Below are 57,352 nucleotides of genomic sequence, written 5' to 3' on the forward strand. Positions count from 1 at the left end.
GGCCCGACTCGGCGCCATGCTGGCGGTGTTCGGCCAGGCCGCGATCAAAGCCGCCGCGCCCGCGACGGGCGAGCGCGTGCTGGACGTCGGCTGCGGCGCAGGCGAGTCGAGTCTGGCACTGGCCACCCTCGTCGGCAGGCAGGGCCAAGTGGTAGGCGTGGACATATCCGAGCCGATGATTGGCAGAGCGCGCGCCCTTGCGCCACAGGATATGTCGGTCGTGTTCCGAGTAGCCGACGCCAGCAGGGCCGAACTGCCCGAGGGCGCGTTCGACATCCTGTTCTCGCGTTTCGGGGTGATGTTCTTCGATGATCCGACAGGAGCGTTCGCGCACATGCGCCGCGCGCTCCGGCCGGGCGGACGAGTCGCTTTCGTCTGCTGGCGCGGCGTGGCCGAGAACGATTGGATGCGCCTGCCGATGAGCGCAATCAAGGGCATCGTCCCACAGGCCGCGCCGCCCGGTCCCGAAGCGCCCGGCCCGTTCTCCTTCGGCGACCCGGAACGGGTGGCGCGCATCCTGACGGCGGCCGGCTTCACCGATACCGCTATCGCGCCCTTCGATGCGTCCGTTGTGTTTGGCAAGGGTCCGACGCGGGACGCGGCGATCGACGACGCGGTGGAGATGACGCTCGAGGTCGGCCCGCTGTCGCGCGTGCTCGCTGATCAGCCCGACGACATACGCGACCGCGCCTCGGTCGCGGTTCGTGCCGCCTTCGCGGGCTGCCCCGGTGAGCGGTCGGTGATGATCAACGGCGCGACATGGATCGTCACGGCGCGCAATCCGGCAAGCTGACAGGGATTGACCGGCGTTATGGCCCTCAACATGGCGCGGCGGGCAGAGCCTTGTTTGCGATCTCGCGACTGGGGAAAAAGAGCAGCAACGACGCCGATCGCCTGAGTAAATATCTCGCGCGCTTCGGCCTCAGATTCGAGGATATCAGGAAAGCCGGACAGGGACTTTTTCTACTCTAGTCTTCTCGCCCCTCGATATATCCCAATATTCAACCTGCCCGCGAACACCGAACGCCACTGAGAGAGCAATGGGTTCTGCCGAAAGCGGTTTCTTTATCTCGCACCCAATAAAGAAGCTCACGTTTGAATTTGGATCGATTTCTGACTCTTCGATTCTGAAGCAAGTTGCAAAACGCAATCGATCGATTTCTCCGGATTCTGTAAGATATTTCCTTAATATATCCATCGCTTGCTCTTCCGGGCTCTTATGTGACTGGAGAGTTTCCCCATATATATAAATGACCGACATGAAAAATACGAAGAATAATACTATCCATCGATATAGAGCCTTACCAGACGGAAACTTCATTCTGTACCTGTAGATGAGACTGATTTACGAGCGCACCGCAACAAGCGAAACTTGCAGAGTTCAGCCTTTAGTTTCAAAATGCTTTGGTTACTCGCCCATGTCAATGCCAGCATAACATGTATTTAGAATAATTTTGGCGGATTACTCATAGGCCACGAGGATACGTGTCTTGCTAAAATGCAAGAATTAGCAATATTGAATATAAAAACTCTATCGAACACACCTGTCAAAGACGCTGCTGCCACTCTCTCCGAAATACAGAGCCTGTCCCGTTAGGACGAAAAACAGCCAGCCGCGGTTGTCAGGCCGATACGGCTACGGCAGCGACCCGCGCAAGCGGACGCCCCTGAACAACTCCTCGCGTGCCAAGAAGTATCCAATCGACAAGGTACTCTGTCCTTAGTGCTATCTCGTCGGATGCTGCTAAATGCGGTCAATCGCCGATCTTTGTGCCGACACGGCTGCCCTCATGCACCATCCTTTTGAGCGCTCGCCGCCATATGTCTGAGTTCGTCCCAGAGGCTTTCCGCAAAACTGCGCAGAACGGTGAGCTCGAAGCTGTTCTCGCCGGTGCGGACGATCTGCACGGAGATATGGCCGACCATCGTCATCGCCGAACTGCCTTCCGCAAAGACGGCGGGATCGAGATCGACGGCGGTGCCCTTTGAAAGAAGCAGCCGCGAGGAGCGGCCTGATATGCCGATGCGCACGCGTCCGTGGCTCTGGTCCATGACGAAGGCTTTTCCCGCGAGTGCTGCCGCAAGGGCGGCAAGGCTGGCAGGCGAGAGCGGCTCATCGCCGGCGACGAACCATTGGCGGAAGCCGGCCTTGCGGATCGAACTGTTGGTAAAGCCGGCTTTGGCCAATTCCGCGGCGAGTGCCGCCGGCTCAATCGCGCCGATCACGTGCAGGAGATGGCCTTCCGGCAGGGCCTCCAGCCGGATGCTTGCTCCGGAAGTGCCACTATATGCCGTCCCGGCAAGAACCGGTTTGTGCTGGGGAAGATCAGGCATGGAGCTTCTCGTTTTCACGATCGATGAAGACGGGATGGCAGAGCACCGCATCGGTGAATTCATTGCGCAGGCCGTTCCAGACCGTCACCTTTTCGCCGATGCGCTCGGGTCCGCGCCGGACGAGGGCCAGGCCGATCGTATGGCCGAGGCTCGGCGAGAAGGCACTCGAGGTAACGTAACCCTGGTCGTTTTCGAGCGTCGCCGCGGCGCCCTCAGCAAGGATATGCGAGCCGGTGCGGAAGCCGCTTGCCGGATTGAGCGGCTTGACACCGACGAGACGCGGGCGCTCGGGATCCTGCAGGCCTTCGCGGGCGAGCATCGCCTTGCCGATGAAATCCGGCTTGGTTGATGACACCATGCGGCCGAAGCCGAGATCGCCGGGTGTTACCGTGCCGTTGATCTCGGCATGGGTGACGTGGCCCTTTTCGATGCGCATGACGCCGAGCGCTTCGACCCCATAGGCAGAGATGCCGTGCTTCTCGCCTGCCGTCATGATGGCGTCGGCAACGCTTTCGCCGTAGCCGGCCGGGACGGCGAGTTCGTAGGCAAGTTCACCGGAGAAGGAAATCCGGAAGAGCCGGCCTTCAAGGCGGCCTGCGAATAGCGACACATTGCGGGCACTCATGAAGGGGAAGGCCGCATCGGAAAGATCCTCGTCGACGATTTCCGAGAGGATCGCGCGCGACTTCGGCCCGGCAACCGCCATCTGCGCCCATTGATCGGTCGAGGAGGCGAAGCAGACGTCGAGTTCCGGCCAGAGCGTCTGCGCGCAGAATTCGAGATGGGTGAGCACGCCGGCGGCAAGCGCCGTCGTCGTCGTCATGAAGAAATGATCGTCGCTGAAACGGCTGGTGGTGCCGTCGTCATAGATGAAACCGTCCTCGCGCAGCATGATGCCGTAACGCGCCTTGCCGACGGCAAGCTTGGCAAAACCGTTGCAATAGACGCGATCGAGGAAGGTCGCGGCATCGCGGCCGAAGATTTCGATCTTGCCGAGCGTCGAGACGTCGCAGAGCCCGGCATTTTTGCGGATGTTCAGCACCTCGCGGTCGACGCTTTCGCGCCATGTCGTCTCGCCGGCGCGCGGGAACCAGGAGGAGCGATACCAGAGGCCGGTTTCGACGAAGACCGCGCCATTCTTTTTCGCCCAGCCATGCAGCGGCGATTTGCGCGCCGGCTGAAAGTCCTTGCCCCGCGATGCCCCGGTCAAAGCGCCGAAGGAGACAGGCGTATAGAAGGGCCGGAAGGTCGTCGTTCCCACTTCAGCGGGCGACACGCCGCGCGCCTTGGCAAGGATGCCGATGGCGTTGATGTTGGAAAGTTTGCCCTGATCGGTCGCCATGCCGCTTGTGGTGTAACGCTTGGCAAGCTCGACATGGCCGTAACCTTCGCGAACGGCGAGGCCAAGGTCTTTGAGATGCACGTCGTTCTGGTAATCGACGAAAGCCTTGCCCTTCGACCCCTTGACCGACCAGAGCGGCTTCGTGCGTTGAGCCGTCTCGGTGGCGGAGGCAAAGGCCGGTTCCGCGGCGAGGCCGATTGCCTTCAATGCGGCGGCAGCCTTTGCCGCGCCATCGCCGAGGCAGGCTGCAGTCTGCGCAAGGCCGGCAGCCGAGCCGGCAACGGCAAGACCATCCTGCGCAGCCGGCGCCAGAAACGCCGCAGCCTCGTTCGACCATTGCGGTTTGCCGCCGCGATGGCAGGCAAGATGGATGATTGGGCTCCAGCCCCCCGACATGGCAAGCGCATCCGCCTCGATCCGGCGAAAACCGTCTTCGGTCTCGACCTTGACGCCGCGCAGGCGCTTGCCGCCGAACGCGTCGATCACCCGGGCGCCCTTCAGCACCTCGGCGCCGCCCCGCCAGCTCTTGTCGCCATCGGCGCGGCTGTCGACGATCGCCGCAACTCGAAGGCCGGCGGCTTCGAGGTCGGCGGCGGTGTCATATCCGGTATCATTGGTGGTGAAGATCACCGTGCTTTGGCCTGGCGCGACCGCCTGCCGATTGAGATAGCTGCGCATAGCGCCTGCCATCATCACGCCGGGAATATCGTTGCCGCCGAAAACGAGCGGCCGCTCCTCGGCCCCTGTCGCCAGGATCGCCTGGCGGGCGACGATACGCCACAATCGTTCGATCGGACGCTCGGGATCGGGCAGCGCCACATGCTTCTGCACGCGTTCAACGGCGCCGAAAACATTGTCGTCGTACCAGCCGAACACGGTCATGCGCGGCAGGCGGCGCACATTCGCCAGCCCTTCGAGTTCGGCCAGCAGCTCGCCGAGAACAGCGTCCGCCGACTTGCCGTCGACAGCGCCGCGGGAAAGCAGGCTGCCGCCGAATTCCGGGCCTTCGTCGGTGAGGATGACGCGCGCGCCGGCGCGCCCCGCCGTCAGCGCTGCGGCAAGGCCGGCAGGGCCGGCGCCGATCACCAGCAGGTCGCAATGCGCCCAGCATTTCTCATAGGCATCGGGATCGGCTTCGTAGGAGGCCCGGCCGAGGCCCGCCGCCTTGCGGATCACCGGCTCGTAGAGCTTTTCCCAGAGGGCCGCCGGCCACATGAAGGTCTTGTAGTAAAAGCCGGCGCTGAGGAAAGGCGAGAGCAGGCCGTTGACCGCACCGACATCGAAGCCGAGCGAAGGCCAGCGGTTCTGGCTTTTGGCCGTCAGCCCCTGGTAAAGCTCGATCATCGTCGCGCGCGTGTTCGGCTCGGTGCGCCCGCCGCTGCCTGTCGTTACCAGCGCGTTCGGTTCGGCGGCCCCTGCCGTCAGGATGCCGCGCGGGCGGTGATATTTGAAGCTGCGGCCGACAAGCTGGATACCGTTGGCCAGCAGCGCCGAGGCGAGCGTGTCGCCCGGATGGCCTTCCAGCGCCTTGCCGTCGAAGGTAAAGCCGAGTGTCGCGGCCCGGTCGATGCGGCCGCCGGAGGAAAGACGGAAGCTCGTCATGCCGGTTCTCCGCCGAGCTTGGCAAGGGCGGCATCCCTGACCCCATGCACCTTATGGGTGACGGTATCGCGCTCGACGATCAGCCAGCGGCGGCAGCCGGAGGAATGGTGCCAATATTCGCTGTGGCGGCCCTTCGGATTGTCGCGCAGATAGACATAGTCGTACCAGGCATCCGCGCCGGCATCCGGCGCCGGCCGGACAAGCTTCGCATCGCCGCGGATCGAGAATTCCTCTTTGGGCCGGGCGCCGCAATGGGGACATGAAATCAGGCTCGCCATCGTCTAAATGTCCTCAGTGCAGATTGGGCTGGGCGCCGACGCCCTTTTCGTCGATCTGATAGCCGCGCGCGAAACGGTCGAGCCGGAAGGCGCGCGCCGTCTGATGCGGCGTGTTGCGGGCGATCAGATGGGCGTAACAGAAGCCGGAGGCGGGTGTGGCCTTGAAGCCGCCGTAACACCAGCCGGCGTTGAGATAGAGATTATCGATATGGGTGCGGTCGATGATCGGCGAGCCGTCCATGCTCATGTCCATCACCCCGCCCCAGGAGCGCAGATAACGCACGCGCGACAAGGAAGGGATCATCGCCACCCCCGCCTCGGCAACATGTTCGACCGAAGCCAGATTGCCGCGCTGCGCATAGGAATTATAGCCGTCGATATCGCCGCCGAAGACGAGGCCGCCCTTGTCGGATTGGGAGACGTAAAAATGCCCGGCGCCGAAGGTGACGACGTTGTCGATGAAAGGCTTCAGCCCTTCGGAAACGAAGGCCTGCAGCACATGGCTTTCGATCGGCAGGCGAAGGCCGGCCATATCGGCGACGACGGTGGAATTGCCGGCCGCCGCCAGCGCCAGCTTGCCGCAGCCGATGAAGCCCCTGCTGGTCTCGACGCCGGTCACCTTCCCGTTTTCGGTGCGGATACCGATGACTTCGCACTGGGTGATGATGTCGATGCCGCGGCCGTCTGCGCCGCGGGCATAGCCCCAGGCGACCGCGTCGTGGCGCACCGTGCCGCCGCGCGGCTGGTACAAACCACCCATGACCGGGAAACGGGCATTGTCGAAATCGAGGAAGGGAAGCTTCCTGCGCACCGCCTGCCTGTCGAGCAGCTCGGCATCGACGCCGTGCAGCCGCATGGCGTTGCCGCGGCGCGTATAGGCGTCACGCTGCGCGTCGGAATGAAAAAGGTTGAGCACGCCGCGCTGCGAAACCATGGCGTTGAAGTTGAAGTCCTGCTCCAAGCCTTCCCAGAGTTTCATCGACAGTTCGTAGAAGGGATTGTTGCCCGGCAGCAGGTAGTTGGACCTTATGATCGTCGTGTTCCTGCCGATATTGCCGGAGCCGAGATAGCCCTTTTCGAGCACGGCGACATTGGTGACGCCGAATTCCTTGGCAAGATAATAGGCGGTGGCAAGACCGTGACCGCCGCCGCCGACGATGACGACGTCGTAATGCGGCTTCGGCGCGGGGTCGCGCCAAGCGGGCGCCCAGCCCTTGTTGCCGCGAAGGCCGTTGAGGAAAATCGAAAGAGCGGAATAGCGCATGGGTCAACCCGAAAAGAACGACTGCATGATGACAGAAGGGATGTGATTGACTTGCGCAATTGGGACTTCAATGATTAGAAAAGAGACATGCCCTCAGCGGAAACTAGGCCCGATAGCAGAAGTGTCCAGGAGATCGGCTTCATCCTGATTCCGGGATTCGCGCTGATGTCTTACGCTTCGGCGACCGAGCCGCTCAGGGCGGCAAACCTTCTGGCGGGGCGCGAGATCTATCGGCTACGGATATTCTCGCCGGATGGCGCATCGGCGCTCTCCTCCTCCGGCGTAAGCGTACCCGCCGAACCTCTGCCCGTCAGAGGCTCGGGGCTCGGAACGGCCTTCGTCTGCGCCGGCGGTTCGCCGCGCGACTGGCGGTATCCGGGCGTGTTTGCCTGTTTGCGGCAGCTGTCGCGCGAAGGTGTGAGGATCGGCGGAATCTCGGGCGGTCCCTATCTGATGGCCGCCGCCGGTCTGCTTGCCGGCCGCGACTTCACCGTCCATTGGGAGCATGCGGCAGCCCTTCTCGAAGCCTTTCCGGATCTCACGCCGCGCCAGGCGCGCTTCGTGATCGACGGCAACCGCATCACCTGCGGCGGCGGCATTGCGCCGCTCGATATGATGCATGTGCTGATCGCCGAGCGGATGGGGCCGGATTTCGCCCGCCGGGTCAGCGACTGGTATCTTCACACGGAGGTCAACGAACCCGCCGCTCCCCAGCGCGCCTCACTCGCCGAGCGCTACGGCGTCCACCACCCCGGCCTGCTCAATGTTCTCGAGCGGATGGAAGAGACGATCGAGATGCCGCTCGACCGCGCAGCCATGGCGCTCATCGCCGGTGTCACTCCCCGTCACCTCGACCGGCTCTTTTCAACCCATCTCGGCACGACCTTTCTCGATCAGTATCACAGGATTAGGCTTCAGCATGCCCAACGCCTGCTGAAGCAGAGCCCGCTTTCCATCTCTGAAATCGCGGTCGCCACCGGTTTTTCCAGTTCGAGCCATTTTTCCCGCATGTTTCGATCCGTCTACGGTACGGCTCCGAGTGAGGCGCGGCGCGATTGAGTTTTCTTCAAGGTTGAGGAAATTTCACTACCACGATAGGGTTGCCTTCAGACAAAAGAAGGCGGCAGCGGAAAAATCCATGAAATCCAAACATGAAGCGGAAAAGCAACCGGAACCGGCGCATGGCGGACGCGCTGCTTTTTCTCAGGACCCGCACGCTGTCCGGGAGCCGAAGGAAAACAACCTCGAAATGGCGATCGGCCATGAGGTGCGCGCCTACCGCAAGAAGCTCGGCATCACCGTCACCGATCTCGCGGCCGCAACCGGCATTTCGCTCGGCATGCTATCGAAGATCGAGAACGGCAATATCTCGCCGTCGCTGACGACGCTGCAATCGCTGTCGCGGGCGCTCGGCGTGCCGCTGACCGCGTTTTTCCGTCGCTTCGAGGAGCCGCGCAATGCCGTCTTCGTCAAGGCGGGGCAGGGCGTCGAACTCGAGCGGCGCGGCACCCGCGCCGGCCACCAATATAATCTGCTCGGCCATATCGACAACAATACCAGCGGGGTCATCGTCGAGCCCTATCTGATCACGCTGACGGCCGATTCCGACATCTTCCCGACCTTCCAGCACGAGGGGATGGAGTTTCTCTACATGCTCGAAGGCGAGGTCATCTACCGCCACGGCGACCAGCTTTTCCAGATGCAGCCGGGCGACAGCCTGTTCTTCGACGCCGATGCGCCGCATGGGCCGGAACAGCTGGTGAAACTGCCGAGCAGGTACCTCTCCATTATCAGCTATCCCCAGCAGAATTCGCGAAGCTGACTTGCCTTAGAAGAAAAGTTTATTCCTGCCAGTTGATGTCCTTTCATAGACCTGCTAGTCCTTTCTCAACATGAAAGGAGGCACAGCCTATGTGCGGCATTGTTGGATTGTTCCTCAAGGACAAGAGCCTTGAGCCTCAGCTGGGAAACCTGCTCTCGGATATGCTGATCACCATGACGGATCGCGGGCCGGACTCGGCCGGTATAGCGATCTATGGCGGCTCCGCAGAGGGCAAGGCGAAAATTACTATCCAGTCCAGCAATCCAGGCGCGGACTTCGACGGCCTCGCCGCTGACCTCGAGGAAGCCGGCATCAAAGCCCATGTGTGGATCAAGAGCACGCACGCGGTCATTGAGCTTGATGCCTCCAAGCTTGGAGCAGTGCGCGAGGCGCTCGAACGGATTCGCCCGGCAGTCCGTCTTATGGGCTCGGGTGAGAGCGTCGAAATCTACAAGGAAATCGGTCTCCCAAAAGATGTCGTGGCGCGGTTCGGTGTCCGCGCGATGAGCGGAACCCACGGCATCGGCCATACCCGCATGGCGACTGAATCCGCCGTCACCACGCTCGGCGCCCATCCGTTCTCGACCGGCGCCGACCAGTGCCTCGTGCACAATGGCTCGCTGTCCAACCACAACAATCTGCGCCGTGAACTGGTGCGCGAAGGCATGATCTTCGAGACCCAGAACGATTCCGAAGTCGCCGCCGCCTATCTGACGGCCGAAATGGCCAAGGGCAAGGATCTCGGCCAGGCACTGACCGGCGCGCTCGACGATCTCGACGGCTTCTTCACCTTCGTCGTCGGCACCAAGTCCGGCTTTGGCGTGGTGCGCGACCCGATCGCCTGTAAGCCCGCCGTCATGGCCGAGACCGACCAGTATGTCGCCTTCGGTTCGGAATACCGCGCGCTGGTCAACCTTCCCGGCATCGAGAATGCCCGTGTCTGGGAGCCGGAGCCGGCAACCGTTTACTTCTGGGATCACGACAAGGCCGCCTGAGGGGCGCCCGAAAGCCAAGAGCCGTCGCAGACCGTCTTCCCGGCCCAACGAGGAATCAATGCCCATATTCGATCTTTCCAACACCCCTCTTCGCGAACTGAACAGCGCGCTGCACGCCCTTGCCGAAGGTGCCAACGACACGGAATTCGAAGTCATCAACCCGCGCGGCAGCCATGCCGTCGCCGTTGGCATCGACAGCCCGGTCACGGTCGCCGTCAAAGGCTCGGTCGGCTACTACTGCGCCGGCATGAATGACGGCGGCAGGGTGACGGTTCATGGTTCGGCCGGCCCGGGCGTTGCCGAAAACATGATGTCCGGCACCGTCGTCATCGAGGGCGACGCCAGCCAATATGCCGGCGCAACCGGCCGCGGCGGGTTGCTCGTCATCAAGGGCAATGCGGCATCGCGCTGCGGCATTTCGATGAAGGGCATCGACATCGTCGTTCACGGCAGCATCGGCCACATGTCGGCTTTCATGGGACAGTCCGGCCATCTCGTCGTGCTCGGCGACGCCGGCGATGCGCTGGGGGATTCGCTCTACGAAGCCAAGCTGTTCGTCCGCGGTGAGGTCAAGAGCCTTGGCTCCGACTGCATTGAGAAAGAGATGCGGCCGGAGCATCTGGAAAAGCTTGCCGAACTGCTCGAAAGGGCGGGGGTCACCGGCGTCAGGCCCGAAGAGTTCAAGCGCTACGGCTCGGCTCGCAAGCTCTACAATTTCAACATCGACAACGCCGACGCGTATTGAGGCGAGGGACATCCATGAGCTATCACAACCCCTATACCCCGCCCCGCAAGTCCGCGACGTTCGACGATTATACGCTGGCCGAAATCCGCCGTGCGGCGGCCACCGGCATCTATGACATCCGTGGCGCCGGCACCAAGCGCAAGGTTCCGCATTTCGACGATCTCTTATTTCTCGGCGCCTCCATCTCGCGTTATCCGCTCGAAGGCTACCGCGAGAAGTGCGACACGACAGTGGTGCTCGGCTCACGTTTCGCCAAGAAGCCGATCACGCTCAAGACACCGATCACCATTGCCGGCATGAGCTTCGGCGCGCTTTCCGGCAATGCGAAGGAAGCGCTCGGCCGCGGTGCGACGATCGCGGGCACCTCGACCACCACAGGCGACGGCGGCATGACGGATGAAGAACGCGGCCATTCGCAAACACTGGTCTACCAGTATCTGCCCTCCCGCTACGGCATGAACCCGAAGGATTTGCGCCGCGCCGATGCAATCGAAGTCGTGGTCGGCCAGGGCGCCAAGCCCGGTGGCGGCGGCATGCTGCTCGGCCAGAAGATCTCTGACCGCGTCGCCAATATGCGCAATCTGCCGAAGGGCATCGACCAGCGCTCGGCCTGCCGCCATCCGGATTGGACCGGCCCCGACGATCTGGAAATCAAGATCATGGAACTGCGCGAAATCACCGATTGGGAAAAGCCGATCTACGTCAAGGTCGGCGGCGCGCGCCCGTATTACGATACCGCTCTTGCCGTGAAGGCGGGTGCCGACGTCGTCGTGCTCGACGGCATGCAGGGCGGGACCGCGGCGACGCAGGACGTCTTCATCGAGAATGTCGGCATGCCGACGCTTGCCTGCATTCGTCCGGCTGTTCAGGCGCTGCAGGATCTCGGTATGCACCGGAAGGTGCAGCTCATCGTTTCCGGCGGCATCCGCTCCGGCGCCGACGTTGCCAAGGCGCTGGCGCTCGGCGCCGACGCCGTGGCGATCGGCACGGCAGCGCTTGTGGCGATCGGCGACAACGATCCGCGCTGGGAAGAGGAATATCAGAAGCTCGGCACCACGGCCGGCGCTTATGACGACTGGCACGAAGGCAAGGATCCGGCCGGCATCACCACCCAGGATCCGGAGCTCGCAAAACGCCTCGACCCGGTCGCGGCCGGCCGCCGCCTCGCCAACTACCTGAAGGTGATGACGCTGGAGGCCCAGACGATCGCGCGTGCCTGTGGCAAGAACCACCTGCACAATCTCGAGCCGGAAGATCTCGTCGCACTGACGATCGAGGCATCGGCCATGGCGCAGGTGCCGCTCGCCGGCACCAACTGGATTCCCGGCAAGGGAGGCTTCTGATTTCTACCGGCCGGGCAAACGTCCCGGCCGTGTCATATCCATAACCAAAGTGTCTCCAAGAAATCCAAAGGGGAACGAGAATGACACTGGACCTTGCTGCTTTTGCCAGAGACAAAGGCATCAAATATTTCATGATCAGCTACACCGACCTGTTCGGCGGCCAACGCGCCAAGCTGGTTCCGGCGGAAGCGATCGCCGATATGCAGAGAGATGGCGCCGGTTTCGCGGGCTTCGCCACCTGGCTCGATCTGACGCCTGCCCATCCCGACCTGTTTGCGGTTCCCGATGCTTCCTCCGTCATCCAGCTCCCATGGAAGAAGGACGTCGCATGGGTTGCAGCCGACTGCGTCATGGACGATCGGCCTGTCGAACAGGCGCCGCGCGTGCTGCTGAAAAGACTGGTCGCCGAGGCTGCGAAAGAAGGGCTCAGGGTGAAAACCGGCGTGGAGCCGGAGTTCTTCCTGATCTCCGCCGACGGCTCGGTGATTTCAGATCAATTCGATACCGCCGAAAAGCCTTGCTACGATCAGCAGGCGGTGATGCGCCGCTACGACGTCATCGCCGAGATTTGCGATTACATGCTCGAACTCGGCTGGAAGCCCTATCAGAACGACCACGAGGATGCGAACGGCCAGTTCGAGATGAACTGGGAATATGACGATGTTCTGAAGACGGCGGACAAGCACTCCTTCTTCAAGTTCATGGTCAAGTCGATCGCCGAAAAGCACGGCCTTCGCGCCACCTTCATGCCGAAGCCATTCAAGGGCCTGACCGGAAACGGCTGCCACGCCCACATCTCGGTTTGGGATATCGATGGCAGGGTCAACGCCTTCGCCGACAAGGAAATGCCCTTCGGGCTCTCCGCCCAGGGTAAAACCTTCCTCGGCGGCATCATGAAACATGCCTCGGCGCTGGCCGCGATCACCAACCCGACGGTCAATTCCTACAAGCGCATCAACGCGCCAAGGACGATCTCGGGCGCAACATGGGCGCCGAATACCGTCACCTGGACCGGCAACAACCGGACGCACATGGTGCGTGTGCCAGGCCCCGGCCGCTTCGAACTGCGGCTGCCCGACGGCGCTGTTAACCCCTATCTCCTGCAGGCGATTATCATCGCCGCCGGCCTTTCGGGAATTCGATCGCAAGCCGATCCTGGTCGCCACTACGATATTGATATGTATCGTGACGGGCATACTGTGACCGACGCTCCCAAGCTGCCTCTCAATCTTCTCGATGCGCTGCGCGAATACGAAAAGGATGAAGAATTGCGAGCGTCGCTGGGGGCGGAGTTCTCCTCCGCCTACCTCAAACTGAAGCATAGCGAGTGGAACACCTATTGCTCGCACTTCACCGAGTGGGAGCGGAGCACCACTCTGGATATTTGAGTTCCCAGCCGCATCCGCGGCCATCTCCCCGTGCCACGGGCACGGGGTCTTTCTCCTTCGTTCGGATCGTCCCATGACCCAGTACATTCTTACGGTATCCTGCAAGTCGACGCGCGGCATCGTGGCGGCGATTTCGAGCTATCTGGCCGACAGGGGCTGCAACATCATCGATAGCTCGCAGTTCGACGATCTCGATACCGGCAGGTTCTTCATGCGCGTCAGCTTCATTTCCGAGGAGGGTCTCTCCGGCTCGGCGATCAGCGCTGATTTTTCTGCCGTCGCCGCGCCCTTCGCAATGGAGTACGACTTCCACGACAGCGAGAGCCGCATGAAGGTGCTCTTGATGGTGTCGCGCTTCGGCCATTGTCTCAACGACCTGCTCTACCGCTGGAAGATCGGCGCCCTGCCGATCGACATCGTCGGCGTCGTCTCCAACCATTTCGACTACCAGAAGGTGGTCGTCAACCACGACATCCCCTTCCACCACATCAAGGTGACGAAGGAGAACAAGCCGCAGGCCGAAGCCCAGCTCGTCGATCTCGTCGATCAGACCGGCACCGAGCTGATCGTGCTCGCCCGCTACATGCAGGTCCTCTCCGACCAGCTCTGCAAGCAGATGTCGGGCAAGATCATCAACATCCACCACTCCTTCCTGCCGAGCTTCAAGGGCGCCAACCCTTACAAGCAGGCCTATCAGCGCGGCGTCAAGCTGATCGGCGCAACCGCCCACTACGTCACCGCCGACCTCGACGAAGGCCCGATCATCGAGCAGGACACCGCCCGCATCACCCATGCGCAGTCGCCCGACGACTATGTCTCGATCGGCCGCGACGTCGAAAGCCAGGTGCTGGCGCGGGCCATCCACGCCCATATCCATCACCGCACCTTCATCAACGGCAACCGCACCGTCGTCTTCCCGGCCAGCCCCGGAAGCTACGCATCCGAGCGCATGGGGTGAGGGGGTCATCGGTGTCGGACAGATGCTATCGAAGTTTTGGAAATGCACGTCGGATGGGCTTGCCACGACGCGAAAGGCTTATATAGTCAAGAAATAAATATTCCATAGAGGAAAATAAGAGGGAACGGAAATGGCTTTATCATGGCGTTTCTCCGTGTTGGCGGATCGGCATCGCGCTCTGGGATCGAAGCTTGAGGACTGGAGCGGCATGGGAACCGCCTGGACCTACGAGAAGGACATGTCGGAAGAACATGTCGCCGTTCGCACCAAGGCCGGCATCATGGATGTCTCGGGGCTGAAGAAGGTGCACCTGGTCGGCCCGCACGCCATCGCCGTCCTCGACTACATCACCACCCGCGACCTGACGAAGATCTATCCCGGCCGCTCGGTCTACGCGACCATGCTGAACGACCGCGGCCACTTCACCGACGATTGCATCGTCTATCGCACCGGCCCGAATTCCTGGATGCTGGTGCATGGCTCTGGCTCCGGTCACGAGGAAGTCGTCAAGCAGGCGGCGGGCCGCAATTGCGCGGTACTCTTCGACGACGACCTGCATGACCTGTCGCTTCAGGGTCCGCTTGCGGTCGACTACCTCGCCAAATATGTGCCCGGCATCCGCGACCTCAAATATTTTCACCACATGCAGACGACGCTGTTCGGCGCGCCCGTGATGATTTCGCGCACCGGCTATACCGGCGAGCGCGGCTACGAGATCTTCGTGCGCGGCCAGGACGCCGTCATGGTCTGGGACAGGATCGTCTCGGAAGGCAAGGAGATGGGCATCATCCCCTGCTGCTTCTCGGTCCTCGACATGCTGCGCGTCGAAAGCTACCTGCTGTTCTATCCCTACGACAATTCGCAGATGTATCCCTTCGCCGACCAGCTGCCCGGCGACAGTCTCTGGGAACTCGGCCTCGACTTCACCGTCAGCCCCGGTAAGACGGGATTCCGCGGCGCCGAGGAACATGCGCGTCTCAAGGGCAAGGAGCGTTTCAAGATCTTCGGCATGCTGATCGACGCCGACGGACCGGCCGATCTCGGCGATGAGGTCTTTGCCGACGGCAAGAAGGTCGGCGTCATCACCTGCCCGAGCTATTCGTCGCTGACGAAACAATCCATGGCGATCGCCCGCCTCGACGTTGACAAGGCGGCGCATGGGACGAAACTCGAAGTCCGCGGCAAGACCGTGAAGGCAAGCGCCACCGCCCACACGCTTCCCTTCGACGATCCGGACAAGAAGAAGAGGACTGCCGTGGGTTAAGGAGCACGCGCATGCTCGTTGCAGGCATCAAGAGCCGACCAGTCTACAAGGGCCTGACCATCCAGCCGCGCGCCCGGCGGCATATTTTCGCACTCGAAGGGGAGGGCGCCAAGGCTCTCCTCGACCAGCAGCCGGCGCTTGACGAAACGGCGCTTTCCCGCAGCGAAATCCTCTATGTCGCCCGCGGCTCTCAAGGGTCCGGCCTGGACGAGACGCTGCGCGGCCTCAGCGCAGACATGTTCTTCACCGCGCCGACGATCGCAACGCTGCTCTTCCGGTTGAAGGGATCGCTCGCCACGGCCCATATGGGCACTCGGCTTTATATCTCCGGTACGGAGGGCTTCATCGGCCAGGCGATGCTCGTGGCGCTCGACTACGGTATGGACCACGCCTCCATCATCACCGAGCATCGCGGCTCGCTGGCCAGACGGGTGCAATGCGTCCATTGCAAGGGCATCACCGACGACGTCACCACAAGTCCCTTCGCCTGCAGCCATTGCGGGCTGACGCTTCTTGTCCGCGATCACTATTCGCGGCGGCTCGCCGCTTTCCAGGGCGTCAACATCGACGCGGAAGAGCCCGGCAGCGCGCCTGAACCAGAGGAGTTGTTCCTTTGAGCGGCGGCACTGAAATTCCCGTGCGCGTAGCGCGGATCACTCCGATCGCCGAGCGCGTCAAGCGTTTCCGCTTCGAGCGCCTCGATGGCAAGCCGATGCCCTATTTTTCCGGCGGCGCCCATATCATCGTCTCGATGAACGATAGCGGCCATATGCGCCGCAATGCCTATTCCCTGATGTCTCCCCCGCACGACTGCGCGGCCTACGAAATCAGCGTGCTGCATGTGGAGGATTCACGCGGCGGCTCCACCTTCATGCATGAGAAGGTGAGCGAAGGCGACGAGCTGAAGGTCAGCTATCCCGTCAACCTGTTCCAGCCGGATTGGCGCGGGCGCAAGCATCTTCTGATCGCCGGCGGCATCGGCATTACCCCCTTCATCGCGATGATGGAGCAGTTTACCCGCGAAGGTGCCAATTTCGAACTGCATTACGCCATCCGCACGCGCGACCGCGGCGCCTACTGGCGCGAACTCCTGGAGCGCTATGGTCCGCATCGCGTCAAGATTCATTGTGACGCCGAAGGCAGTGCCATCCCGCTGACGCGTCTGCTCGACTGCCAGCCGCTCGGCACGCATCTTTATGTCTGCGGCCCCTCCGGCATGATCGACGGTGTGATGAAAGCGGGGCTCGATGCCGGCTGGCCGGAGCAGAACCTGCATTCGGAACGGTTCCTCTCATCCTTGCCCGGTAAGCCCTTCACGATCGAGCTTCTACGCTCCGGCAAGACCGTGAAGGTCGGCCATCACGAAAGCATGCTGGAGGCGATCGAGGCGGCCGGCGTCGACGCCCCCTTCCTCTGTCGCGGCGGCGCCTGCGGTCAATGCGAAACGGCGGTCGCCGTCTGCGAGGGCAAACTGCTGCACAACGACGTCTATCTGACGAGCGAAGAAAAGGCATCCGGCAGCAAGGTGATGATCTGTGTTTCCCGCTTCGAGGGAAACACGCTGCATCTTGATCTCTGACGGCATCGGAAAAAGGAGACCGGACATGGCTATCGCCTTCAAGCAAGAAACATTCCGGAACGATTTCAGTTACCGGAACAGTCCGGGGAACATCCGTCGTTTTCCGTTCCCCTTCGACCGCGACGAATACATGTATTCGGTCAACATGGAGCCACATGTGCGCGGCCGGGCGGGAACCGTCTACGAAAACCTGATCGATGTCGACGAGCATTACGTCGCCGAGATGCACGACCGGGCGCTGGTGCTGAAGGAAGATCCGCTGCGCTACCAGGCCCTGCCGCACATGATGAGCGCGCAATGGGACACGCTCGAACTTTTCATGGAAGAGCAGGCGGCGGGTTACCCCGACCATTTCACGCTGATCCGCAACGGCGACCAGTGGCGCTGGATCAACCGTCCGCTCGGTATCGACGACAGCTTCACCTTCGGAGATGCTTCGACGCTGCCCTATGAGCCCTTCGAATATATCACCCGCCAGGCCCAGGGCGATTTCTGCATCGTCGATCAGCGTGACGGCAATCTGTGGATGGATGCCGGCATGGTGACGACGCAGGCCGACTGGTCGCTCGATTTCGACATCGGCATGAACTTCATGGAATGGCACGGGCCGGTGCCGCTCGCCCATCAGATCGGCGTCTTCGACCGGGCGCTGAAATTCCTTCTGAACCTGCAGCAGGGCAAGCCGACGCGGCGCTTCAACTGGACAATGACGATCAATCCGCGGCTCGACACCAGCCCGGAAAACTATCCCAAATGGGGACCTGATCGTACCACGGTGACGCCGGACAATGTCGGCGAGAAGGTGCATCTGCGCGTCGAATTGCAGAGCCTCTGGCGCCTGCCGCGCTCCAACGCCATCCTCTTCGTCATCCGCTGCTACATGATGAACATGGGAGAACTCGTCACCGTGCCGAAATGGGCGCGGCGCTTTCCGCGGGTGCTGAAGACCCTGCCGCCGGAACTCATCGACTACAAGGGGCTGACCCGCTTTCGCGAGACGACGATCGACTGGCTTGCCAAATATGACGACGGGGCGCCGACAAGTCCCGGTATTTATCCGGACTGAGAGAAATGCCTTAACGATTTGAATTTCTGGATGATTTTGGCTCGAGGAGTTATCCAGGAGATGATGCCATATAATCAAGAGGGGAATGCTTCATGACAAGAGTAGCCGTCATCGGTGCCGGTCCGTCCGGGCTGGCGCAGCTGCGCGCCTTTCAATCGGCTGCCCAGAAGGGTGCCGAAATCCCGGAGATCGTCTGCTTCGAAAAGCAATCGGATTGGGGCGGGCTCTGGAATTATACCTGGCGCACCGGCCTCGACGAATATGGCGAGCCGGTCCACGGCAGCATGTACCGTTACCTCTGGTCGAACGGCCCGAAGGAATGTCTCGAATTCGCCGATTATTCCTTCGAGGAGCATTTCGGCAAACCGATCGCCTCCTATCCGCCGCGCGCCGTGCTCTGGGACTATATCAAGGGCCGCGTCGAGAAGGCGAATGTCCGCCATTGGGTGCGCTTCAGCACGCCGGTGCGCATGGTCCGCTTCGATGAGGCCACGAAGAAATTCACGGTGACGGCGCATAACCGCATCGAGGACCGGATGTATGACGAGGAATTCGACTATGTCGTCGTTGCGAGCGGTCACTTCTCGACACCAAACGTGCCCTATTTCGAGGGCGTGAAGACGTTCAACGGCCGCGTCCTGCACGCCCACGATTTCCGCGACGCGCTCGAGTTCAAGGGCAAGGACATCCTGATCGTCGGCCGCAGCTATTCGGCCGAAGACATCGGTTCGCAATGCTGGAAATACGGCGCGAAATCGGTGACGACGAGCTACCGTTCAAAGCCGATGGGCTTCAAATGGCCGGAGAATTTCGAAGAACGGCCGCTGCTGACCAGGCTCGAAAACCGCACGGCGCATTTCCTCGACGGGTCGAGCAAGGAAGTCGACGCCCTGATCCTGTGCACCGGATACCAGCACCATTTCCCCTTCCTGCCCGACGATCTCAGGCTGAAGACCGCCAACCGGCTGTGGGCCGACAGTCTCTACAAGGGCGTGATCTTCGACAGGAACCCGCAGCTCTTCTATATCGGCATGCAGGATCAGTTCTATACCTTCAACATGTTCGACGTGCAGGCCTGGTGGGCGCGAGACGTGATGATGGGGCGCATCACCTTGCCGTCGGAAGAGGAGCTGAAAGCCAATTTCGACATGTGGCGCGCCCGAGAGGAGACGCTCGAAGATGCCGAGCAGATGATCTGGTATCAGGGCGACTATGTGAAGGAACTGCTTGCCGAAACCGATTATCCCTCCTTCGACATCGAAGGCACCAACAAGACCTTCATGGAGTGGGAACATCACAAGGCCCACAACATCATGGGCTTCCGCGATCATGCCTATCGATCGCTGATGACCGGCAACATGTCGCCGACGCACCACACGCCCTGGGTCGAGGCGCTCGATGATTCCATGGAGGAATATCTGCGCAACTGACGAGACGGGCCGCATTGCCGGAGCAGGGTATCTGTCTACTCTGTTCTGGCAATTGCGACCGGCCTTTGAAGCATGTCGCGCAAAACTGTGCAGCGGTTTTGCGATCACGACATGCGTCAGCACAAAGGAGACGGCATAAATCCATCTGCAACTCATCTCTTCGGACGTGGCCTTCATGGATTTTCAGACAAGCATACTCGGGCGCATGAACGGTTTTCTTTACCGCTGCCGCGCCGACGAAAACTACACGATGCTCGAGATGACCAACGGCATCGAGCGCATCTTCGGTTACCCGGCCGACGAGATCATCGGCAATCGCGCGCGGACCTTCACCTCGATCATGTACGAGGAAGACGTGCCTTTGATGGACGAGGTGGTCGGGCAGGCGCTGGAGAAGCGGACGGACTGGACGATGGAATACCGCATCCGCCACGCCAAGGGCCATCTCATCTGGGTGACCGAGACCGGTGGCGGCATCTGGGACGAGAAGGGCGAGCTTCTCTATCTCGAGGGCAGCATCATCAATATCGAATCGCTCTATCAGCGAATCGACGAACAGACCGCCGACATGCGCGTCACCGCCTCGAAGACCAACGAGATCCTGCAATCGCTGCGCTACCTGAAGCTGCTCGCCGTCAATGCCGGTATCGAGGCGGCCCGTGCCGGCACGGCAGGGTCAGGCTTTGCCGTGCTTGCCGCTGAGATGCGCACCCTCGCCAACTCTTCGGAGGAGGCCGCACGCGCCATTTCCAACGCGCAACGCAAGCCGGATTGCTGAGCGCTACGCGAGCAGCGGCAGATTCGCGGCTCACGTCGATAGCCCGCATTATTAACCGTCCCGCGCGAACTGCAATATCGTGATTTTCCAATGATTTGCAGAAATCCTTCGGGTGAAGAACCTCATCGCATTATCGGTAATGTTAGGGCCGCGTTAACTTTTTGTTAACCATACTAGCGCTACACATGGTCAACGATTTCTTCACATAGATGACCAAAGTGCTAACAGACGCTCGCTCTATCCGCATCAAGGGCCGCTCTTTCCTGGCGGTCATGCTGTCCCCGGACCTGCCGATCGATGATTGGTTGACCAGACTGGACGATCTGGCTGCCCGTTCGGCCGGCTTCTTCCTGGGTCGGCCTGTCGTTCTCGATTTGACGGACCTGCAAATCGACCGGCCGCAGCTGAAGGACCTCATCGCCGAACTTGCCAAGCGCAATGTCAGCATCATGGGGATCGAGGGCGCCCGGCCCTCGATTCTCGGCGCAGGTATGCCCCCTGCGCTCAAAGGCGGCCGCTCCGCTTCCGATATCGAGGTTCAGGCGAATGAGCCTGCCGATCCGGTCAGCAAGCCGGCAACGCCCGAGATCCGTCCGGCGACAACGCAATCCATCGTCATCAGGGAACCGGTGCGCTCGGGGCAGTCGGTGATCTTCCCGGAAGGCGACGTCACCATCGTCGGCTCGGTCGCCTCGGGCGCCGAGGTGATCGCCGGCGGCTCCGTCCATATCTATGGTGCGCTGCGCGGGCGAGCCATGGCAGGCTCCGTCGGAAATGCATCGGCGCGGATCTTTTGCCGCAAGCTCGAGGCCGAACTCGTCGCAATCGACGGCATCTACAAAATGGCGGAAGACATGGCCCCCAATCTTCGTGGACAGGCTGTTCAGCTCTGGCTCGAAGAGGACGCGATCATGGCGGAAAAACTGATCTGACCCGGCTACGGCCACGGCAAAGGAGAGAGAAATGGGGAAAGTGATCGTCGTCACGTCAGGTAAGGGCGGGGTCGGAAAGACGACCTCGACCGCCGCATTGGGAGCGGCGCTGGCGCAACGCAATGAAAAGGTCGTCGTCGTCGATTTCGACGTCGGCTTGCGCAATCTCGACCTCGTGATGGGCGCAGAACGGAGGGTCGTCTACGACCTGATCAACGTCATCCAGGGCGACGCGAAGCTCACCCAGGCCCTGATCCGCGACAAGCGGCTGGAGACGCTGTTCCTGCTGCCGGCCTCTCAAACCCGCGACAAGGACAATCTGACGGCCGAGGGCGTCGAGCGCGTCATCAACGATCTGAAGCGCTACTTCGACTGGATCATCTGCGACAGCCCTGCCGGGATCGAGCGCGGCGCGACACTTGCCATGCGGCATGCCGACGTCGCTGTGGTCGTTACCAACCCGGAAGTCTCGTCGGTGCGCGATTCCGACCGGATCATCGGCCTGCTCGATGCCAAGACCGCCAAGGCCGAACGCGGCGAGCGGATGGAAAAGCACCTGCTGCTCACCCGCTACGACGCCAACCGCGCCGAGCGCGGAGACATGCTGAAAGTCGACGACGTCCTGGAGATCCTGTCCATTCCGCTGCTTGGCATCGTGCCTGAGAGCATGGACGTCCTGCGCGCCTCCAACATCGGTGCGCCGGTCACGCTGGCGGAAAGCCGCAGCGCGGCTGCGATGGCTTATTTCGATGCCGCTCGCCGGCTCGCCGGCGAAACCTTGCCGATCACGATCCCCGAGGAAAAGCGCAATCTTTTCGGCAAAATCTTCGGACGGAGGGCAGCATGAATATCTTCCGTCTTTTCAACAAGCAGAGAACGGCACCCGCCGCCCGCGAACGCTTGCAAGTGCTCCTTGCGCACGAACGCTCATCGGCAGGATCGGACCTTGTTTCGCTGCTGCGCGAGGAAATCCTTGCGGTCATCGCAAAGCATGTCGAGCTCGACCACGACAAGGTGCAGGTGACGATCGATCGCAACGAGTTTGTCTCCACGCTTGAGATCGATGTCGAAATCCCGCTGAACGCGGCCGTGCAGGCAGCTTGAGGGCAAGATTCAGGAGGACGGCGGTCGCGCTGACGATCGGCGTCTCCTGATCCGCGAAGCAGGCGCTACGAGCGCGGCCGCGTCTTCTGCGGGTCGTAATGCGACAGCGGCACGATTGTCGCCGGCAGGCGCTTCTGGTGGCCGTCGAGCTTCCCGATCTCGACTTCAGTGCCCGGGCTTGCATGCATCACGTCGATGCGGGCGAGCGCGATTGTCTTGCCGAGAATAGGCGAGCGCGTGGCGCTGGTGACGACACCGACTTGGGCGCGGCCGATATGGATGCAGTCACCATGGCCGACCGCCTCGTTGGCCTTTATGTCGAGGCCGACGAGCAGATGGCGCGGGTGCTCCTTGCGTCGGATCAGCGCCTCGCGGCCGATGAAATCGTCCTGCTTGGATTTCAGCGGCACGGTGAAGCCGATGCCGGCCTCGAACGGATCCGTCTGGTCGGTGAATTCGTGATGGGCAAAGATCAGACCCGCCTCGATGCGGACCATGTCGAGTGCCTCCAGCCCCATCGGCTTCAGCCCGTGCGGTTGGCCTGCTTCCCAGACGGCATCGAAAACCGTCAGCGCATCCTTCGGATGACAGAAGATCTCGTAGCCGAGCTCGCCGGTATAGCCCGTGCGCGAGATCACCACCGGGGCACCCTCGAATCCGCCGATGCGACCGACGGTGAAGCGGAACCATTCGAGCTCGCCGATCGCGGGCTGGCGCGGCGCCGTCCAGATGATTTCCTTCAGGATATCGCGGCTCCTGGGGCCTTGCAGCGCAATATTGTGCAGCTGGTCAGTCGACGATCGTACCCAGGCCTTGAAACCCTTCTTCTCGGCTTGCTCACGCAGCCAAATGCCGCTGAAATCATCGCCGCCGATCCAGCGGAAGTTCTTGTCGCCGAGCCTGAAGAGCGTGCCGTCATCGATCATGCCGCCATTTTCGTAGCACATCGCGGAATAGACGACCTGGCCGGTCGAGAGTTTGCGCACGTCGCGCGTCAGGCAGTATTGCAGCAGTTCCTCGGCGTCCGGACCCGTCACCTCGAACTTCCTCAAGGGCGAGAGATCGATGACGGCGGCGCGCTCGCGACAGGCCCAGTATTCCTCGACCGGACCTTCGGACGAGAAGCGGTTCGGCAGCCAGTAGCCGCGATATTCCGTATAATCTCGCGTCAACGCCGAGAGGCGGGGATGGAAGGCGGTTTCGCGCGTCAGTTCGGCTTCGGCATCTGGGGTCATGCGATAGGCTACCGCTCGTGAGAATTTCTCTTTTCCGGAAAAGGTGCGGACGTGGATATCCGTCGGATCCCAGCCGTTCGCCGCATCGATATCATCGGGGCAGGACGATGAGACGCAGACGAGATCGGTCAGCGCCCGCATCAGCACGTAATCGCCGGGACGCGACCAGGGCTCGTCGAGATAGAGCTGGTTGTTGTGGTCGATATTGGTGTTGTAGAAATAGTTCAGCGCTTCCCAGCCCTTGCGCCCGGCAATGCCGTAAGGCGCCAGCGCCGCGTTGAAATTGTCCGTGCAGTTGACGTGGCCGGGATAACCCATGTCGTCGTAATAGCGTGAATTGCAGGCGGTCGCGAAAGCGTCGTGGCGGCCGACGGTATCCTGGACGATCTCGACCAGCGGCTCGAAATCCCGGTCGAAGGCCTTGGAAGGCAGGCCCGGCATCGGATAGCTGCGGCCGAGCAGCGTGCGGGTGACGGTCGAATCGAGCGCAAGATCGAGGCCCTTGTCGACCTTGCGTGCGGCAAAGGCCTGGAAATCGGTGCACTGGCGCCCATAGACGTCGATGATCTGGATGAATTCACCCGCGCGCACGAAATAGGCGGCTGCGCTCGCCGCCCGGATGCGGATATCCTCGATCGGATCGGCCGCCGGTTCCGGCAGGGCGGCAGCATAATCGCGGATCAACAGGCTGCGCTTGATGCGGATCTCAATCGGCGTCGCCGTATCCTGTGCCTCCGGCGACATGGCGCCGGCGGGTGCCGCAACGATCAGCAGACCCTTCATGGCAATGGTGAACTCCGCCTGGCTGCCCGGCGTCGATCCTGCCCCGAAGATGTGGAGCGCTCCGGCCCCTGCGAGATCTGCGCCGCGCCGCTGAAGTGCCGCGCGCGTGCGGACAGCACTCTCATCCTCCGCCTGAAGAATGGCCTTCAAACCCTCGGCTGAATTGCTGAATGCCGTTCCGAGACCGGCTGCCTGGAAGCGACCTTTTTCGTCAAGGAAGGAGAGCTCACAAATCTGCCCGCCTTCGCTGTCGATGACGCTCACGCGGTCGCCCGCCTCCACGCGCACGACGACCGATCCGCCACCCTTTGCCCGGTAGCGTTCAGTGCCCTCCGGCAGGGCTGGAATCCCGGGATAACGGACGAGGCTCGGAACGACCGTTCGGAGCCCTGGCATAACAGGATGAAGTTCTCGCATTCTACCCTCTTGGGGGATCGGCATGCCCTTCGGCATACGCCCACACAGGTTACAAAATGCCTGTGGAAAGTAAAGTCATGTTGACTAAAAAGAAAATATCTTCACTATGCATCAAGAGTTCAGACTCGGAGAATCCGTCGGGAGTGCGGATCGCAAAAATCATCCGAGCGGGCTTGAGACTGTCAGGGAGACACGCTCAGGGAGACGTACAGAGATACGTCCGGAACAATCGAATGGGGAATTTCGCCGATGACAGATGTTGTGGAGGCCGGAATTGCATCCGGCACCGAAGGTAAACTTATACGCGCACTCGACTGGAAGGGCGCATTCTGGGTGGCTGCGGGCGTGCCGCCTCTCGTTCTCTTCTCCATCGGCGGCATCGCAGGCACGACCGGCAAGCTCGCCTTCGTCGTCTGGATCATCTCGATGGTGATGGGTTTCCTGCAATCCTTCACCTATGCCGAGATCGCCGGCATGTTCGGGAATAAATCGGGCGGGGCCTCCGTCTACGGCGCCACCGCCTGGCTGCGCTATTCGAAATTCGTCGCGCCGCTGTCGGTCTGGTGCAATTGGTTCGCCTGGTCGCCGGTGCTTTCACTCGGCTGCGCCATCGCCGCCGGTTACATCCTCAATGCATTCTATCCAATTCCGGCAGCCGATTCGCAAATGGTCCTCGACTGGATCGCCGCGCATGCCGCTTCCGTTACGGCCGACAGCCCCCGCGTCGCCGAATATATTGCAGCCCATGCCGGCACGACGCCTGATGATGCCGTCAAGGCGCTGCTCGGCGCCGACGGCGTCGCGGCGCTTACGCCGGCGATCCGCAGTTGGTCGCTCGCAAGCTTCAGCATTCCATACCTCGCCACCGCCAACATCAACGCCACCTTCTTCATCGGCGGCATCCTGATGCTGATCATCTTCGCGATCCAGCATCGCGGCATCTCGGAAACCGCAAGCGTGCAGAAGTGGCTGGCGATCATCGTGCTGGTGCCGCTGCTGATCATCGGCCTCTACCCGATCATCAGCGGCCAGGTCGTCGCCGCCAACGTCACCGGCCTCTTGCCGCCGACGGCCGCCTATACTGCCTCCGACGGCACCTGGAGCAACGGCGGCTGGACGCTCTTCCTCGGCGGTCTCTACATCGCCGCCTGGTCGACCTACGGCTTCGAGACGGCCGTCTGCTACACCCGGGAACTGAAGAACCCGAAGACCGATACCTTCAAGGCGATCTTCTATTCCGGCCTGGCCTGCTGCCTGTTCTTCTTCCTGGTGCCATTCGCCTTCCAGGGCGTTCTCGGCCATGCCGGTATGCTCGCCCCGGGCATCGTCGACGGCACGGGCGTTGCCGAAGCGCTCGGCGGCCTGATCGGCGCCGGCCGGGTGATCACCCAGCTGCTCGTCGTATTGATGATCCTGGCGCTCTTCCTCGCCATCATGACGGCGATGGCCGGCTCGTCGCGCACGCTCTACCAGGGTTCGAAGGATGGCTGGCTGCCGAAATATCTCGACCATGCCAACGAGCACGGCGCCCCGACGCGGGCCATGTGGACCGACTTCGCCTTCAACCTCTTCCTTCTGGCGATCGCTTCGGATGCCGGCGGCTATTTCTTCGTGCTTGCCGTCTCCAATGTCGGCTACATCATCTTCAATTTCCTGAACCTCAATTCCGGCTGGATCCACCGGATAGATTCCGGCCATATCGAACGCCCCTGGAAGGCGCCGAGCTGGCTGATCGGCCTCAACACCGTGCTCGCCTTTGTCAACGCGCTCTTCCTCGGCGCCGGCGCCAAGGTCTGGGGTTACTCCAATGCGCTCTGGGTCGGCTTCATCTTCGCCGCCCTGATCCTGCCGGTCTTCGCCTATCGCCACTATGTGCGCGACGGCGGCAAGTTCCCGGCAGGCGCGATGGAGGATCTCGGCCTCATCGGCCAGGATCTCGGCGTCAGGAAAGCCGGCATGCTGCCCTATCTCGCACTTGTCGGCGGCCTGGCAATCGTCCTTTTCGCCAATTGGTTCTTTCAGCTTCCGGCTTAAAATCGCCTCCCAAGCAGAAAAGCCGCCAAGCCGCCATGGAAACATGGCGGCTTTTTCATGCGCTGATTCTTTGATTTGATCCGATGAGGGTCAGCCGATCCGACCTAGGGGCAAACCCATTCTACCACCGTCAGACAATGGTCTCGCCGCCGTCGACGACGAGAATCTGCCCGGTCATGTAGGACGAGCGGTCCGAGACCAGGAAGAGAATGGGCTCGGCGATTTCGGAGACATCAGCCCAGCGTCCGAGCGGCACCTTATCGGCGACATAGGCCTCGATCGCGCCGCGGCCGCCCATCTGGGCGATGAAGGGTTCGTTGAACGGCGTATCCACCCAGCCCGGGCAGAGCGCGTTGACGCGGATGCCGAACCTGGCGTAGTCGCCGGCCATCTGCCGGGTCATCGCGATGACCGCATGTTTCGTCGTCGTATAGGCAATCATCTCGCGATCGTAGAGTACGCCCGACGAGGAAGAGGTGTTGAGGATGACGCCGCGGCCCGCCTTCTTCATCAGCGGCATGACGAAGCGAGCCGCCATGAAATGCGCTCGGACATTCAGGCTCCAGGACCTGTCGAAACCCTCGACGGCCACCTGCTCCAGATCGCCCGCCACCTGTGCGCCGGCGTGATTGTGGAGGATGTCTATCCGGCCGTGACGTTCGGCGACCGCAGCGATGCCGGCTTCGAGTGCCGTGTCGTCGGTGACGTCGAGAACAAGGCACTCAGCCCTGCCGCCGGCGGCCTCAATCCGGCCGACGGTTTCGGCGGCACTGGCGGCATTCAGGTCGGCCACGACCACGAAAGCACCTTCTCCTGCCATGATCAGCGCGCCGGCCTGGCCGATGCCCGACCCCGCTCCGGTGACGATCGCGACGCGATTTTCAAGAATCATCGGTGTTTCCCGTTCAGTTTGTTGTTTTCTCGCGCATCAGAAAGCGCGCGATGAGGATCAGTCCCAGCGATGCGACAAGCACCATCGTGGCGATGGCGTTGATCTCCGGTGTCACGCCACGACGGATCGAGGCGAAGACATAAATCGGCAGTGTCGTGTTCGAGCCTGCGACGAAAAAGGCGATGATGAAATCGTCAAAGGAGAAGGTGAAGGCGAGCAGAAAACCTGCCAGGATTGACGGCAGGATCTGCGGCAGCACGATCTGGCGAAAAGTGGTGAAAGGCGTGGCGTAAAGATCGCTCGACGCTTCGACGATGTCACGGCCGAGGCCGGCGATGCGTGCTTTGACGATCATTGTCACCAGCGCCATGGTGAAGAGGCCGTGGGCGGCGATGATCGAGCCGTAGCCGAGCGAAAGCTTTGGCGCTTGGTCGCCTGGCCAGACGGCGGCGATCAGTGGATTGACGAAGCCGAAGACCTCGACCAGAGCCACCAGCGTCGCAATGCCGATGACGACGCCGGGAACGACGATCGCCGCAGCGAACAGCCCGTCGAAGACCGCTCGCGCCCGGGCGCCGAGCCGCTCCATGCCGATCGCCGCCATCGTGCCGAAAATGGCGGCCAGCCCGGCACTGGTAAAGGCGATGGCCAGGCTGTTCTGCAGCGCTTCCATCAGGAAGGTGTTGGCGAGCGCCTTACCATACCATTGCGTCGAGAAGCCGGTGAACTCGCTGGCATTGCGGCCGGCATTAAAGGAGAACAGCACGACAAGCACGATCGGCGTGTAGAGGAACAGGTAGACTGCGGTGACCAGCGCGCGCATCAGACGAGATCCACCTGGCGGGTACCGGCAACACGCCAGGCGATGCGCATGGCGATCAACAGCACGATGACGACGACAACGACGAGGGTGACGGCGATTGCAGAGCCGAACGGCCAGTTGCGCGACTGCAGGAATAGGTCGACCAACGCATTGCCGATGAAGAAGACTTTGCCGCCGCCAAGCAACTGCGGGATCAGATATTCGCCGAGCAGCAGGATGGTGACCAGGGCGATGCCGGTCATCACGCCTGGAAGCGACAGAGGCAGCGTGATGCCGAAAAAGGTCGAAAGCGGCCGCGCGCCGAGATCGGCGGAGGCCTCCAGAAGGCGGCGGTCGAGCTTTTCCAGGCTGACATAGATCGGCATGATCATCAGCGGCAGGTAGCCGTAGACGATGCCGAGCAGCACGGCGCCCGGTGTGTTCAGAAGCCTGACATTTTCGATGCCGACCACCTCCAAGAGATGCGGAATGCCGCGCGCGCCTAAGATGTACATCCAGGCGTAGGTGCGCACGAGAAGGCTCGTCCAGAAGGGCACGACGACGAGGGAAACCAGCAGCAGCCGGTATTTGGCGCCCGCCTTGACGGCCAGGTAATAAGCGACCGGATAGGCGACGAGCAGGCAGGCGAGGGCGCCGATCGGCGCAAGGATCAGCGTGTTCTTGAAGGCTGCGGCGCGCGAACCGAGATTGGCAAACTGCGCAAAGGTAAAAGCCGCCTGATACCCACCTTCGGGCGCCCGCTCGCCGAAGGCAAAGACGATGATGGCGATGAAGGGCAGCACCAGGAACACGAACAGCCAGATGCTGGCCGGACCGACAAGAGCCGCGGTGACAAGGCGCCGATTGGTGGCAGGAGCAAAAGGCATCGAAAGGTTCTTTATCCGCCGATTCTAAGCACGAGACCGGCCCCTCGCGCCAAGGCGGCGGGGCCGGAGTTGGGAACGGCGATCAAGCCGACTTGAAACGCGCCATCAGCTCCGCCCGGCCGGGATCGGTCAACGTCACCGCCGCGCCGAATTCCAGCGGCGTCAATGACGCCTCGTCCGGATAGACGATCTTGTTCGCTGTGATCTCCTTCGGCAGCAGCGCGATGACCCGGCTGTCGGTCGTCGGCGCACCATTGGCGATGTGCTCCTTGACGGCATTGGCCGGATCCATGAGGTAGTTGAGCAGCGCGTAACCCGCCGCCTTGTTCGGCGCGTCCTTCGGGATCGCGTAATAGTCGGTCCAGATCTCGCCGCCGTCGGTGCCAAGCACATAGGCGATCTCGGGAACGTCACGGTTGAGCTGCGCCCCGTCATTGGTCCAGCACATGGTGAGCCAGGCGTCGGTGGCGCGCATGGCCGGTTGGTAGTCGCTGTTGATGGCGAAAAGGTGCGGTTTGACTTTGATCAGCAGTTCCTCGGCCTTGGCGAGTTCGTCCGCCTTGATCGAATTGAAATCGTAGCCGAGCGACACCAGTGCGCTGCCGATCGTCGTCAACTGATAGTCGTGCACCATGGCGCGGCCGTCGGCTTCCGTCTGGGCGATGTCAAAGAAGTCCTTCCAGCTCGAAAGCTTGGTCTTGATCTTCGCGGTATTGACCGAGAACCCGGTCGTCCCCCAGTTCTTCGGCACGGCATAGGTCTTGCCGTCGATCATGCCCTCCTTGGTGAAGCGCGGATTTTCCGTCGCTTGGCTGAAATTCGGGATCTTGGAGAGATCGAGTTCGTCGATCAGGCCGAGCTTGTGGTGGGTGGAGATCGTGTAGTTGGTCGGCACGAAGAGCGACCAGCCGGAGGCGCCCGCCTGGAGCTTGGCCAGCATTTCTTCGTTGGAGCCGAAGACGTTGACCTCGACGGCAACGCCGGTCGCTGCCTTGAAATTCTCGAAGGTCGCAGGATCGTGGTAATTCGGCCAGGTGGCGATCGACATCTGGGTGCCGAGGTCCTCGGCGTAAGCGGGCGTCGACAGCGCACCGGGGAAACGCGATAGCACCGCGGTCGCAAGTCCGAGGCCGGTGACACCGAGGAAGTGGCGGCGGCTGACCGAGCCGCGCTTCAGGCGCATGAACTCGTCCATGAAGCCTTCAGGGGTAATAGGCAGATGATCCTTGTAGTCCTTGCTCATGATGCTGTTCCCTTGTTCTGGTTTATGCATTCGATGCTGAAGAAACTTGGGCCGAAGAAACCTCGCCTGGAAAGATGTGGGCCATATCGGGATCGAAGCCGAGGAAGACCGCTTCACCCGGCTCGACAAGATCGCTCTCATTCATGCCGCGCCGGTCGGCGGTGACGAGGAAATCGCCGAGACCAGGAACGGTGACGGCATATTCGGCCGAGGAGCCGAGGAAGATGCGGTGCGTGACCGTGCCGGCAAAGGACGTGCTGCCGGCCGCAGTCCGCGTCAGCCGGATCGCCTCGGGACGGATCGCAACGATGACCTCGCCCGTCGCAAGGCCGGGCCGGGCACTGGCCGCAAGCGCCGAACCGTCGCCAAGACGCAGCGTCGTGCCGCCGGCTTCCATCGTCGCACCGATCCGGTTGGTCTTGCCGACGAAATCGGCGACGAAAAGATCGGCCGGGCGGTCGTAGACCTCCTGCGGCGTGCCGAGCTGACGAATGCGCCCGGCGCTCATGACGCAGACGACGTCCGCCATCGACAGCGCTTCTTCCTGATCGTGGGTGACGAGCACGAAGGTGATGCCGAGCTCGCGCTGCAGCGTCTGCAATTCGATCTGCATGGCCGAACGCAGCTTCTTGTCGAGCGCGGCCAGCGGCTCGTCAAGCAGCAGCACCGAAGGCCGGTTGACGATCGCCCGCGCCAAGGCCACCCGCTGCTGCTGGCCGCCGGACATCTCGTGGATGCGCCGCTTGGCGAAACCGCCGAGCCGCACCATCTCGAGCGCCTCAGCCGCGCGGCGATTTATTTCAGCCGCCGCAATCCTTGGCCGCATCTGCCGCAAGCCATAGGCGACGTTCTGTTCGACGTTGAAATGCGGAAACAGGGCATAATGCTGGAACACCATGTTGACAGGGCGGCGATAGGCCGGAACGCCGTTCATCTCCCGCCCGTCGATCAGCACGGCGCCCTCGCTCGGCTGCTCGAAGCCGCCGATCATGCGCAGACACGTGGTCTTGCCGCAGCCGGAGGGGCCGAGCAGAGCGAGGAAAGCGCCCTTCGGTACATTCAGGTTTATGTCGGTCACGGCGGTCACCGCGCCATAATTCTTGGTGACCGAACGGAATTCGATATCGTTCGTCGAAGCGGATGCCACGCGTCTGTTCCCTGCGGTTGGTTGGTAAGGGCAGTCTAGCGCTGCCTTTTTGCCACCGTCGTTGGGGAAAGAGTAAGCCGGGGCCCTCGGCGCGGTATATACCCCGAAAGAGGTATTCTGCCTCACATCTCTTCGTGGAAGGTGTATATGAAACTTAGCGTATTCCGGCTGAGACTGTTTGGGGAGGCTATTGATGAGCATTGATCTCGAGGCGCTGTTTCAGGCTTTCGACGTCACCGTCGGAAAGCCCGCCATGGCGGATGCGGAGTTTGGAGAGACGTTCCGCCGGATGATGGCGGCGCTGGTGCGCTTCGATTATGTCGTGGTTTTTGCCTATCGCGGCAAGGAGCGGCCGATCGATCTCTACAGCACCTTCGATCCAGACGAAAATGTCGTTTTCGTCACCCTCTATCAGGTCGGTCCCTACCTACTCGATCCGTTTTACCATACCGCCCGCGCGCGCCGCCCGGGCGTCTTCCGCATGCGCGAGCTGGCTCCCGACCGCTTCTTCTCCAGCGAATATTACCGGAGCTACTATGTCCAGACGGGACTTGCCGAGGAGATCGGCTTCTTCGTGACACTCGACGACGACATCACCGTCGTGCTGTCGCTGATGCGCCGGGAAAAGACTGGCCCGTTTCCGCAGGCTGAATTCGCGCTTCTGAAAAAGGCCGAACCTTTGGTGGCGAGCCTTGTCCGGCATTTCTGGCCGGGGCTCGGCGCCCGCTTCGACGCGCAACGCGATGCCGGCTTGCGAAAGGGGAGGAAAAGCGGTGCGGCGGCGCAGGCGCTGCAGCCGGCCGACACTGTCTGGCGCGACCTCAAGTTGACGAGCCGCGAAACCGCGATCGTCGATCTGGTATTGCAGGGACATTCGTCGGAATCGATCGGCCTCAGGCTCAACATCTCGACGGGCACGGTGAAGGTCCATCGCCGCAACGTCTACCGCAAGCTCGGCATCTCCTCGCAGACGCAGCTTTTATCGATCTACCTGAAGACATTGGGCAGCACGGGCGACCGACCAGCAGCCCAAAGCACGAGTCGATAAGCCTCAACTCGGACAGCCTGTCCGCTTCGGCATGAAGCAGACAGGCTTCGTTCAGTTGCGGCCGGAGGGCTCAGCGGCCGCCTTCGATCTTGCGGTGGCGCTGATTGGTGCCGCCCTTGCCATAGGGATAGTCCAGAGGTTGCGGGGCGCTGACCTCGTTGAGCCTCACCATCTCCTCCTTGGAGAGCTCGACCTTCATCGCGCCGAGGTTGTCGGCGAGCTGTTCGGGCGTGCGGGCGCCGAGGATGACCGAGGTGACGGCCGGCTGCGCCGCCGTCCAGGCGAGCGCTACCTGCGCCATGCTGACACCGCGGGCTTTGGCGATCTCCTCGACCGCGCCTATGATCGCCCAGGTGCGTTCCTGAGCGTTGCGCGGCGCATAGGATTCGCTGCCGCGATTGGGGTTCTCGCCAAGGCGGGTGGCGCCGGTCGGCATCTCGTCGCGCTTGTACTTGCCGGTCAGCCAGCCGCCGCCGAGCGGCGACCAGGGCAAGAGGCCCATTCCTGCATCCTGACAGGCCGCGACGATTTCGAGCTCGATGTCGCGCGCCAACAGGCTGTATTGCGGCTGTAGCGTCACCGGACGCGTATAGCCGCGCGCCTTGGCAATCTCAGACGCCTTGGCGATGTGCCAGCCGACGTAGTTGGAGAAGCCATAATAGCCGATCTTGCCTGATGAAACCGCATCGTCGAGGAAGCGCAGCGTCTCCTCGATCGGCGTCAGCGCGTCCCAGGCGTGCATCTGATAGAGGTCGATCTGTTCGAGGCCGAGGCGGCGGAGCGAATCGTCGAGCGCCTGGCCGAGATGGCGGCGCGACAGGCCGATATCGTTGGGACCGTTGCCCATCGGAAAACGCCCCTTGGTGGCGACGATTGCCTGGCGTGCTTCGGTCGGACGCGCCTTCAGCCAGCGTCCGATGATCTCTTCCGACTTGCCGGCGCTGTAGACGTCGGCGGTGTCGATGAAATTGCCGCCCCAGGCGAAATAATCGTCGAGCAGCTTGTGCGAGGCCGTTTCGTCAGCCTCCGCGCCAAAGGTCATGGTGCCCAGGCAATAGGCGGTGACGACGGTCCCGCTCGGACCGAGCTTGCGATAATCCATGTCTTCCTCCTCATGCGGATACCCGCGGCCGACGCGCAAAATCGTCGGGTAGAAGCCGGGGCTCCTGCAATCAATGACAATATCGTGCTTGAAGCGGCCTCTGCCGCTGGATGAGGTACAGCGCCCCGGGCTGGGTAGCGCGGGGGCGAGGGCAGAATAACCAATCCCATCCGTGCGACAAGTGGGAAAAAATATTTCCGCCTGCCGTCGCGGCCGGCAGCCGCTATGGATTTCCCGACGACGCGCCGACGATCCGGTCGGCTGCGGCAACGCCGGTCTCGTAAGCGCCATGCGCGGTCGAATAACGCGAGCGCGAACAGGCTTCGCCGGCAAAGAAGATCCGCCCGTCATGCGGCGCGGCGAGCACCTCGCGCAGATCGGAGGCGCCCGGTTGCGCATAAGAATAGGAGCCGCCGATATACGGCGTCGCGGCCCAGGCCGAAATCGCCGCGACAGACAACTGCTTGCGGATGTCAGTGCCGAATTGTGCCGCCAGCTCATCCGCGGCGAAGGAAAAGGCAGCCTCCGACCCCGCCCGCTCCAGATCATGGGCGAGATCGCCGGCAAAATAGGCTTCGATGACTGGAGCGCCGAACGGCCGCAGCTGATAAGTGCCGGTCGCACCGCGACTGGTCGAGCCGAGCATATGCGTATCCACCGGCAGCGCCTCCGGATCGGCGAGGCTGAGGAAGAGCTTGTCGGCGAGCCCCAGCGGCAAGCGAGCTGCCGCTTCGATCTTGTCGGGCAGGGGAGGGTCGAAGGCGATCCTGCCGGCGGCAAGCACATTCGTCGAAACGGTGACAATCACAGTCCGGGTGGTGATCACTCCCTGGTTCGTCTCGATGCTGATACGGCCGGCATGGCGGTGATCGACGCGCATAGCTTCGACGCCGAGCTTTGACCGGACCGGCGCGCCATAAAGCGAGATCAATGTTCCGTAGCCCTGCCGCACACGCCAGTCGGGACCGGCGCCGGGATCATATCTGTTGTAGTCGGCGATCGACGAGCGCTCCAATTCTGCGCCGGTGATGTAAGTGCCGATCGCCCGGATCTGGCCGTTCCAGCGACTGCCGGGCAGGAGCTTTGCTGCCAGGTCGCTATCGTTGCCTTCATGGCTTTCGAGGCGTTCGAAATAAGCGCCGATCGCCTGCTGCGCGGCCTGGGTCTCCGCATCGTCGCGCCGAAGCCGCCGGCCGCCGTTCCAGGGCGCCGGCGAGCGGTCGACCGTCAGTCCGACCTCGCCGGCAATCGCCGTCCAGGCATTGGTCCGCGCCCCGTGCAGCCAGCCGCAACCGAGATCGAAACCCAGATCGCCGGTTCCGGGCAGCCCGACCGTCCAGGCTCGGCCACCCAGACGATCGCCGGCTTCGAGCAGGAGGACGGAAAGACCGGGACGGATGGCGAGCAGGCGGCGGGCAGCGGCAATACCGGCAGCACCGGCGCCGATGATGACGACGTCTTCGTCGGCGTCCTTGATGTCGTCACGAGGCATGGTTTCTCCTTCCGCCGCTGACACTCAGCTAAACTTTCCTGTCCATGAAAGGCAAGGGCTGGGCATGGCGCGCCGCGGGCGATGGATTCGCCCGCGCCTCCGTGACATACAAGTCCCATGAGCGTGCACAGAGATTCGCAACTCGACATGTTTGCCAAGGCGTCGCCCGCGATGGCCGAAGCACGCGGCCCGGCGCGCCGGCGGCCGTCACCGCCAGCGGCCCGCTGCGATGAAGACATGGCGCGCGCACTTGAGGAGAGCGGCAATTATCGCATCCTGAGGAAACTCGCCGCCCGGCCGGTCGCGGCAGCGAGACGGCCGGGGTTTTCACGGCTCGGCGTCATCGTCGATACGGAGACGACAGGGCTCAACCACCGCAGCGACGAGATCATCGAAATCGGCGCGGTCGCCTTCACCTTCAACGATGACGGCGCGGTCGGCGATGTGGTCGGCATCTATGGCGGCCTGCAGCAGCCGTCCAGGCCGATCCCGCCCGACATCACCAGGCTGACCGGGATTACCGACGTCATGGTCGAAGGACAGATCATCGACATGGCGTCGCTGAGTGCCCTGATTGAACCGGCGGACCTCATCATTGCCCACAATGCCGGGTTCGACCGGCCGTTCTGCGAAGCCTTCTCACCCATCTTCGCCGGCAAGGCCTGGGCGTGCTCAGTTTCGGAGATCGACTGGAGCGCCCGCGGTTTCGAGGGCACGAAGCTCGGTTATCTCGTCGGCCAGGCCGGCTATTTCCACGAAGGCCACCGCGCGGTGGACGATTGCCACGCGCTCCTGGAGATCCTCGATCGACAGCAAGGCGACGGTGAAAGCCCCTTCGCCGAGCTTCACCGCGCCAGCCAACGCTGCCGCATCCGCATCTTTGCCGAACACAGCCCGTTCGAGATGAAGGATCATCTGAAGGCAAGGGGCTACCGCTGGTCTGATGGAAGCGATGGCCGCCTGAAATCCTGGTGGATCGAAGTCGGCGAAGACGATCTCGGTGACGAGCTTTCCTATCTGCGTTCGGAAATCTATCGGTGGAAGGAGGCCGATCCGCCGATCGTCCGGCTGACGGCCTTCGATCGCTTCAAAGCCTGACGCCGGCTGCTGCCCGTCAGAACCCATGCATCTGTCGCATAGGTGCAGTGAAGCATTGGCGCTGCAACAATCAATGGTCCCGTATTATATACAGCGCATCGAAGCAAACGAAGCGCCAAGGACTGGCAGCTAGGCTTCGAAAGCCCAAGGAAAGGGGATCATCATGAACGTAGCACGCTCTTTCAACAATTGGCGCAAGTACCGTCAGACGGTCGCTGAGCTGGGCCGTATGTCCACGCGCGAACTGGACGACCTCGGCATCGGCCGCGGCGACATCCGCAACGTTGCGCGCGCAGCCATCGCCCGCTAACAGCCAGACAGACCACCATTTTCGAGACTTGCCCAGCGCCTGCTTCCTCCCGAGCGGGCGCTTTGCTTTTTTGCTTGCCCGTCAGATGGCGAGCTGCCCGCTTTTCGCATAACGCATAGCTGCCCTGCAAAGAAATGCCTATCATCTGAGCAGGAAATAAGTATGATTATTTCATCGAAGCGATGCACCTCCTCCCGCATCCCTTCGAACATGCAGGCGCCCCATCCTCCTCCCAGGGTCGCTTGCGGGAACGGCAGCACTCCTCCTCCCAGCTGTCGTTCGGTTTTTATCGAAAGCCTGCCGCACCTCCTCCCGCGGCAGGCTTTTTTCGTTTTGGCCGAGGAATGTCCGGCCACGCCGAAGGCGGCCGCTTGCGATCGCTTCAAGTCTGCTCAAGCGAGTACCGGACAAACCTGTTGACACTAAACTTGTCGTACAACTATGTAACCAGACGGATACCGCCGCAGCGGAAGACGCCTGATAGACCGGCCTTGCGCAATAGCGACGATGCGTGACGACAACGAAGCTGAAGGAAAACTGACATGCAGATCGACGTGAGGCACGCCTCCCATCCCGAGGCCGTGCGCGCATACGACACCGAAACGCTGCGGCGTCACTTTCTGGTCGAGGCCGTCTTTGCGGGCGGTGAGATCCGGCTCACCTATTCCCATTACGACCGGATGGTTATCGGCGGCGCCACGCCGCTTGGCACCGCGCTGACGCTGACGGCGCCGACGGCGATCGGCCAGGAAACCTTCCTTGCCGAGCGTGAACTCGGCGCTCTGAACATTGGCGGCGCCGGCCGCATCATCGTCGACGGCGCCAGCTACGACCTTGCCAAATATGATTGCCTCTATGCCGGCAAAGGTGCCAAGGACATCCGGTTCGAGAGCGCCGATGCCGCCGATCCGGCGAAATTCTATCTGGTCTCCACGCCGGCGCACCAGACGCACCCGACCGTGCTGCTCACCCGCGAAAAGGCGCGCCACCTGACGCCGGGCGAAGCCGCGACTGCCAACAAGCGGTCGATCTACCAGTTCATCCATCCGGAAGTCTGCCAGTCCTGCCAGCTCACCCTCGGCTTCACCATGATCGAGGCGGGCAGCGTCTGGAACACCATGCCGGCTCATACGCATGACCGGCGCATGGAAGCCTATCTCTATTTCGATCTCGAATCCGACCAGCGTGTCTTCCACTTCATGGGCGAGCCGCAGGAGACCCGGCATATGTTGGTCGCCAACGAGCAGGCGGTGATCTCGCCGCCCTGGTCGATCCATTCGGGCGCCGGCACCAAGAATTACAGCTTCATCTGGGCGATGGCCGGCGACAACAAGAGCTTCACCGACATGGATCATATCGCCATTGCGGATCTGAGGTGAGCACCGTGGCAAATCCCTTCGACCTCTCCGGCAGGACCGCCGTCGTCACCGGCGCCAATACCGGCATCGGCCAGGCCATCGCCGCCGCCCTGGCCGAGGCCGGCGCATCGATCGTCGCGGTCGGGCGCTCTTCGATGGAGGAAACCGAGGCGCTGGTGCAGCAGGCCGGAAGCCGTTTCCATGTCATCAAGGCCGATCTCGGCACCATCGAGCCGGTCAAGGGGATCATCGCCGAGACGATCCAGACCTTCGGCGACCTCGACATTCTCGTCAACAATGCCGGCATCATCCGCCGTGCCGATGCGCTCGACTTCACCGAGGAAGATTGGGACGCAGTGATCGACGTCAACCTGAAGACGGCCTTCTTCCTGTCGCAGGCGGCCGGCCGTCACATGGTCGAGAAGGGCAGGGGCAAGATCATCAACATCGCCTCGCTGCTCTCCTTCCAGGGCGGCATCCGCATCCCGTCCTACACCGCCTCGAAAAGCGGGCTTGCCGGGCTGACGAAGCTGCTCGCCTGCGAATGGGCCGGCAAGGGCGTCAACGTCAACGCCATCGCGCCGGGTTATTTCGTCACCAACAACACGACGGCGCTGCGTGAGGATGCCGATCGCAACGCCGCCATCCTGGCCCGCATTCCGGCCGGGCGCTGGGGAACGCCGTCCGAACTTGGCGGTGCCGCCGTGTTCCTGGCATCGCCGGCATCCGATTACGTGCACGGGACGGTGCTGCCGGTCGACGGCGGTTGGCTGGCGCGGTGATCGTTTTCGCCGACTGACGAAGCACAGAGTCTCGACTCGCGTCGTCTTTGCCTTTCCGGTCGGCATGCGCTAGCAAAAGCATACCGGCCGGCGCAGCCGCCCCGAAAGGCAGGATTTGACAAGGGATGACGGACAAGGACAACGCGCTCTTCAGCACCATTCGGCAGCCATCGAACCTGCGCAGCAACCTTGCCGATACGCTGACGGCGCAGATCGAGTCCGGCGACCTCAAGCCCGGCCAGCGGCTGCCGACCGAACAGGCGATCATGGCGGCAACCGGCGTCAGCCGCACGATTGTGCGCGAGGCGCTCGCCACCCTGCGCGCCAAAGGACTGATCACCACGCACCAGGGCCTCGGGGCCTTCGTCTCGGACGATCCGACACCGAGATCCTTCTCCATCATTCCCAATGATCTGCAGTCGATCGATGAGGTTCTGCGGGTGCTGGAACTGCGCATGGGGGTCGAATATGAGGCGGCCGGTCTTGCCGCGCTGCGGCGCACGCCGGAAGATATCGACCGTATGCAGGACCGGCTCGATGCTCTCGACAGGGCGCTGGAAGAGGGTGGATACGGCGCAGAGGAGGATTACGCCTTCCACCGGTCGATCCTGGTCGCGACGCAGAATTCCTACTACGGCCGCCTCTTCGATACATTCGGCAACCTCATGGTGCCGCGGCAATGGGCGCGCTTGGACAAGATGACGGCTGCGGAGCGCAAGCGCCATGCCGCTCGCATGCGCAGGGAACACCATGCCATATTCACCGCGATCCGCGACGGCAACGAAGCGGCGGCGCGGCGTGCCATCCGCAGCCATCTGTCGAAGAGTGCTGCGCGATTTGAAGAACTGCGCGACGCGACCGGCCTGTCCTGAACGTTCGCATCTTGAGGGCGTTGCGTGATTTCCCCGCTGAATAACGCAAATGACGAAAGGCGTTACATGACGCCCTCGTCAGATAGCCAAATCCGCAATTGGCCGACCGGCTTGAAACCCAGTTTCGTCATTTCGTCTAGTGGTTCATCACGCTCGTATCCGACAAGCGGCAGATCGGGTGAAAAGGCGACAGTGGCCAACGAGGTGGCATCCCGGAAGACCTGCGGCGTGCCAGCCAAGCTAAAGATATTGGAGATTCCGACAGCCTCGGGTGATCGATTTACGATGCAGCCGGCGTCAAAGCCGTCACCGGCCCATCGGCCATAGATATGTATGTCGGGATCGGAAAGCAGAGCCAGTGTGAAGACGTTGGCATCTGTGGGGCTGCCCGACTCTTTCCACGAATATTCCCAGCGCTCCAGGGCCGCCCCGTCGCGAATGCGTGCCCAATCTTGCGGCGCATGCGCTGAAATTCTGTGAGGTTCAGCCCAAATCCATGATGCGGAGAACAACAACCGGAACCCTTTGCCGACGAGATCGAGCCTGGAAAACCCGTCTTTGAAATCCGGGCGCCGTCCCAGCCGATCTGTCAGCCGATCGATTTCAACCAGCTGTTCCTCCGTTGCATCCGGGTCGAGTGTCGTCATGCTGGAATAGTATGGCGGTGCGATCGCGTCGCTTGACCAAAATGCGCTGGTGCGTTGATCAGGCAGTCCATGGGCACGGAAAACCGCCTGATACAGATCTGCATTGTTAGCGGCACAAATACGCGCCTTTTCGGCATCGGAACGGGCCGTGTGTTTCAGGATTTTGCTTTGTGAGGAGTTGTCTATCATAAGAAACTCTGTTGCTCGGGCGGCGCGGAATCCCCCATTCTGCGAGGGAACACGGGGCCACATAGGATGCTCTCCAGCCGTTCTCTCTTGCCGCTGTTTAGGGTTCTCTCAACGCTATTCCCCCGTCTTCGGCTTCCTCAGCCGCCGCCAGGCGGCGTGATCCGTCTGCAGATCGACGGCGGCATGTGCCGCAGGCAGGAGCGGTTTGCGCCTGCGCCGGCCGAAGCGTCGTTTGAAGCCGAGGATATTTTCGACGAAACTCCTGGTGTAGAGGCCAGGTCCACTCGAATAGATGCGCCATCCACCGTCGACGGCGATCTTTCCGGTCTTGATGCGCGCCCAATGCTGCGCCGCCTGATAACGGTCATGGAAAGCCGCGTCGCTGCTGCTGAAATAGGTGTTGCGCTGGCGCAGTGAAGCATGCGGCAAGGCCGTCGTGACGGCGATCGGATTGACGACTGATATCGCCTTCCACAGCTCCTCTGCCGAAGCCTCCAGCGCGAGCGTTTCGCAATAGCGCAGATGCGCATGCACATACATCAGCCCGATCTCGCGGCCGAAGAAGGAGGAGGATTCGGCCCGGCGAAACAGCGTTTCGGGCCCGCCGGCGTAGGTCGCCGGCTTTTCCATCAGCCGCACGCCATCGGGGAAGAGCAGATGCTCTTCGATCAGCCGCATATGATGCCGCCTCTGCGTCGGCGTAAACAGCTTGCCGAGCATCGCCTGCGTCATCGAGATCAGCGAGAAGGAAAGGCCTGTGCGTTTATCGCTCGGATGCAGCAGCAATTCGACGCCGTTATGGGCGGGATCGAAGATGCCATAGCCGGCGACGACGCCGTCGCGCACCAGATGTCGGTTGAAATCCCGGCGCATCGCGGTTGCGATCTTCCGCAGAGCCTTTGCCTTGCCGCCCTGGCCGCGGCGGCGCAGGATGGCGGAATAACGGACGAACTGCTCATAGAGCAGGGCGACGGTCCAGCTGCTGACCATCCAGTCGCGCAGATGCGGATCGGCCGGCTGCAGTGAGTCGTTCCAGTCTCCCTCGCCATAGCGGATCAGATGCGTTCCCGGGATGAACTGTGTGCGGACGGTATCGAGCAGCTTCTCGACATGGGTCGCGACGGCATCGGGATGGGGCGTCTTCTGCATGGTCTTTTCGTCGCGCCAGGATACCTTCTCATCGAGAATGGCGAGATCGCCGGTCGCTTCGATATAGTCGCAGAGCGCCTTTAACGGCCAGACGATGACGTCGCCGTGACTGTCACCCGCCCGGATGTTGGCATAGGGCTCCAGCATGAACCATTGCGGCCAGTCGCCTTTTTCCAGATATTGTTCGCTGAAGACGGTCTTCACCACCTCCCTGGCTTCGCGGTCGTGCTCATAGGCAAGCAGGAATTCGATCGGCCCCTGGCAGGCGTCGCGCGTACCCCAGGCCGCACCCGTATATTGTTCCAGGCCGTGCGGCACGCTTAGATGGACGATGGCGTCATGCGCGAGCCAGGGCAGGAGGGTTGCCTGGGCGGCGAGATCGGGTGAAGGACTGTCGATCCTCATGCCGCGCACGGTGTTGCGCCAGAATGACGATGCCGGCGCAAGCATGGCCTCATCGGTGAGGCCGGCCTCATACCGGCTCGCCAGCCGTTCGGCTTCTTCGGCATCGGTCATCGAGCCAACGACGGCAAAGGAGAACGCCCGCGTTGGCAGGGACTTGAGCGCGATGAAGGCGCCGTTGCGCGCAACGCCATCGGCATAGAGCAACTCGTCGCCGCCGATCTCGTCGATTGTATCCGGCGTCGAACTCACCAGCCAGTAGACGGCTTCGGGATAACGCTCGCCCCAGAGCCAGGCCGGGTCCGGCCGGAAAGAGATGCGTTTGCGGCCGGGATCGAATTCGATGTTCCCGCCGGCGTCATATTCGCGCTCCCCGAGCACGATATGACCAAACACCAGGAAGCGGCACGGCTTGCCTTCCACGGACACACTCCATTGCATCGCCGCATCCTCGCCGGAAGCGATCGCCGTGACGATGATCCTGCGATCCGGGCACTCATAGATCCAGCGGCAGTCGCTCAGCCCCATCTCGAAAGCCGACGGCACCGCCAGAAGCTGCCAGCCCGCGCCGAGATCGACCATGATGCGCAGCCCGCTGGCGCGCGTCAGATTGTAGGGATCGCGGGATACCGAAAAGAGCTTGTGGAAGGACGTATTGCCGATCGTCAGCTGCGCGGCGAAAATCCCTTGCATCCAGCAGCTGGCGGCAAGGGTGGTATCGTCGAGCAGCATGTTTTGACCGCTCCGCACGATGGCGCCATGGCGCCGCGCGACGATGAGTTCCTTGTCGCGCAGAACGACGTGGCGGTTGAGCACGCCGTCCGGCACGAAAAATGAAAGAAGCTTTCCGTGCGCGCGCTCTTCCAGGCTCCGCTCCGGATAGAGCTTTCGGATCGCCTTCAGATCCAGCGACTCTGCCTCCAGCAGGGGCGCATCCTGGAGCAGGCTGCGAGCGGCCGCGGCCGCCTCCGGATCGGCGGCTGCACTCTCCGGCACCTTGATATCCTCGAGCCGCGAGAGGTCGGCATCGCTTGACGCCTCGGAATGATCGGCGGCGAACAGGGCAAAGAAGGTCGCAGCCGCGCCGTCTGCGGACACGGAAAGCGGTCTCGACTGAATGGCCGGACAGGCCGTCTCCTGCTGCCGCCGTTCGCTCGGCAGGCTGGTGCCGAAGGGACCGACCAGCAGGTCGCCCTGTCCGTGCTTCGCCTGCACCAGCTGGATCGCATCCGTGGCATAGGCGGCCGCGCCATTGAAGCAACCCTGGATGAGCCAGGGATTGCGGGGGCCCGACTGCTTGAGATTTTGCCGATTCATGACGACGGGGCCGTATGTCTCGTGATCGGCGATATGGTGATCGACATATTGCGAAGCATAGGCCTCGCTGTTCATCAGGAAACCGCGATCGCCGAGACCGACGTCCTGGACGAGCACCAGATCCACCGGCAGCGTTCCCTTCTTCGGATGCTTGAGCGAGACGCGCCAGAACCAGGCCGTTTCGGAAGCATGAAGCTCGAGGCGGACGGTGTAGCTGACATCGCCGGCCTTGCCGCTCCAGGAAAAGCTCGTCGCATCGTGCCCGAAGCGGCCGTCGGCGCGAGGGCCGACGATCTCGACGACATCAGGCTTGGCGCCGCCGATGCGCAGGTAAAGGCGGCTGATGCCGCCGTAGAGCGGCGAGCCCTGGATCTGATTGATCTGCACCGCCCCCTTGTCGTCGGCATATTCGATGGCAAACAGCGTGCCGTTCGGCAGCGCCGATATCGACAGGCCGGAACCGTTGCTAATGGCGAGAAGACCCAGCTCTTCGCGTCGTGGCATTTGCAAACTGCGCTTGAGGTTCAGGGCCATTGAGATCTCGTCGATTGGTGTCCGCGGGGGAATCAAAGGATGGCTCAAAAAGATTGAGAGAAATCTTACCGGTGACGGGAAGATCGACAAGGTGGCGCGACCGATAGACTCACATCAGAGCGGATCAGAAAACGAGAGGACTGGCATTTGACCCCGGTCGCGGCGGCGCAGATGGTTACCGCCACTTCTCGACGAGAAATCCCGATGATCCCTGAACGGGATCGGTATCGGGCAGGGGTACCGAGGAGATTTTCGCCAGCATTTCGCTTGAAGCAGCCGAAGTCTGAATGTCGGCATGCTGCCCTTTGGGATAAGCCCCGATGACTTCGAACTCCGCCGTGCAGCCGAGGTTTTGGTGCCCGGTTCCGGCTGGAAGCACCAGACAGTCTCCCGCCGCGACTTCGAGCGCTCGACCGCCGGGGCCGCCGATCAGCAGTGTGGCGCTACCACGTGCAATGCCCAGGACTTCGTGAGCACCGCAATGGTAGTGCTGATAATCGAAGACACCGTTCGTCCAGATGCCGGTCCAACCATTTGCCGCGAAGCGGCTTTTGAAATCAGCAGGATCATCATCGGCAAAAAGCTCCCGATAGAGCAATACAGGCAGACGGGGGTTGTTCGGGACCCAGCCGCTCGGTTCGAAAATGATCGTCTCGGTGTTCATACCGACCTCCCAATGCCAATGGCTTCAAAAGCCAAACTTTTGGCGAGCGCCGGCGGTTCCACAATGGACTGGGCTTCGTCAGCGACGGTCTTCGCCCGGCGCCGGCCGCCTGGCGAAGGGGACTGAGAGCAGGGCGCAGCCGGTCAGGATGGCGACGACCATCCAGGCTTCGTTGATCGCCTGAACGCTGGCCGCGGTCTGGACCAGCGGATCGAGCGTCGCCATGGTATCCGCATCGAAGCTGCCGCTATGTGTCGATATCACCTCGGCAGGCGCGCCGACAAATGTGGCCGCCTCGATGTCGCCGGCCTGGAGGCGCGCCCAGAGGTCTTGCCCCAGCGGCTCCGAGCGTGTGTAGATGATGGTATCGATCAGCGCGATGCCGATGGCGCCGCCGAGATTGCGCATCAGATTGAAAAGCCCGCTCGCATCGGGAACGCGATCGGCCGGAAGCGTGCCGAGCGCCAGCCGGGTCGGCGGCAGCAGGCAGAACATGATGGCGACGCCGCGCACCACCTGCGGCCAGAACATTGCGTCGTAATCCGAGCGCGGATCCTGAAACGCGCTCATGCCGACGCCGATCGCAAACAGGGCGAAACCGGCGGCCGACAGCAGCCGCGCATCCATGCGCTTTTCCAGCGCGACGGCGACCGGCGCGGTGACCAGCTGCGCGATGCCGGTGACCAGCATGGTCACGCCGATCTCAAGGGCGTCGTGGCCCCTGATGAAAGCGAGAAAGACCGGCATGAGATAGACCGACCCGAAGAGGCCGATGCCGAGGATGAAGCTCAGAACCGAGCCGACGAGAAAATTCCGATCGCCGAAATTACCAAGATCGACGATCGGCCGGCGCCGGCGCAGCGTTCGCGTTATGAACGCGCCGCCCGAGACAAGGCAGACGGCCAGCAGGCTCAGCACATAGGCCGAGGTCCAGCCGCTGGTCGGCGCCTCTTTGAGGCTGAGTTCCAGCGCCGTCAGCGCTGCCGCCATCAACAGGAGCGACAGACCGTCGAGATGCCTGAGTTCGGACGGATCGACCGCCTGCTTCGGCAGGAAGCGGGCTGCCATAATTGCCGATGCAAGTCCCGGAAGGATATTGATCAGGAACAGCCAGTGCCAGGAATAGGTTTCGGTCAGCCATCCGCCAACGATCGGGCCGACGGTGGGCGCAAGCACCGCCAGCACGCCGGCAATCGTCGTCGCGAGCGCTTGCCGCTCGTTCGGAAACAGAATGAACACGGCTGAAAACACCGAGGGGATCAGCGTTCCGCCGGAAAAGCCCTGAAGCACCCGCCAGGCGACCAGCGCGCCGAAGCTGCCGCTGGCCGCACAGCCGGCGGACGCCGTCACGAACAGGCCGATGGCCACGACGAACAGCCACCGCATCGTCAGAAGCCGCGTCAGCAGGCCGGTCAGCGGGATGGCGACTACCTCGGCGATCAGATAGGCCGTCTGTATCCAGCTCATCTGATCCGGACCGATATCGAGCGCCGACTGGATGGTCGGCAGCGATGTCGCCACCACCTGAACGTCGAGGATCGCCATGAACATGCCGACGCACATGGCCAGGAAGCCGAGCCAGACGATGGCGGGCCTTCCATCAGGACGAGCAGCTTCAAGTCGTTCCGACATGCGAGGATCCCGCCAGCGCGGCATTGTCTGCATCGGTGAGAAATCTAGGACTTTCATGTTTGCGATCGAAACGATCGGCATGTCAACCGCCACGCTGCGGCGAAAAGCTTACAACGCGCACAGACCGGGGAGATCGCCACCAGCCGGGCATTGGTCGCCTATGCCCGAAACGCGACCGAGCCTGACCGGGAAGGCCAGGCTCGGTGTTCGATCGGCGAATTTGGGCCGGACGTTCTATGCGCCCGGCTCCCTCTGCGTCGGCCAGGATTAGCCGCGGAAGAGCGACAGGATGTTCTGGGACGACGAATTCGCGATCGACAGCGACTGGATCGCAAGCTGCTGCTGGGTTTGCAGGGCGGAAAGCCTGCTCGACTCCTCCTCCATGTCGGCATCGACCAGGCGACCAACACCCGAGTCGATCGAATCGGACAGCGCACTGACGAAGTCTTCCTGCAGTTCGATGCGGGTCGAGACCGAACCCAGCTGTGCACCGGCCGAGGTCATCGCCGATAGCGCGGATTCGACGGTCGACAGCGCCGACTGGATCTGGCCGGTGGTAAAATCGGTAATGTCGAGCGAGTAAACGGAATCGCCGTTTGCATCAGCCGTTCCGAGGATACCCGTGGAGGTTTCGATCGAGCCGCCGCTCATGCCGAACAGGACGTTGCCCATCGAGCTGGTATCGAGAGCATAGTCCGTCATTTTCACCGAAACGGCGCCGGAGCCATCGCGGACGAAGGACGATACGACGCTCACGGTGCCATCAGCACCGGCGACCCAGTTTTCGCCGGAGAAGGAAGCCGACTGGGCGATGCTCATCAGCTGCTCCTGCAGCTGGCTGATTTCTTCCTGGACCTTGGACTTGTCGACACCGTCTTCGGTCGCGGCCACGAGCTTGGCTTTGATCTCGTCGACGACGTCGATCGCGCTGTCCATTGCCGTATAGGCCGTATCGACCTTTGCTGCGCCGAGGCCAAGGGCGTCGGACACGGCTGACAGCGCCTTGTTGTCGGACCGCATCGTGGTCGCGATCGACCAGTAGGCGGCGTTGTCGGATGCGGTGTCGACCCGGTAGCCGGTGGAAACACGGTTCTGCGTCGATTCGAGATTGGAATTGACGGTGCGCAGCGTCTGAAGGGCTGCCATCGCGGAATTGTTCGTATTGATGCTGGTCATGGAAATGTCGCCTGATTCGGAAGTTGATCTATTGCATCCCGGGGGACATCCGGGCCGTGGCGAGCAGCCTCATGCTTATCGACCCCCTCTTCGGGGTGGTCAATTCGCCACCGTTGAGGCAATTATGGTACTTAAAGGTACTTTAATGGTTAACGCGAATGGGCGAGCCGAGATTTTTTCCCAAATTGCGACACCCCGCCGACGCCATCGGGAGAATTTGTCCTGGTGCCGGGCAGCAGAAATTCCGGATGGCCGATTGACGGCTCGGCGGCAAACTGGCTATCACTATTAAATCAATTTGATTGACTTCAACTGCCGCTCCGATCCCGGTGGCCGTGCCGGAACGCCCAAAAACCTCGTTTTTCCCAAGGAAGAGTAATCAATGTCGACACCGCGACCGAACGCCCTGCGGCTTGAAACCCTTTGGAACCCACCTGCCGAGGGCAAGGAATTCTCCTATGTCCTGCGCCTCAGGAACCTCGGCAGCGAACCGCTTTCGAATTTTTCGCTCTGCGTCAGCGGCCCGGGCCGCGTCGATCCCGCCGGGCGGGTCGAAGGCGCAACGGTGTCGCAACGGCTTTCGAACTTCACCGAATTCCAGCCGCCGGCCAACTTCGTTCTCGGCGCAGGCGACACTTGGACGATCTCCGTCTATGCGCTCAGCTGGCAGTTCCGTCACTGGACGGACGGCGCGACGAGCGCCTATCTCGCACAGTCCGATGGCAGCACCATCGTGCTCGGCGTCGAGCCGACACGCTCTTCGGTCAGCAATGCGCCGCTGAAGCGCGGTGCCGAGATCTATCCCGTTCCCGTCAACGCGCCCGTTGCGGTATCGATCATTCCCTGGCCGAACCGCGTCGCCGTCGCATCGCGCCGCCCGCTGCCGGCGGGTTTTGCGCCGCAGGCGCAGAGCCCTGAAGGGGAGGCGGCGGCGAAAAGTTTCGCGGCGCTGGTGGAGCATCTCTTCGCGGTCGAAGGCATCGTGCGAACCGAAGCCGAAGGCGCGGTTCGTGTCGGCCTGAAGGAGGCCGCCACCTTCGGGTCGGAGGCTTATCGGCTGAGCTTCGAAGAAGAGGCGATCACGATCGAGGCAAGCAGCCACACCGGCTTCCTTTACGGCCTCGTCACGCTCGGCCAGATCTGGCGCGGTGCCAGGCTGCATCCCGGCGTCTTCCAGTTTCCGGCATCCGGCGAGATCGTCGACGAGCCGTCGATGGGCTGGCGCGGCCTGCATCTCGATGTCGCCCGCCAGTTCTACGGCGCGGCCGAAGTCAAGAAGCTGTTGGCGGTGCTTGCCTGGAACAAGCTCAACCGCTTCCACTGGCACCTTTCCGACGACGAGGCCTGGCGCGTGGAGATCGATGCCTACCCGACCCTGACCGAGATCGGCGCCTGGCGCGGCCACGGTCTCGCCGTGCCGCCGCTTCTGGGTTCGAGCCCGGCCAGGACGGGCGGCTACTACACCAAGCCTGTCATCCGCGAGATCGTCGCCCTCGCAAAGAACTTCGGCATCGAAATCGTGCCGGAGATCGACATGCCCGGACATTGTTATGCCATGCAGCAGGCCATACCGGAACTGCGCGACCCGGCCGAGAAAGGCAGCTATCACTCGGTCCAGGGTTTTCCCGACAACTGCATCAATCCGGCACGCGAGCAGACCTACCAAATCGTCGAGACCATTCTTTCCGAACTCATCGAGCTCTTTCCGTTCAAGACGATCCATCTCGGCGCCGACGAGGTTCCGCTCGGCGCATGGTCCGGCTCTCCGGAAGCGCTGGCGCGCCTCAGCGCCATCGCCGGCGACGAGGTTGCCGATGCGCATGCCAAGCGGCTGAACGTTGTCACCAACACCCATGGCGCCGACGACATTCACGGCTCAGGCGCCGCCATCCTGCAGGCGGAATTCCTCGAACGCGTCCAACGCTTCCTGGCGAGCAAGGGCTGCGTCACCGGCGGTTGGGAGGAAGCGGCCCATGGCGACGTCATCGACAAGTCGAAAAGCTATCTCTGCAGCTGGCGCAATGTCGAGGTTTCGGCCGAGCTCGCCGAACGCGGCTATCAAATGGTCGTCTGCCCCGGTCAGGTCTATTATCTCGACATGGCGCTGAGGACGGACTGGGATGAGCCCGGCGCCAGCTGGGCAGGAAATTCGGACGCGGAAAAGCTCTATAATTTCGATCCGGTCGGCGGCTGGACAGCGCGCCAGAAACAGCAACTGCTCGGCATCCAGGCCTGCATCTGGTCCGAACCGATGACCGATCGCGCCGTCTTCGACCGTCTCGTCTTCCCACGCCTTTCCGCACTTGCCGAGACCGGCTGGACGAAGCCCTCGTCCAAGTCATGGGACCGTTTCAAGGCGCTCGCGGGGCTGATGCCGCTGCTCTACGGGTTGCAGGAGTCGTAGCGCCCGGATTGGCAGGAAGATGATCTGAGGGCGATCCCTTGCCGTCGCAGGAGACGGTGACGGCAAGGGTATCGGCGTTGCGTCAAGGTGAGCTGTCAGAGGCCGGTTCATCCGTCGCGGGCGGCTCACATCCGGCTGCAACGATGCGAATAGGACGGGTCCCAACAGGAGCGCCAGTCGCGCGGTCAATGGTGACCGGATCAATCTCGGTTCCGGTCTCGGCATCGAAGAAGCGGGTGACCGCGCCGCCGCCGCGGTGCTTGCGGCCCCAGGCGCCGATCGCAAACAGCACCGGCAGAAAGTCGCGGCCGGCTTCCGTCAGCACATATTCGTCGCGCGGAGGACGCTCGGAATACCGGCGTTTTTGCAGCAGCCCTTCCTCGGTCAGCGATGACAGCCGACCCGTCAGCATGGTCGGGGCGATGCCGAGGCTTTTTCGAAAATCATCGAAACGGGTCAGCCCGGCATGGGCGTCGCGCATGATCAGCATGCTCCACGCATCGCCGACAAGCGCCAGGCTGCGGGCGATCAGGCATGGCTGTTCCGAAAGATTTTTCATGTCGATATCTTTTTAGTAGTGACTTGCTATCATTTTGATAGTAACAGCTTGCGCATGGATATTCCACGATAAAACGAAGGCGACGTCGATGAGTAAGAGAGAACGCGGCATTGCCCTGGTCACCGGGGCTTCCTCCGGCATCGGGCTGGCGACGGCGAAAGCGCTGCGGCGCGACGGTTACCGTGTGTTCGGCACCAGCCGAAAGCCGATCGCCGACACCGCCGATGGGATCAGCATGCTGATATGCGACGTCATCGACGATCAATCCGTGCAGAGCACCGTCGACGAGGTTCTCAGCCGGGCAGGGCGGATCGATCTGCTGGTCAACAATGCCGGGATCGGTCTGCTCGGCGGCGCCGAGGAATCGACGATAGCGCAGGCGAAAGCCGTGTTCGACGTCAATGTCTTCGGCACGCTGCGCATGACCAATGCGGTGCTACCGGTGATGCGGCGGCAGCGCAGCGGCCGGATCGTCAACCTCAGCTCGATTCTTGGGCTGATCCCGGCGCCCTTCAATGCGCTCTACGCAGCGACCAAACACGCGATCGAAGGTTATTCGGAATCGCTCGACCATGAAGTGCGCAAACAGGGTATCCGCGTTGTGCTCGTCGAACCCGGTGTCACCCGCACCTCCTTCGAGGAGAACATGACGCGCCCCGACCGGCCGCTTGCCGTCTATGATGCGGTGCGCGCCGACGCGGAGAAGCTGATGCGCGAGATCGTTTCGAAAGGCGATGCGCCCGAGGTGGTCGCCGCAACTGTTATCCGGGCTGCCAACGCGGCCTCGCCCAAGAGACGCTACACGTCCGGGAAAGCAGCCGGACAGGTCCGCTTCATCCGCCGTTTCCTGCCCGAGTCCTTCGTCGACAAGAGCCTCCGGAAATTCAATCGGCTTTCCGATTGAACCTCGTTGCCGCGCCGCCGGCTCCTCCCAGAAACGAAAGTTCGTCCCATGAAAGCATTCCTGATCGATCGTTACAACAAAGGCGGTGCCCTCAGGCTCGGCCAGAGCCCTGAACCGCCGCTGCGCGAAAATGACGTCATGGTCGAGATCCATGCCGCCAGCGTCAACCCGCTGGATGCCAAGATCCGGGACGGAGAGTTCAAGCTGATCCTGCCTTATCAGCTTCCGTTGGTGCTCGGCAATGATGTCGCCGGCGTCGTGGTGCGAGTGGGCGCCAAGGTCCGCCAATTCAAACCCGGCGACGAGGTCTATGCGCGGCCCGGCAAGGACCGTATCGGCACCTTTGCCGAGTACATCGCCATCGACGCTGCCGATATTGCGCTGAAGCCCGCCAATCTCGGCATGGAAGAGGCCGCATCCATTCCGCTTGTGGCACTGACCGCATGGCAGGCGCTGGTCGAGCGCGCCAAGCTGCAGAAGGGGCAGAGGGTGCTGATCCATGCGGGCTCCGGCGGCGTCGGCACCATCGCGATCCAGCTTGCCAAACATCTCGGCGCCCATGTGGCGACGACGGTGAGCACAGCGAACGTCGATCTGGTGAAAAGCCTCGGCGCCGACGTGGTGGTCGATTACAAGAAGGACGACTTCGAAAAGCTGCTGAACGGCTATGACGTTGTGCTGAACAGCCTCGGCAAGGAGACGCTGGAGAAATCGCTCGCCGTCCTCAAGCCCGGCGGCAGGCTGATCTCGATATCGGGTCCTCCCGATCCCGATTTCGCCAGGGAAAACGGCTTCGGCTGGTTGCTGCAGCAGGTCATGCGCTTCTTGAGCTTCGGCATCCGGCGGAAATCGAAACGCCGGGGGATCGACTATTCCTTCCTCTTCATGACGGCAAACGGCGCGCAGCTCGGCAAGATCACCGCGCTGATTGAGACGGGCGCCATCCGCCCCGTCATCGACCGGACTTTCCCATTCGAGAAGACCAACGAGGCGCTGGCCTATGTCGAAACGGGACGCGCGAAAGGCAAGGTCGTCATCGCTGTGAAGTGAGGTGAAGGCGCATCACTGTCGCTGCCGGTAGGCAGAGGGTGTAACGCCTGTGCCGAGTTTGAATGCGCGTGTCATGTGGCTCTGGCTGCTGAAGCCGCAGGCCGAAGCGATCTGTGCGATCGGGTCCGTGCCGCGCAACATCGATTTGGCGCGCTCGACACGCCGGTGGGCCACCCAGCCATGCGGGGACACGCCGTAGCTTGCCCGGAACATCCGCTGAAAATGAAAGGCGCTGAGCTGTCCGATCGCCGCCAGATCCTGCAAGTGGATCGTCTCACCGAGATGAGCCTCGATATACTCCAGGCTGCGGCGCCTCATATGAGGAGCGAGGCCGCCGCTGATCGTGCAGGGGCGCATCCCTCCATAACGCGGATCGACCCAAAAATCATTGACCGTCTGCGTCATCGCTTCTTCGGCCAGCAGATGATCACCCGCCAACATCGCTTCGGTCAGCTGCCGAAGCGTATGCGCCACGACGGGTGCATCGGCGAAGGTCACTTCGGCAACAGCCATAAGCCTGGAATCGCGATCGAACGTCTCCGCAAACATCCGGCGCATCTGATCGTCGGGAACATAGAGATGGACGAAGTCGAAGGGATCCGTGATTTCCCATTCGGAGGAGTGCCCCTGTGGCATGACGCACAAGGCGCCGGGCCGGCCTTGCGCGGCGGGGCTGCCATCCAGGCGGCGCGTTCCGGCGCCACCGTTGAGATAAAGGCTGAACGTATGTCCGTCCGGCCGCTCATAGCTCATCCTGTCGCTGCCATTGCTCCAGAGAGCTGCTGATCGCCCGAAACCCAAATCGATCGACTGCGACATCCGCGCAGAGGGAGATGCGGACAAAAACCTGAAAACCGAGAGACGGCTATCTTTCACCAATTCTTCCCCACACGTGCGAAGCCTTGCCAACAATACCGGTGGACGGCCCACGTGGCGAGTGGGAAGTCCGGGCAGATCCATTTCATAGCAAGAATCTGCAAGAGACCGGCTCACGGTTGGTCTATCGCTCGAGAAAACGAGGATCACTATCCATGGCAAATGCCGCTCTCTTCATCGCGACTGTCCTCATATGGGGCACGACCTGGATCGCCATTGCGATGCAGGTCGGTCCCGTGCCGGTCCTGGTCTCGGTCTTTTACAGATTTGCGCTCGCAGCCGTGATCCTTGTCGCCATCCTGGCTCTCATGCGGCGGCTGAATCTCCCTGCCTTGCGTGACCAACCTTTCATTCTGGCGCAGGCGCTCTGCCTGTTCAGCCTCAATTTCATCTGTTTCTACACTGCAGCCGGCTTCATTCCCTCAGGGCTGATCTCGGTCATCTTCTCGCTGGCAACGATCTACAATGCCGTCAATGCCCGCCTGTTCTTCGGCGACCGCATCACCGGCCGCACGCTCCTCGCAGCAGCGCTCGGAGCCACCGGCCTCCTCCTGCTTTTCGGAGAGGAGGTTGTCGTCGATTTCGATATGGGCACTTTGAAGGGGATCGGGCTCGCAGCGCTCGGCACGCTGTTCTTCTCGCTCGGCAACATGGCATCACGCCGAAACAGCGCGGCCGGAATCTCACCGCTGACAGCCAATGGCTGGGGCATGACCTATGGCGCGATCATCCTCCTCTTGCTGATCGCCGTGACGCAAACGCCGGTGGTGGCGCCGCCCGACATCACCTATCTCACCGCCCTGCTTTATCTCGCGGCAGTCGGATCGGTGATCGGCTTCACCACCTATCTCATGCTGGTCTCCCGCATCGGCTCCTCGCGCGCTGCCTATGCCACCGTCCTGTTCCCGATCGTCGCCCTGTCCTTGTCGACGATCTTCGAGGGCTACCACTGGACCAGTCTCGGCCTGATAGGCTTGGCGCTGACACTTCTCGGCAACGTGGTGATATTCGCACGACCTCTGCCCCGTCGCGCGCGGCAAGAAGATGCGAGGCTGCCGGCAGGCGGCTGAGATGTGTCAGCCGACCGGCTTTTGCAGGACGTCGAAGCGCGGATTGGTTTCCGAAAAGATCGGCAGGGCGGCTGCGCCGAGGATCGCTGTATCCTTGCCGGTCATACCGATCATGATGCGGGGCAACGTCCGCTTTAGGCCGGGATCGAGCGGATCGTGCAGCGGTTCCAGCCGTTCGGCCAGCCGGCGCATCAGTGACGTCGGGATGCTGCCGCCGAGCACGATGGTCTGCGGATCGAAGGCGAGCTCGAGAAAGTCGACTGTCTGCCGCAGCGGCTGGACGGCCTGATCGAGCCAGGCATCCAGACCGTCGCCGCCCCTGGCGATCAAGGCGTCGAGATCGTCGGGCGAAAGCTCCTCCGGCTTGACGATACCCATGAATTCGTAGGCGACCGAGGGCGAGATGTAGCGATCCAGGCAGCCGCGCTTGCCGCAGCTGCAGAGCCTGCCATGCGGCTCGACGATGATATGGCCGATCTCGCCGGCATTGTTGCGGCTGCCCTTGTAGAGATGGCCGTCGAGAAACATTCCGGCGCCGATGCCGCCGCCGCCGGCGAGAAACAGATAGACGAAGCTGGCCAGACCGCGGGCGACACCGTGAAGACGCTCGCCGATCGCAGCCGCCGTCGCATCGTTCTCGACCAGGACCGGCACTCCTACCCGTTGTTCCAGTGCATTCCCGACCGGAAAATCCTGCCAGCCCGGCAGGCTGTGCGGGCTGAGGGACGTGGTGCCGCCTTCGGCGTAGCGGCCGGGCAGGGCGATGCCGACACCGAGCAGCCTGCTCCTGTCGAATGCGAAGCCCTGCTGAAGTTCCTCGGCAATTGCCTGGAGAGCCGGCATCGCTCTTTCCGGATCGGGGTGTTCGACCTGGTGCTCGATGCGGGCGCAAACGGCGCCCGCGAGGTCGGTCAGCACACCGCTGGCGCGTCGGCGGCCAAGCTCCAGGCCGATCGAATAGGCTCCTTGCGGATTGATGCTGTAGGGAATGATCGGCTGGCCTCGCGCCAGCTTCTGCGCCTCGGCCGCAACGAGAAGGTGCGACCGCTCCAGCTCCTCGACGATATTCGAGACGGTCTGCGGCGTCAGCGCCGTCATCCGGGCGATCGCAGCCCGCGACAGCGAACCGTGGGTGCGGATAGCCTCGATCACCACGCGCCGGTTGTGAGACTTGGCCTGCTCGAGATTCGTGCCGGAGATCGCCTTCATGTCGCCTTCAAGGGAAGTGAAGCATCACCCTTGTCACAAGACGGACGCCGATGAAAGCCAGATTTTGGCCTTTATCGAACCTCGGCGTCGACAGGCGCAACGGCATTTCGTCGCTGTAGCAGGCCGAGGATCGTAATCCCCGATAGGCCGGTGAAGGCGCTGAGGACGGCAGTGCCGGAATAGCCGGCCATTGCCGTGCCGGCGGCAAAGACCAATGCGCCGATCCCGGCGCTGGCAAAGATGTTGACGGAGATCAGCGCGCTGCCGAGCCCCGGTCGATCGGCGATCAGATCCTGCAGATAGGTGATCGGAATGCTGATGATCGCCGCCGCGCCGATGCCGGCGAGCAAGGTCAGCGCATAGAGGTGCCACGGCTCGGAGGAAAGACCGAGAAGGCCGAGGAACACGGCATAGATGATGGTGCCGGCGGCAAGCGCCGTCATCTGGCCGGTCTTGCGGGCAATGCGCGACCAGACGATGATGAAGACGACCTCCGGCAATGCGATGATGCCGACGAGAATACCGACATCGCTGAGCGCGCCATGTGCCGCCCCGGTGGCGATCAGCGGCAAAAGGGCGTCGTTGAGATGGAGCGTGCTGGTGATGAGTGCCACCCCGAGGACATGCGCCGAAATCCGCGGCGAAACCACCTGGCGAAGCGCGCCGAGGTAGGTGAGATGATGGGTCGCGGCCATCTCCGTTCCCGCCCGCTTCGGCAGGGCGAAGACGATGATGCCCTGGCATATCAGGCACGAGATGGCGGCGAAGAGATAGGCCGGCAGCATGCTCGATGCACCCGAGAGCACAAGGCCTGTTATACCGGGGATCAGCACCCAGGAGAGCGAGATCATGGCGCGCACGCCTGAATTGGCCGTCACCATGTCGCTTCGGTTCATGCCCTGCATTGCCGCACGCGCATTGGCGAACAGCAGCGAATTCAGCGCCCCGTAGATCGGCAGCGGCAGCAATCCGCTGATGATGAAGATTGCCGCTGTGGGAAAGGCGTAGACAATGCCGTAACCGACGATGCCGAAGATGCAGGCGCCGATCATCGCCGAGCGGTATTCGCCGAGCCGATCGGCGAGATTGCCGAGCAGGACACTGACGACGACATTCACCGCCGCCGACGCAAAGGTGAGGACGGAATAAAGACCGTCGCTCAGCCCCAGTTCGCGAATGCCGACGACCGAACGATAGGGCGCCGTCATCGCTCCAGCCATTCCGAAAGTGAAAATGGCGATCATGCTGGCGCGGATCGCCGGATTACGGAAGACGTCGGGAAAGAGGCGGCTCATGCGGTCGATCAATCGTAAGGGAAAGAGGCAAGAGCGGCCGGCGGGCAAGTCCTGCGGAGATCTTCAGTAATGTTCCGATTGCGAGAAGGTCCGCGCAAGCTCGGCCTGGCCGGCCGTGAGGCCGCAATCCACCGGCAGGCAGACGCCTGTTATCGCTGCTGCCAGCGGCCCGGCAAGGAAGCCCACGGAATTGGCGACGTCCTTGGGATCGACGACGCGCTGCAGCGGATACCAGCGGCGCGCTTCTTCGAACACGTTGGGATTGGCGCTCGCGCGCGCTTCCCAGGCCTGCGTCTTCACCGTGCCGGGGGCGACGGCGTTGGAGCGGATGCCGAACTTGCCGTATTCGACGGCGACCAGCCGGGTGAAATGCAAAAGGCCAGCCTTGGCGGCGCTATAGGCCGGGTGGCCGAAGACATGCAGGCCGTTGACCGAGGCGATGTTGACGACCGAACCCTTCGTGGCCTTCAGCATCGGTTCGAAGGCGCGGAAACATAAGAATGGCGCCTCGAGATTGAGCGCATTGTCGGCCCGCCAGATCTCGGGCGT

General features: G+C 62.2%; 50 protein-coding genes (2 of these 50 only partly in view). 28 read left to right on the forward strand and 22 right to left on the reverse strand.

The annotated features are described in order from the left end of the window. Positions 1–793 carry the 3' portion of a class I SAM-dependent methyltransferase gene (locus GGD53_RS19660; RefSeq protein WP_184458554.1) on the forward strand. It extends 71 nt beyond the left edge of the window, so only the last 793 of its 864 coding nucleotides appear in the window; its start codon lies beyond the left edge, outside the window; the stop codon is at positions 791–793. Positions 794–1,788: 995 nt separating this feature from the next. Here GGD53_RS19660 and GGD53_RS19665 read toward each other — a convergent pair. From GGD53_RS19665 to GGD53_RS19680, 4 genes are read right to left on the reverse strand one after another with little or no spacing between them, the layout of a single operon-like run. Continuing rightward, positions 1,789–2,334, reverse strand: coding sequence for a sarcosine oxidase subunit gamma (locus GGD53_RS19665; protein ID WP_184458555.1), 546 nt, complete (start codon positions 2,332–2,334; stop codon positions 1,789–1,791). After that, entirely contained in the window at positions 2,327–5,278 is a 2,952-nt protein-coding gene (locus GGD53_RS19670; protein WP_184458556.1) for a sarcosine oxidase subunit alpha family protein, read from the reverse strand. Before GGD53_RS19670 ends, GGD53_RS19665 begins: the two co-directional genes overlap by 8 nt. Further along, a complete protein-coding gene (locus GGD53_RS19675; RefSeq protein ID WP_184458557.1) occupies positions 5,275–5,556 on the reverse strand; it encodes a sarcosine oxidase subunit delta in 282 nt (93 codons plus the stop codon). Before GGD53_RS19675 ends, GGD53_RS19670 begins: the two co-directional genes overlap by 4 nt. A 13-nt stretch (positions 5,557–5,569) precedes the next feature. Beyond that, a complete protein-coding gene (locus tag GGD53_RS19680) occupies positions 5,570–6,820 on the reverse strand; it encodes a sarcosine oxidase subunit beta family protein (protein WP_184458558.1) in 1,251 nt (416 codons plus the stop codon). Between the two features lie 87 nt (positions 6,821–6,907). Between GGD53_RS19680 and GGD53_RS19685 the strand changes: the two genes are divergently transcribed. From GGD53_RS19685 to minE, 16 genes are all read left to right on the forward strand, one after another. Then, positions 6,908–7,879 carry a GlxA family transcriptional regulator gene (locus GGD53_RS19685; RefSeq protein WP_184458559.1) on the forward strand — a complete coding sequence of 324 codons (972 nt, stop codon included), beginning with the start codon at positions 6,908–6,910 and terminating at the stop codon, positions 7,877–7,879. A gap of 79 nt (positions 7,880–7,958) precedes the next feature. Further along, positions 7,959–8,642: a helix-turn-helix domain-containing protein gene (locus tag GGD53_RS19690; RefSeq protein ID WP_184458560.1), complete on the forward strand. Its 684-nt coding sequence runs from the start codon at positions 7,959–7,961 to the stop codon at positions 8,640–8,642. Between the two features lie 89 nt (positions 8,643–8,731). Beyond that, a complete protein-coding gene (locus GGD53_RS19695; RefSeq protein ID WP_184458561.1) occupies positions 8,732–9,637 on the forward strand; it encodes a class II glutamine amidotransferase in 906 nt (301 codons plus the stop codon). A gap of 58 nt (positions 9,638–9,695) precedes the next feature. Then, the gene (locus tag GGD53_RS19700; RefSeq protein ID WP_184458562.1) at positions 9,696–10,382 is read left to right on the forward strand and encodes a GXGXG domain-containing protein; all 687 of its coding nucleotides are present in this window, start codon (positions 9,696–9,698) and stop codon (positions 10,380–10,382) included. A gap of 14 nt (positions 10,383–10,396) precedes the next feature. Continuing rightward, positions 10,397–11,725, forward strand: a complete 1,329-nt coding sequence (locus GGD53_RS19705; protein WP_184458563.1) for an FMN-binding glutamate synthase family protein — start codon at positions 10,397–10,399, stop codon at positions 11,723–11,725. An 80-nt stretch (positions 11,726–11,805) separates the two neighbouring features. Further along, positions 11,806–13,113, forward strand: coding sequence for a type III glutamate--ammonia ligase (gene glnT, locus GGD53_RS19710; RefSeq protein ID WP_184458564.1), 1,308 nt, complete (start codon positions 11,806–11,808; stop codon positions 13,111–13,113). A gap of 73 nt (positions 13,114–13,186) precedes the next feature. Next, on the forward strand, positions 13,187–14,071 hold the full coding sequence (gene purU / locus GGD53_RS19715) for a formyltetrahydrofolate deformylase (protein ID WP_184458565.1): 885 nt from the start codon (positions 13,187–13,189) through the stop codon (positions 14,069–14,071). Between the two features lie 130 nt (positions 14,072–14,201). Then, positions 14,202–15,335, forward strand: a complete 1,134-nt coding sequence (locus GGD53_RS19720) for an aminomethyltransferase family protein (protein ID WP_184458566.1) — start codon at positions 14,202–14,204, stop codon at positions 15,333–15,335. A gap of 11 nt (positions 15,336–15,346) precedes the next feature. Continuing rightward, entirely contained in the window at positions 15,347–15,952 is a 606-nt protein-coding gene (locus GGD53_RS19725) for a dimethylamine monooxygenase subunit DmmA family protein (RefSeq protein WP_184458567.1), read from the forward strand. Continuing rightward, positions 15,949–16,914: a PDR/VanB family oxidoreductase gene (locus GGD53_RS19730; RefSeq protein WP_184458568.1), complete on the forward strand. Its 966-nt coding sequence runs from the start codon at positions 15,949–15,951 to the stop codon at positions 16,912–16,914. The genes GGD53_RS19725 and GGD53_RS19730 overlap by 4 nt, the downstream gene beginning before the upstream one ends. Before the next feature lie 25 nt (positions 16,915–16,939). Next, complete coding sequence (locus GGD53_RS19735) at positions 16,940–17,980, forward strand: heme-dependent oxidative N-demethylase family protein (protein ID WP_184458569.1); 1,041 nt, start codon at positions 16,940–16,942, stop codon at positions 17,978–17,980. A gap of 92 nt (positions 17,981–18,072) precedes the next feature. Beyond that, positions 18,073–19,410, forward strand: a complete 1,338-nt coding sequence (locus GGD53_RS19740) for an NAD(P)-binding domain-containing protein (protein WP_184458570.1) — start codon at positions 18,073–18,075, stop codon at positions 19,408–19,410. 175 nt (positions 19,411–19,585) lie between these two features. Continuing rightward, positions 19,586–20,188 carry a methyl-accepting chemotaxis protein gene (locus GGD53_RS32180; protein WP_184458571.1) on the forward strand — a complete coding sequence of 201 codons (603 nt, stop codon included), beginning with the start codon at positions 19,586–19,588 and terminating at the stop codon, positions 20,186–20,188. 209 nt (positions 20,189–20,397) lie between these two features. Beyond that, the gene (gene minC, locus GGD53_RS19750; RefSeq protein WP_184458572.1) at positions 20,398–21,120 is read left to right on the forward strand and encodes a septum site-determining protein MinC; all 723 of its coding nucleotides are present in this window, start codon (positions 20,398–20,400) and stop codon (positions 21,118–21,120) included. A 31-nt stretch (positions 21,121–21,151) separates the two neighbouring features. Further along, positions 21,152–21,967, forward strand: a complete 816-nt coding sequence (gene minD / locus GGD53_RS19755; protein ID WP_064684611.1) for a septum site-determining protein MinD — start codon at positions 21,152–21,154, stop codon at positions 21,965–21,967. After that, positions 21,964–22,224 carry a cell division topological specificity factor MinE gene (minE, locus tag GGD53_RS19760; protein ID WP_011428260.1) on the forward strand — a complete coding sequence of 87 codons (261 nt, stop codon included), beginning with the start codon at positions 21,964–21,966 and terminating at the stop codon, positions 22,222–22,224. The genes minD and minE overlap by 4 nt, the downstream gene beginning before the upstream one ends. A 65-nt stretch (positions 22,225–22,289) precedes the next feature. Here the strand turns inward: minE and GGD53_RS19765 are convergent, their stop codons facing one another. Continuing rightward, the gene (locus GGD53_RS19765; RefSeq protein ID WP_184458573.1) at positions 22,290–24,659 is read right to left on the reverse strand and encodes a DUF1989 domain-containing protein; all 2,370 of its coding nucleotides are present in this window, start codon (positions 24,657–24,659) and stop codon (positions 22,290–22,292) included. A gap of 249 nt (positions 24,660–24,908) precedes the next feature. Here GGD53_RS19765 and GGD53_RS19770 point away from each other — a divergent pair, with 249 nt between their 5' ends. Continuing rightward, positions 24,909–26,693: an APC family permease gene (locus tag GGD53_RS19770; protein WP_184458574.1), complete on the forward strand. Its 1,785-nt coding sequence runs from the start codon at positions 24,909–24,911 to the stop codon at positions 26,691–26,693. A 130-nt stretch (positions 26,694–26,823) separates the two neighbouring features. Here GGD53_RS19770 and GGD53_RS19775 read toward each other — a convergent pair whose 3' ends face one another. From GGD53_RS19775 to GGD53_RS19795, 5 genes are all read right to left on the reverse strand, one after another. Beyond that, the gene (locus tag GGD53_RS19775; RefSeq protein WP_184458575.1) at positions 26,824–27,585 is read right to left on the reverse strand and encodes an SDR family NAD(P)-dependent oxidoreductase; all 762 of its coding nucleotides are present in this window, start codon (positions 27,583–27,585) and stop codon (positions 26,824–26,826) included. A 13-nt stretch (positions 27,586–27,598) separates the two neighbouring features. Next, complete coding sequence (locus GGD53_RS19780) at positions 27,599–28,408, reverse strand: ABC transporter permease (RefSeq protein ID WP_184458576.1); 810 nt, start codon at positions 28,406–28,408, stop codon at positions 27,599–27,601. Further along, positions 28,408–29,274, reverse strand: a complete 867-nt coding sequence (locus tag GGD53_RS19785; RefSeq protein ID WP_184458577.1) for an ABC transporter permease — start codon at positions 29,272–29,274, stop codon at positions 28,408–28,410. The genes GGD53_RS19780 and GGD53_RS19785 overlap by 1 nt, the downstream gene beginning before the upstream one ends. Positions 29,275–29,356: 82 nt before the next feature. Next, positions 29,357–30,517 (reverse strand): ABC transporter substrate-binding protein, encoded by a 1,161-nt coding sequence (locus GGD53_RS19790; protein WP_184458578.1) that lies wholly within the window; start codon positions 30,515–30,517, stop codon positions 29,357–29,359. A gap of 22 nt (positions 30,518–30,539) precedes the next feature. Beyond that, positions 30,540–31,664, reverse strand: coding sequence for an ATP-binding cassette domain-containing protein (locus GGD53_RS19795; protein ID WP_184458579.1), 1,125 nt, complete (start codon positions 31,662–31,664; stop codon positions 30,540–30,542). A gap of 193 nt (positions 31,665–31,857) precedes the next feature. On the opposite strand from GGD53_RS19795, the gene GGD53_RS19800 reads away from it, so the two are divergent. Next, the gene (locus tag GGD53_RS19800; protein ID WP_184458580.1) at positions 31,858–32,712 is read left to right on the forward strand and encodes a helix-turn-helix transcriptional regulator; all 855 of its coding nucleotides are present in this window, start codon (positions 31,858–31,860) and stop codon (positions 32,710–32,712) included. A gap of 70 nt (positions 32,713–32,782) precedes the next feature. Here the strand turns inward: GGD53_RS19800 and GGD53_RS19805 are convergent, their stop codons facing one another. Together GGD53_RS19805 and GGD53_RS19810 are read right to left on the reverse strand one after the other, a co-directional pair. Beyond that, complete coding sequence (locus GGD53_RS19805; protein WP_184458581.1) at positions 32,783–33,814, reverse strand: aldo/keto reductase; 1,032 nt, start codon at positions 33,812–33,814, stop codon at positions 32,783–32,785. Between the two features lie 223 nt (positions 33,815–34,037). After that, complete coding sequence (locus tag GGD53_RS19810) at positions 34,038–35,306, reverse strand: flavin monoamine oxidase family protein (protein WP_184458582.1); 1,269 nt, start codon at positions 35,304–35,306, stop codon at positions 34,038–34,040. A gap of 117 nt (positions 35,307–35,423) precedes the next feature. Between GGD53_RS19810 and GGD53_RS19815 the strand changes: the two genes are divergently transcribed. The 5 genes from GGD53_RS19815 (at position 35,424) to GGD53_RS19835 (ending at position 39,726) form a co-directional block, all read left to right on the forward strand. Further along, the gene (locus GGD53_RS19815) at positions 35,424–36,404 is read left to right on the forward strand and encodes a 3'-5' exonuclease (RefSeq protein WP_184458583.1); all 981 of its coding nucleotides are present in this window, start codon (positions 35,424–35,426) and stop codon (positions 36,402–36,404) included. 163 nt (positions 36,405–36,567) lie between these two features. Further along, complete coding sequence (locus GGD53_RS19820) at positions 36,568–36,714, forward strand: DUF1127 domain-containing protein (RefSeq protein ID WP_011428254.1); 147 nt, start codon at positions 36,568–36,570, stop codon at positions 36,712–36,714. Positions 36,715–37,256: 542 nt separating this feature from the next. Then, positions 37,257–38,093, forward strand: a complete 837-nt coding sequence (gene kduI, locus GGD53_RS19825) for a 5-dehydro-4-deoxy-D-glucuronate isomerase (protein WP_184458584.1) — start codon at positions 37,257–37,259, stop codon at positions 38,091–38,093. Continuing rightward, complete coding sequence (kduD, locus tag GGD53_RS19830) at positions 38,090–38,854, forward strand: 2-dehydro-3-deoxy-D-gluconate 5-dehydrogenase KduD (RefSeq protein WP_348647443.1); 765 nt, start codon at positions 38,090–38,092, stop codon at positions 38,852–38,854. The genes kduI and kduD overlap by 4 nt, the downstream gene beginning before the upstream one ends. 125 nt (positions 38,855–38,979) lie before the next feature. Beyond that, on the forward strand, positions 38,980–39,726 hold the full coding sequence (locus GGD53_RS19835; RefSeq protein ID WP_184458586.1) for a FadR/GntR family transcriptional regulator: 747 nt from the start codon (positions 38,980–38,982) through the stop codon (positions 39,724–39,726). Positions 39,727–39,788: 62 nt separating this feature from the next. On the opposite strand, the gene GGD53_RS19840 is transcribed toward GGD53_RS19835, so the two are convergent. The 5 genes from GGD53_RS19840 to GGD53_RS19860 form a co-directional block, all read right to left on the reverse strand. After that, positions 39,789–40,562 carry a hypothetical protein gene (locus GGD53_RS19840; RefSeq protein WP_184458587.1) on the reverse strand — a complete coding sequence of 258 codons (774 nt, stop codon included), beginning with the start codon at positions 40,560–40,562 and terminating at the stop codon, positions 39,789–39,791. Between the two features lie 114 nt (positions 40,563–40,676). After that, on the reverse strand, positions 40,677–43,964 hold the full coding sequence (locus GGD53_RS19845) for a GH36-type glycosyl hydrolase domain-containing protein (protein ID WP_184458588.1): 3,288 nt from the start codon (positions 43,962–43,964) through the stop codon (positions 40,677–40,679). Positions 43,965–44,139: 175 nt separating this feature from the next. Further along, the gene (locus tag GGD53_RS19850; protein WP_184458589.1) at positions 44,140–44,628 is read right to left on the reverse strand and encodes a cupin; all 489 of its coding nucleotides are present in this window, start codon (positions 44,626–44,628) and stop codon (positions 44,140–44,142) included. A gap of 78 nt (positions 44,629–44,706) precedes the next feature. Beyond that, positions 44,707–46,260, reverse strand: coding sequence for a DHA2 family efflux MFS transporter permease subunit (locus tag GGD53_RS19855; protein ID WP_184458590.1), 1,554 nt, complete (start codon positions 46,258–46,260; stop codon positions 44,707–44,709). 267 nt (positions 46,261–46,527) lie between these two features. Beyond that, the gene (locus GGD53_RS19860) at positions 46,528–47,436 is read right to left on the reverse strand and encodes a flagellin (protein ID WP_184458591.1); all 909 of its coding nucleotides are present in this window, start codon (positions 47,434–47,436) and stop codon (positions 46,528–46,530) included. A 382-nt stretch (positions 47,437–47,818) separates the two neighbouring features. On the opposite strand from GGD53_RS19860, the gene GGD53_RS19865 reads away from it, so the two are divergent. Then, complete coding sequence (locus tag GGD53_RS19865) at positions 47,819–49,840, forward strand: beta-N-acetylhexosaminidase (protein ID WP_184458592.1); 2,022 nt, start codon at positions 47,819–47,821, stop codon at positions 49,838–49,840. Between the two features lie 82 nt (positions 49,841–49,922). Here the strand turns inward: GGD53_RS19865 and GGD53_RS19870 are convergent, their stop codons facing one another. Further along, on the reverse strand, positions 49,923–50,399 hold the full coding sequence (locus GGD53_RS19870) for a winged helix-turn-helix transcriptional regulator (RefSeq protein WP_184458593.1): 477 nt from the start codon (positions 50,397–50,399) through the stop codon (positions 49,923–49,925). A gap of 88 nt (positions 50,400–50,487) precedes the next feature. Between GGD53_RS19870 and GGD53_RS19875 the strand changes: the two genes are divergently transcribed. Continuing rightward, positions 50,488–51,303: an oxidoreductase gene (locus GGD53_RS19875; RefSeq protein WP_184458594.1), complete on the forward strand. Its 816-nt coding sequence runs from the start codon at positions 50,488–50,490 to the stop codon at positions 51,301–51,303. 48 nt (positions 51,304–51,351) lie between these two features. Then, on the forward strand, positions 51,352–52,353 hold the full coding sequence (locus GGD53_RS19880) for an NADP-dependent oxidoreductase (RefSeq protein WP_184458595.1): 1,002 nt from the start codon (positions 51,352–51,354) through the stop codon (positions 52,351–52,353). 12 nt (positions 52,354–52,365) lie between these two features. Here GGD53_RS19880 and GGD53_RS19885 read toward each other — a convergent pair whose 3' ends face one another. Continuing rightward, a complete protein-coding gene (locus tag GGD53_RS19885) occupies positions 52,366–53,106 on the reverse strand; it encodes a helix-turn-helix domain-containing protein (protein WP_184458622.1) in 741 nt (246 codons plus the stop codon). Between the two features lie 278 nt (positions 53,107–53,384). Between GGD53_RS19885 and GGD53_RS19890 the strand changes: the two genes are divergently transcribed. After that, entirely contained in the window at positions 53,385–54,299 is a 915-nt protein-coding gene (locus GGD53_RS19890) for a DMT family transporter (protein ID WP_184458596.1), read from the forward strand. A gap of 6 nt (positions 54,300–54,305) precedes the next feature. On the opposite strand, the gene GGD53_RS19895 is transcribed toward GGD53_RS19890, so the two are convergent. The 3 genes from GGD53_RS19895 to GGD53_RS19905 all read right to left on the reverse strand — a co-directional run. Beyond that, positions 54,306–55,508, reverse strand: coding sequence for an ROK family transcriptional regulator (locus tag GGD53_RS19895; protein WP_184458597.1), 1,203 nt, complete (start codon positions 55,506–55,508; stop codon positions 54,306–54,308). Positions 55,509–55,579: 71 nt separating this feature from the next. Further along, positions 55,580–56,803, reverse strand: a complete 1,224-nt coding sequence (locus GGD53_RS19900; RefSeq protein ID WP_184458598.1) for an MFS transporter — start codon at positions 56,801–56,803, stop codon at positions 55,580–55,582. Positions 56,804–56,866: 63 nt separating this feature from the next. Continuing rightward, positions 56,867–57,352, reverse strand: partial view of an SDR family oxidoreductase gene (locus GGD53_RS19905; protein ID WP_184458599.1) — the 3' portion only. The gene runs 291 nt beyond the window's last position; only the last 486 of its 777 coding nucleotides appear in the window; its start codon lies beyond the right edge, outside the window; it ends in the stop codon at positions 56,867–56,869.

Origin of the sequence: Rhizobium aethiopicum (assembly GCF_014197535.1) — a bacterium.
Lineage (GTDB): Bacteria > Pseudomonadota > Alphaproteobacteria > Rhizobiales > Rhizobiaceae > Rhizobium > Rhizobium aethiopicum_A.

Bases quoted from the DNA above. Each gene is read 5' to 3' on its own strand.
- GGD53_RS19720 (WP_184458566.1), top strand. From the start codon at position 14,202: ATGGCTTTATCATGGCGTTTCTCCGTGTTGGCGGATCGGCATCGCGCT.
- GGD53_RS19695 (WP_184458561.1), top strand. From the start codon at position 8,732: ATGTGCGGCATTGTTGGATTGTTCCTCAAGGACAAGAGCCTTGAGCCT.
- GGD53_RS19890 (WP_184458596.1), top strand. From the start codon at position 53,385: ATGGCAAATGCCGCTCTCTTCATCGCGACTGTCCTCATATGGGGCACG.
- GGD53_RS19665 (WP_184458555.1), bottom strand. From the start codon at position 2,334: ATGCCTGATCTTCCCCAGCACAAACCGGTTCTTGCCGGGACGGCATAT.
- GGD53_RS19685 (WP_184458559.1), top strand. From the start codon at position 6,908: ATGCCCTCAGCGGAAACTAGGCCCGATAGCAGAAGTGTCCAGGAGATC.
- GGD53_RS19675 (WP_184458557.1), bottom strand. From the start codon at position 5,556: ATGGCGAGCCTGATTTCATGTCCCCATTGCGGCGCCCGGCCCAAAGAG.
- GGD53_RS19810 (WP_184458582.1), bottom strand. From the start codon at position 35,306: ATGCCTCGTGACGACATCAAGGACGCCGACGAAGACGTCGTCATCATC.
- purU (WP_184458565.1), top strand. From the start codon at position 13,187: ATGACCCAGTACATTCTTACGGTATCCTGCAAGTCGACGCGCGGCATC.
- GGD53_RS19835 (WP_184458586.1), top strand. From the start codon at position 38,980: ATGACGGACAAGGACAACGCGCTCTTCAGCACCATTCGGCAGCCATCG.
- GGD53_RS19865 (WP_184458592.1), top strand. From the start codon at position 47,819: ATGTCGACACCGCGACCGAACGCCCTGCGGCTTGAAACCCTTTGGAAC.
- GGD53_RS19840 (WP_184458587.1), bottom strand. From the start codon at position 40,562: ATGATAGACAACTCCTCACAAAGCAAAATCCTGAAACACACGGCCCGT.
- GGD53_RS19670 (WP_184458556.1), bottom strand. From the start codon at position 5,278: ATGACGAGCTTCCGTCTTTCCTCCGGCGGCCGCATCGACCGGGCCGCG.
- GGD53_RS19845 (WP_184458588.1), bottom strand. From the start codon at position 43,964: ATGGCCCTGAACCTCAAGCGCAGTTTGCAAATGCCACGACGCGAAGAG.
- GGD53_RS19805 (WP_184458581.1), bottom strand. From the start codon at position 33,814: ATGGATTATCGCAAGCTCGGTCCGAGCGGGACCGTCGTCACCGCCTAT.
- GGD53_RS19875 (WP_184458594.1), top strand. From the start codon at position 50,488: ATGAGTAAGAGAGAACGCGGCATTGCCCTGGTCACCGGGGCTTCCTCC.
- GGD53_RS19860 (WP_184458591.1), bottom strand. From the start codon at position 47,436: ATGACCAGCATCAATACGAACAATTCCGCGATGGCAGCCCTTCAGACG.
- GGD53_RS19705 (WP_184458563.1), top strand. From the start codon at position 10,397: ATGAGCTATCACAACCCCTATACCCCGCCCCGCAAGTCCGCGACGTTC.
- GGD53_RS19735 (WP_184458569.1), top strand. From the start codon at position 16,940: ATGGCTATCGCCTTCAAGCAAGAAACATTCCGGAACGATTTCAGTTAC.
- GGD53_RS19790 (WP_184458578.1), bottom strand. From the start codon at position 30,517: ATGAGCAAGGACTACAAGGATCATCTGCCTATTACCCCTGAAGGCTTC.
- minD (WP_064684611.1), top strand. From the start codon at position 21,152: ATGGGGAAAGTGATCGTCGTCACGTCAGGTAAGGGCGGGGTCGGAAAG.
- GGD53_RS19725 (WP_184458567.1), top strand. From the start codon at position 15,347: ATGCTCGTTGCAGGCATCAAGAGCCGACCAGTCTACAAGGGCCTGACC.
- GGD53_RS19765 (WP_184458573.1), bottom strand. From the start codon at position 24,659: ATGCGAGAACTTCATCCTGTTATGCCAGGGCTCCGAACGGTCGTTCCG.
- GGD53_RS19785 (WP_184458577.1), bottom strand. From the start codon at position 29,274: ATGCCTTTTGCTCCTGCCACCAATCGGCGCCTTGTCACCGCGGCTCTT.
- GGD53_RS19690 (WP_184458560.1), top strand. From the start codon at position 7,959: ATGAAATCCAAACATGAAGCGGAAAAGCAACCGGAACCGGCGCATGGC.
- minE (WP_011428260.1), top strand. From the start codon at position 21,964: ATGAATATCTTCCGTCTTTTCAACAAGCAGAGAACGGCACCCGCCGCC.
- GGD53_RS19775 (WP_184458575.1), bottom strand. From the start codon at position 27,585: ATGATTCTTGAAAATCGCGTCGCGATCGTCACCGGAGCGGGGTCGGGC.
- GGD53_RS32180 (WP_184458571.1), top strand. From the start codon at position 19,586: ATGGATTTTCAGACAAGCATACTCGGGCGCATGAACGGTTTTCTTTAC.
- GGD53_RS19855 (WP_184458590.1), bottom strand. From the start codon at position 46,260: ATGTCGGAACGACTTGAAGCTGCTCGTCCTGATGGAAGGCCCGCCATC.
- GGD53_RS19895 (WP_184458597.1), bottom strand. From the start codon at position 55,508: ATGAAGGCGATCTCCGGCACGAATCTCGAGCAGGCCAAGTCTCACAAC.
- GGD53_RS19780 (WP_184458576.1), bottom strand. From the start codon at position 28,408: ATGCGCGCGCTGGTCACCGCAGTCTACCTGTTCCTCTACACGCCGATC.
- GGD53_RS19815 (WP_184458583.1), top strand. From the start codon at position 35,424: ATGAGCGTGCACAGAGATTCGCAACTCGACATGTTTGCCAAGGCGTCG.
- GGD53_RS19820 (WP_011428254.1), top strand. From the start codon at position 36,568: ATGAACGTAGCACGCTCTTTCAACAATTGGCGCAAGTACCGTCAGACG.
- glnT (WP_184458564.1), top strand. From the start codon at position 11,806: ATGACACTGGACCTTGCTGCTTTTGCCAGAGACAAAGGCATCAAATAT.
- GGD53_RS19885 (WP_184458622.1), bottom strand. From the start codon at position 53,106: ATGAGCTATGAGCGGCCGGACGGACATACGTTCAGCCTTTATCTCAAC.
- GGD53_RS19800 (WP_184458580.1), top strand. From the start codon at position 31,858: ATGAGCATTGATCTCGAGGCGCTGTTTCAGGCTTTCGACGTCACCGTC.
- GGD53_RS19880 (WP_184458595.1), top strand. From the start codon at position 51,352: ATGAAAGCATTCCTGATCGATCGTTACAACAAAGGCGGTGCCCTCAGG.
- GGD53_RS19770 (WP_184458574.1), top strand. From the start codon at position 24,909: ATGACAGATGTTGTGGAGGCCGGAATTGCATCCGGCACCGAAGGTAAA.
- GGD53_RS19680 (WP_184458558.1), bottom strand. From the start codon at position 6,820: ATGCGCTATTCCGCTCTTTCGATTTTCCTCAACGGCCTTCGCGGCAAC.
- GGD53_RS19700 (WP_184458562.1), top strand. From the start codon at position 9,696: ATGCCCATATTCGATCTTTCCAACACCCCTCTTCGCGAACTGAACAGC.
- minC (WP_184458572.1), top strand. From the start codon at position 20,398: ATGACCAAAGTGCTAACAGACGCTCGCTCTATCCGCATCAAGGGCCGC.
- GGD53_RS19850 (WP_184458589.1), bottom strand. From the start codon at position 44,628: ATGAACACCGAGACGATCATTTTCGAACCGAGCGGCTGGGTCCCGAAC.
- GGD53_RS19900 (WP_184458598.1), bottom strand. From the start codon at position 56,803: ATGAGCCGCCTCTTTCCCGACGTCTTCCGTAATCCGGCGATCCGCGCC.
- kduI (WP_184458584.1), top strand. From the start codon at position 37,257: ATGCAGATCGACGTGAGGCACGCCTCCCATCCCGAGGCCGTGCGCGCA.
- GGD53_RS19740 (WP_184458570.1), top strand. From the start codon at position 18,073: ATGACAAGAGTAGCCGTCATCGGTGCCGGTCCGTCCGGGCTGGCGCAG.
- GGD53_RS19870 (WP_184458593.1), bottom strand. From the start codon at position 50,399: ATGAAAAATCTTTCGGAACAGCCATGCCTGATCGCCCGCAGCCTGGCG.